This is a genomic window from Spirosoma migulaei (genome assembly GCF_054776855.1).
This window is the reverse complement of the sequence record NZ_BAAHBG010000004.1, coordinates 114053-171723: the sequence shown is the minus strand read 5'-3', so window position 1 is coordinate 171723 and position 57671 is coordinate 114053. Positions and strand designations below refer to the sequence as shown.

44 protein-coding genes, 1 tRNA gene and 1 pseudogene (1 of these 46 cut by a window edge) are annotated in these 57671 nt (G+C 46.2%); 22 read left to right on the top strand and 24 right to left on the bottom strand.

Features of this window, described 5'->3' with window-relative positions; genetic code table 11:
* The 3 genes from ACYVGO_RS05310 to ACYVGO_RS05300 form a co-directional block, all read right to left on the bottom strand.
* Window positions 1–350, bottom strand: partial view of a HEPN domain-containing protein gene (locus tag ACYVGO_RS05310; RefSeq protein WP_460968102.1) — the start only. The gene continues 466 nt to the left of window position 1, outside the view; only the first 350 of its 816 coding nucleotides appear in the window; the start codon lies at window positions 348–350; its stop codon lies off the left edge, out of view.
* A gap of 53 nt (window positions 351–403) precedes the next feature.
* Complete coding sequence (locus ACYVGO_RS05305) at window positions 404–1048, bottom strand: hypothetical protein (protein ID WP_460968100.1); 645 nt, start codon at window positions 1046–1048, stop codon at window positions 404–406.
* Between the two features lie 198 nt (window positions 1049–1246).
* The gene (locus tag ACYVGO_RS05300) at window positions 1247–2155 is read right to left on the bottom strand and encodes an exonuclease domain-containing protein (protein WP_460968098.1); all 909 of its coding nucleotides are present in this window, start codon (window positions 2153–2155) and stop codon (window positions 1247–1249) included.
* Window positions 2156–2848: 693 nt separating this feature from the next.
* On the opposite strand from ACYVGO_RS05300, the gene ACYVGO_RS05295 reads away from it, so the two are divergent.
* The 3 genes from ACYVGO_RS05295 to ACYVGO_RS05285 all read left to right on the top strand — a co-directional run bounded on the left by ACYVGO_RS05295 (window position 2849) and on the right by ACYVGO_RS05285 (window position 5675).
* Window positions 2849–3160: a hypothetical protein gene (locus ACYVGO_RS05295; RefSeq protein ID WP_460968096.1), complete on the top strand. Its 312-nt coding sequence runs from the start codon at window positions 2849–2851 to the stop codon at window positions 3158–3160.
* 24 nt (window positions 3161–3184) lie between these two features.
* A complete protein-coding gene (locus ACYVGO_RS05290; protein ID WP_460968094.1) occupies window positions 3185–3520 on the top strand; it encodes a hypothetical protein in 336 nt (111 codons plus the stop codon).
* Between the two features lie 196 nt (window positions 3521–3716).
* On the top strand, window positions 3717–5675 hold the full coding sequence (locus ACYVGO_RS05285) for an NACHT domain-containing protein (protein ID WP_460968092.1): 1959 nt from the start codon (window positions 3717–3719) through the stop codon (window positions 5673–5675).
* A 30-nt stretch (window positions 5676–5705) separates the two neighbouring features.
* Here ACYVGO_RS05285 and ACYVGO_RS05280 read toward each other — a convergent pair whose 3' ends face one another.
* The 4 genes from ACYVGO_RS05280 to ACYVGO_RS05265 form a co-directional block, all read right to left on the bottom strand.
* Entirely contained in the window at window positions 5706–6752 is a 1047-nt protein-coding gene (locus ACYVGO_RS05280) for a DUF4062 domain-containing protein (RefSeq protein WP_460968090.1), read from the bottom strand.
* Window positions 6753–7162: 410 nt separating this feature from the next.
* Window positions 7163–7234, bottom strand: a tRNA-Arg gene (locus ACYVGO_RS05275).
* A 58-nt stretch (window positions 7235–7292) separates the two neighbouring features.
* Window positions 7293–8570: a GTPase HflX gene (gene hflX / locus ACYVGO_RS05270; RefSeq protein ID WP_142775746.1), complete on the bottom strand. Its 1278-nt coding sequence runs from the start codon at window positions 8568–8570 to the stop codon at window positions 7293–7295.
* A gap of 181 nt (window positions 8571–8751) precedes the next feature.
* Window positions 8752–10137: an MATE family efflux transporter gene (locus ACYVGO_RS05265; RefSeq protein ID WP_460968170.1), complete on the bottom strand. Its 1386-nt coding sequence runs from the start codon at window positions 10135–10137 to the stop codon at window positions 8752–8754.
* A gap of 362 nt (window positions 10138–10499) precedes the next feature.
* Between ACYVGO_RS05265 and ACYVGO_RS05260 the strand changes: the two genes are divergently transcribed.
* Window positions 10500–11279: a Nif3-like dinuclear metal center hexameric protein gene (locus ACYVGO_RS05260; protein ID WP_460968088.1), complete on the top strand. Its 780-nt coding sequence runs from the start codon at window positions 10500–10502 to the stop codon at window positions 11277–11279.
* A gap of 10 nt (window positions 11280–11289) precedes the next feature.
* On the opposite strand, the gene ACYVGO_RS05255 is transcribed toward ACYVGO_RS05260, so the two are convergent.
* Entirely contained in the window at window positions 11290–12108 is an 819-nt protein-coding gene (locus ACYVGO_RS05255) for an aldo/keto reductase (RefSeq protein WP_460968087.1), read from the bottom strand.
* Window positions 12109–12249: 141 nt separating this feature from the next.
* Between ACYVGO_RS05255 and ACYVGO_RS05250 the strand changes: the two genes are divergently transcribed.
* Window positions 12250–13773, top strand: a complete 1524-nt coding sequence (locus ACYVGO_RS05250; protein ID WP_460968085.1) for a capsule assembly Wzi family protein — start codon at window positions 12250–12252, stop codon at window positions 13771–13773.
* 156 nt (window positions 13774–13929) lie between these two features.
* On the top strand, window positions 13930–15483 hold the full coding sequence (locus tag ACYVGO_RS05245; RefSeq protein ID WP_460968083.1) for a DUF4394 domain-containing protein: 1554 nt from the start codon (window positions 13930–13932) through the stop codon (window positions 15481–15483).
* 72 nt (window positions 15484–15555) lie between these two features.
* Here the strand turns inward: ACYVGO_RS05245 and ACYVGO_RS05240 are convergent, their stop codons facing one another.
* Together ACYVGO_RS05240 and ACYVGO_RS05235 are read right to left on the bottom strand one after the other, a co-directional pair.
* Window positions 15556–16596 carry a WD40/YVTN/BNR-like repeat-containing protein gene (locus tag ACYVGO_RS05240; RefSeq protein WP_460968082.1) on the bottom strand — a complete coding sequence of 347 codons (1041 nt, stop codon included), beginning with the start codon at window positions 16594–16596 and terminating at the stop codon, window positions 15556–15558.
* A 139-nt stretch (window positions 16597–16735) separates the two neighbouring features.
* The gene (locus ACYVGO_RS05235; RefSeq protein ID WP_460968080.1) at window positions 16736–17545 is read right to left on the bottom strand and encodes a Rossmann-like and DUF2520 domain-containing protein; all 810 of its coding nucleotides are present in this window, start codon (window positions 17543–17545) and stop codon (window positions 16736–16738) included.
* A 351-nt stretch (window positions 17546–17896) separates the two neighbouring features.
* Between ACYVGO_RS05235 and sov the strand changes: the two genes are divergently transcribed.
* A complete protein-coding gene (sov, locus tag ACYVGO_RS05230; protein ID WP_460968078.1) occupies window positions 17897–25516 on the top strand; it encodes a T9SS outer membrane translocon Sov/SprA in 7620 nt (2539 codons plus the stop codon).
* Between the two features lie 12 nt (window positions 25517–25528).
* On the opposite strand, the gene ACYVGO_RS05225 is transcribed toward sov, so the two are convergent.
* Window positions 25529–25873, bottom strand: a complete 345-nt coding sequence (locus ACYVGO_RS05225) for a helix-turn-helix domain-containing protein (protein ID WP_460968076.1) — start codon at window positions 25871–25873, stop codon at window positions 25529–25531.
* 82 nt (window positions 25874–25955) lie between these two features.
* Between ACYVGO_RS05225 and ACYVGO_RS05220 the strand changes: the two genes are divergently transcribed.
* From ACYVGO_RS05220 to ACYVGO_RS05185, 8 genes are all read left to right on the top strand, one after another.
* Entirely contained in the window at window positions 25956–26768 is an 813-nt protein-coding gene (locus tag ACYVGO_RS05220; protein ID WP_460968074.1) for an SDR family oxidoreductase, read from the top strand.
* Between the two features lie 120 nt (window positions 26769–26888).
* On the top strand, window positions 26889–27947 hold the full coding sequence (locus tag ACYVGO_RS05215; protein ID WP_142775734.1) for an aldo/keto reductase: 1059 nt from the start codon (window positions 26889–26891) through the stop codon (window positions 27945–27947).
* A gap of 111 nt (window positions 27948–28058) precedes the next feature.
* Complete coding sequence (gene gcvH, locus ACYVGO_RS05210; RefSeq protein ID WP_142775733.1) at window positions 28059–28442, top strand: glycine cleavage system protein GcvH; 384 nt, start codon at window positions 28059–28061, stop codon at window positions 28440–28442.
* Between the two features lie 99 nt (window positions 28443–28541).
* On the top strand, window positions 28542–29885 hold the full coding sequence (locus tag ACYVGO_RS05205) for a dihydroorotase (RefSeq protein ID WP_460968072.1): 1344 nt from the start codon (window positions 28542–28544) through the stop codon (window positions 29883–29885).
* Window positions 29882–30433 carry a DUF4199 domain-containing protein gene (locus ACYVGO_RS05200; RefSeq protein WP_460968070.1) on the top strand — a complete coding sequence of 184 codons (552 nt, stop codon included), beginning with the start codon at window positions 29882–29884 and terminating at the stop codon, window positions 30431–30433. Before ACYVGO_RS05205 ends, ACYVGO_RS05200 begins: the two co-directional genes overlap by 4 nt.
* 26 nt (window positions 30434–30459) lie before the next feature.
* The gene (locus tag ACYVGO_RS05195) at window positions 30460–30981 is read left to right on the top strand and encodes a DUF4199 domain-containing protein (RefSeq protein ID WP_142775730.1); all 522 of its coding nucleotides are present in this window, start codon (window positions 30460–30462) and stop codon (window positions 30979–30981) included.
* A gap of 133 nt (window positions 30982–31114) precedes the next feature.
* Window positions 31115–31840, top strand: coding sequence for a gliding motility-associated ABC transporter permease subunit GldF (gldF, locus tag ACYVGO_RS05190; protein ID WP_460968068.1), 726 nt, complete (start codon window positions 31115–31117; stop codon window positions 31838–31840).
* Window positions 31837–32196, top strand: coding sequence for a VanZ family protein (locus tag ACYVGO_RS05185; protein WP_460968066.1), 360 nt, complete (start codon window positions 31837–31839; stop codon window positions 32194–32196). The genes gldF and ACYVGO_RS05185 overlap by 4 nt, the downstream gene beginning before the upstream one ends.
* A 35-nt stretch (window positions 32197–32231) precedes the next feature.
* Here the strand turns inward: ACYVGO_RS05185 and ACYVGO_RS05180 are convergent, their stop codons facing one another.
* Window positions 32232–33596, bottom strand: coding sequence for a tetratricopeptide repeat protein (locus ACYVGO_RS05180; RefSeq protein WP_460968064.1), 1365 nt, complete (start codon window positions 33594–33596; stop codon window positions 32232–32234).
* Between the two features lie 266 nt (window positions 33597–33862).
* Here ACYVGO_RS05180 and gnd point away from each other — a divergent pair, with 266 nt between their 5' ends.
* Both gnd and ACYVGO_RS05170 read left to right on the top strand, forming a co-directional pair.
* On the top strand, window positions 33863–34759 hold the full coding sequence (gene gnd, locus ACYVGO_RS05175) for a phosphogluconate dehydrogenase (NAD(+)-dependent, decarboxylating) (RefSeq protein ID WP_142775726.1): 897 nt from the start codon (window positions 33863–33865) through the stop codon (window positions 34757–34759).
* A 149-nt stretch (window positions 34760–34908) separates the two neighbouring features.
* Window positions 34909–35994, top strand: a complete 1086-nt coding sequence (locus tag ACYVGO_RS05170) for a fatty acid desaturase family protein (protein ID WP_142775725.1) — start codon at window positions 34909–34911, stop codon at window positions 35992–35994.
* A 99-nt stretch (window positions 35995–36093) separates the two neighbouring features.
* Here ACYVGO_RS05170 and ACYVGO_RS05165 read toward each other — a convergent pair whose 3' ends face one another.
* Window positions 36094–36981 carry a DNA/RNA non-specific endonuclease gene (locus tag ACYVGO_RS05165; protein WP_460968061.1) on the bottom strand — a complete coding sequence of 296 codons (888 nt, stop codon included), beginning with the start codon at window positions 36979–36981 and terminating at the stop codon, window positions 36094–36096.
* Window positions 36982–37091: 110 nt separating this feature from the next.
* On the opposite strand from ACYVGO_RS05165, the gene ACYVGO_RS05160 reads away from it, so the two are divergent.
* Window positions 37092–39254, top strand: coding sequence for a tetratricopeptide repeat protein (locus ACYVGO_RS05160; protein ID WP_460968059.1), 2163 nt, complete (start codon window positions 37092–37094; stop codon window positions 39252–39254).
* 194 nt (window positions 39255–39448) lie between these two features.
* Complete coding sequence (locus ACYVGO_RS05155) at window positions 39449–41131, top strand: hypothetical protein (RefSeq protein ID WP_460968057.1); 1683 nt, start codon at window positions 39449–39451, stop codon at window positions 41129–41131.
* Window positions 41132–41282: 151 nt separating this feature from the next.
* Here the strand turns inward: ACYVGO_RS05155 and scpA are convergent, their stop codons facing one another.
* Together scpA and ACYVGO_RS05145 are read right to left on the bottom strand one after the other, a co-directional pair.
* Complete coding sequence (scpA, locus tag ACYVGO_RS05150) at window positions 41283–43469, bottom strand: methylmalonyl-CoA mutase (protein ID WP_460968055.1); 2187 nt, start codon at window positions 43467–43469, stop codon at window positions 41283–41285.
* Window positions 43470–43480: 11 nt separating this feature from the next.
* Window positions 43481–44833 (bottom strand): methylmalonyl-CoA mutase family protein, encoded by a 1353-nt coding sequence (locus tag ACYVGO_RS05145; protein ID WP_460968053.1) that lies wholly within the window; start codon window positions 44831–44833, stop codon window positions 43481–43483.
* 350 nt (window positions 44834–45183) lie between these two features.
* Here ACYVGO_RS05145 and ACYVGO_RS05140 point away from each other — a divergent pair, with 350 nt between their 5' ends.
* From ACYVGO_RS05140 to ACYVGO_RS05130, 3 genes are all read left to right on the top strand, one after another.
* A complete protein-coding gene (locus ACYVGO_RS05140) occupies window positions 45184–46677 on the top strand; it encodes an energy transducer TonB (RefSeq protein ID WP_460968051.1) in 1494 nt (497 codons plus the stop codon).
* A 362-nt stretch (window positions 46678–47039) separates the two neighbouring features.
* On the top strand, window positions 47040–48449 hold the full coding sequence (gene dnaA, locus ACYVGO_RS05135) for a chromosomal replication initiator protein DnaA (protein WP_142775718.1): 1410 nt from the start codon (window positions 47040–47042) through the stop codon (window positions 48447–48449).
* Window positions 48450–48462: 13 nt separating this feature from the next.
* Window positions 48463–49440 (top strand): GNAT family N-acetyltransferase, encoded by a 978-nt coding sequence (locus ACYVGO_RS05130; protein ID WP_460968050.1) that lies wholly within the window; start codon window positions 48463–48465, stop codon window positions 49438–49440.
* A gap of 83 nt (window positions 49441–49523) precedes the next feature.
* Here ACYVGO_RS05130 and ACYVGO_RS05125 read toward each other — a convergent pair whose 3' ends face one another.
* The 9 genes and pseudogenes from ACYVGO_RS05125 to ACYVGO_RS05085 all read right to left on the bottom strand — a co-directional run.
* On the bottom strand, window positions 49524–50312 hold the full coding sequence (locus ACYVGO_RS05125; RefSeq protein ID WP_142775716.1) for a DUF3108 domain-containing protein: 789 nt from the start codon (window positions 50310–50312) through the stop codon (window positions 49524–49526).
* A 29-nt stretch (window positions 50313–50341) separates the two neighbouring features.
* A complete protein-coding gene (locus tag ACYVGO_RS05120) occupies window positions 50342–51388 on the bottom strand; it encodes an aminopeptidase (protein WP_460968047.1) in 1047 nt (348 codons plus the stop codon).
* A gap of 205 nt (window positions 51389–51593) precedes the next feature.
* Window positions 51594–52235 (bottom strand): cysteine hydrolase family protein, encoded by a 642-nt coding sequence (locus ACYVGO_RS05115; RefSeq protein ID WP_460968045.1) that lies wholly within the window; start codon window positions 52233–52235, stop codon window positions 51594–51596.
* Window positions 52236–52287: 52 nt separating this feature from the next.
* Window positions 52288–53568, bottom strand: coding sequence for a serine hydrolase domain-containing protein (locus tag ACYVGO_RS05110; protein WP_460968043.1), 1281 nt, complete (start codon window positions 53566–53568; stop codon window positions 52288–52290).
* Between the two features lie 90 nt (window positions 53569–53658).
* Window positions 53659–54216 (bottom strand): GNAT family N-acetyltransferase, encoded by a 558-nt coding sequence (locus ACYVGO_RS05105; protein WP_460968041.1) that lies wholly within the window; start codon window positions 54214–54216, stop codon window positions 53659–53661.
* Window positions 54217–54286: 70 nt separating this feature from the next.
* A complete protein-coding gene (locus ACYVGO_RS05100; RefSeq protein WP_142775712.1) occupies window positions 54287–55387 on the bottom strand; it encodes a mandelate racemase/muconate lactonizing enzyme family protein in 1101 nt (366 codons plus the stop codon).
* A 101-nt stretch (window positions 55388–55488) separates the two neighbouring features.
* Window positions 55489–56622 carry an amidohydrolase family protein gene (locus ACYVGO_RS05095; protein ID WP_460968039.1) on the bottom strand — a complete coding sequence of 378 codons (1134 nt, stop codon included), beginning with the start codon at window positions 56620–56622 and terminating at the stop codon, window positions 55489–55491.
* A 167-nt stretch (window positions 56623–56789) separates the two neighbouring features.
* Window positions 56790–57269: a 2-C-methyl-D-erythritol 2,4-cyclodiphosphate synthase gene (gene ispF, locus ACYVGO_RS05090; RefSeq protein ID WP_460968037.1), complete on the bottom strand. Its 480-nt coding sequence runs from the start codon at window positions 57267–57269 to the stop codon at window positions 56790–56792.
* A pseudogene (locus tag ACYVGO_RS05085) lies at window positions 57266–57671 on the bottom strand (insulinase family protein); the annotation flags it as partial. The pseudogene ACYVGO_RS05085 and the gene ispF, both read right to left, overlap by 4 nt.

Sequence of the window (57671 nt, the reverse complement as noted above, 5' to 3'; positions counted from 1 at the left end):
TTGTGGCGACTGTGAGCAATTGATATAAATGCTTCCTTTCCGCCATGAAACTCTATCAATTCAAAAACCACGTCCTTTATGAAACTTTCAAAAAAACTAAATACGCTTATTAGTGTATATTTGCTTAAACTGTATTTGTAATCTTGGGTTAGGCGCTCAAGTTTAGGGATGTTAACGTCTTCAATAAAATATTCTGGCTTTACAAATGTTTCGTAATTTTTTATTTTTTCGTTATAGCCCTTTATTGATTTTTTAAGATTAGGTATGGCATAGCATATTAACAAAGTGAAATCTAAAATCCTTTGTTGTTCTATTTTAAGCCTTTTAAATGATGCGGTATGTTTTATCATTTTCTTTACTTATGGTAATAATACAATAATACGCTTTCAGTTTGACATTAATATTAAGGTTTATTTTTTTTGTCAATAAGTCGCTTGTCAATTTCTTCCATAAGCCTGAAAATAAAATCAAAATATTCTAAAGCATTATGTTTTGCAAAAGTATCCATTTGTAACGACTGGAAAATTGGAACAGATTTATAATTAATTTCAATTTTTTTTATGTCCGTTGGGTTTGAGAAACTTCCCTGCAAAAGAGTTATCTCCTCTGGTAAATCTTTTAAAATTTTGCTTGGATCGGCATGTGAAAAACCATTCCTCATTAACTCTCTAATTGTATTAAATAAACTATCTTTTTCTACCTCTGTTATTATACCTTCTTTTTTGCATTTTTCGATTGAGTTGCCTAGAGGAATCGAAGTGTACTTTTCATTAGGTGCAAGAAACGTAGAGTTCCAATCCTGAATAGGTTGAGGCCCAATGCCGGTTTCATTATAAATTAAGGCTATTTTTAGCAACCGTTCCAAAAGGTTGTTTGTTAGAGTAATTGAGGCACGATAAAACTCAAAAATAAGACATTTATTAATTTCGAAAACTAAACTTTCTAATTCAGGAAAAACAAAAAAATCACATTCAAAATACTTCGCTTGTATAGGGAAATTTTTGTCTAAGCTTTCTTTAAAAGATTTTTCAAATATTTCTTTTTTCATAACTGTCGAACGTATTTTGTCCTAACATATCTATCCTTTCAATAGCAACATTAATTATAGCCTAGTGTTATAAGCTGCAAGAACTGCTTAAATTTATTAATATCCTACGGGGAAAACACCCTTTTTGATCTCTTCTAAAGCTAACAATGTACTTGAGTATCATTTTTTATGGATTTAAACGTATTTTAAGACCTTGCCTTAGAGGTTACGCAAAAAGTCAATTTCAGAAATGATTTCAAGCGTCGAACCTTTCGCAACTAGCTTGATAGCCTTTTCTTGCTTACTACTCATTCCATCATCGCCAACAACGCGATAATCTTGTTGACCAACTATTAGAAAGTCGGTCTTTGCTGTAACCCCGTCACCTATGATACCACCAATATCTGCTATAAGCTGTTGTGCATTTGCTCGTACCATTGATGAAAGCGCCCCGGTAAATACGACTGATCTACCGTAGAAAATACTTTTAGGGTTATGCTTGGTAATATCTCCGACAATCTGGGTCGGGTTACGGTTTATTTGCTTTGTTTCCGATGGTTTATAACCACCCTCGTATATACGCCCTACAACCGTCCTTAATTTATCTGGAAAGTCGTCTATGCAGCAAACTCCGCTTAGCTCAAACGCCTTTAGGGCAAGCTCCGCTGTAGCCCGGCTATCGGCTGCGGCTCGGTGATGTTGCAAGTCTATGTTATTTGTCCGGCATAGTGTTTTTAGATCATAAGCCGGTAAGCCCAACCATACTTTTTTGGAAAATATATAGCTACAAGAATAGTTTAAAGTTGGATAAGGTATCTTATAGGTATCAAGCGTTTTACGAAGTACGCTAAAATCGAATCCGGCATTATGAGCAATCAAAAATCGGCCATCAATCATTGGCCGAATTTCGCCCCATAGATCGCAGAATTCAGGTGCGTTCTTTACATCCTGCGGCCGTATACCGTGAATAGCAACGTTGAAAAAATCGAAATGCGGATAATAATGCGGTTTAATTAGCCATGATTTCGTTTCGACAATTTGGCTATTTTCGACAAAACTTAACCCAATTTCGCAAGGGCTATCCCGCTGGGCGGTCGCGGTTTCGAAGTCGATAGTTATAAAATCCATAAGGTAGGGTATGACGTGGAAATGACTAAAGCAAACTACCCTCTTCGACTACTATTGACTTATTCGTTAGCCGGTAAAGTTGAGCTATTAAATGCCAGCAATATCAACTTTGGCTTTAATAACCTTTTATATATTCTTCTGCACTTTAGACAACAAATTGTAGCCGGTCTGTTTCTCGACTTCATCAATGCTAACCCAGTAGCCTAACCAAGCCTGTTCTCCTAAAGCGTTTGTATTAGGCATCAAGACCGCAATAACTCATGTCTGAGCGCTTATTCGGTTTATATCGTCTGAACACCTATAGGTAAAACTACAATTACCTTCCAAAGGACAGCAGGAACGCTTAGCTTACCACTTGCTATAGTTTGTAGCCTTACCGTTATTGCCTTCACCACCCTTGCCCGTTGGCCCTGTAATATATATAGCTAGTTACCCTGAGCAACCATACAATGGACTCTAATAGACGTAGACAGCTTTGCCGGTTGAGTTGAGGTACTAGGCAACCGGTGAAAAAAGTGTAAAAAGTGTATGTCTGAGAAACATCATTTATTTTTTTTTCTCAACTATGTAAAAAATGACCACTACATAACATAGTCGATTGAACCATTTAGTAGAGCTTTAGGAGAATCTAGGCCCGTACACTTTAGTTTAGGCAAGCCGATCAGGCGTCTATCTAAACCTATTTATAGTAAAATGGTACAAGTTGCTGAATACGAAGAGTTCAAAGCTATAGTACGGCGCGTTGAAGCGCTTGAAGAAGAAAATGGTTTCCTTAAATCACTGCTTCTTGGGGAACGCTGGTTAAATCGGAAACAAGCTATGGCCGCGCTAGGATGTAAAGATAATAAACTACGAAAGCTAACACTCACAAACGCGCTTACGCATCGGTACGATGGAAAGAACCCGTATTATGATGCTTTCTCAATCCGTGATTACCTTTTAGACCAAAAAATCGACAGCAAAGAAGTTGAGAAACGGATTATATCGGCCCGGTTTGCTGGATAAGGCTTATTATAAACTTTGGGAGAAATGGTACAAGTCGTGGATTACGAAGAGTTCAGCGCCTTAAAACGCTTAGTTGAAGAAATAAAGCAAGAAAACGAGTTTCTGAAATCGTTGCTGTGTGGTGAACGCTGGTTAAGTCGGAAACAGAAGACGGTCTCGCTAGGCTGCCAGCACAACAAATTGCGTAAATTGACACTAGGGAATCGGCTAACGTACCGGCACGAAAGTAAATACCCCTTTTATGTTGCTTTCTCTATCCAGGCTTACCTAAGTGCCCAAAAGATCGACGCGAAAGAGATTGATAAGCGAATTTTAGAAGCCAAGTTTATGCCTAACAGACTACAAAAAAATGATTCATAAAAACGAAACATTGCCGCTGTTCATAATGCCAAGCCAGTAGGCATCACCAACGGACTGGTCCCCGAAAATTCTTTAAACGAATGCTAAGTAAATGGCGACAGAGAGCGGAGGCTGGTGAAGTCAAAGGTGAAAATTTCTTTATTTAAAGATGAATCAGCTTTAGCTTAAAAATAACATTTTATTAATTGTTATTACTATGATTGACTTACCTAACTTAATAGAATCACTAAAAGAAATTGACTTTAAAGGACTAACTTCTGAATACCTATTATCTAATATTGCTGATAAGGGCGTAAACGGTATTCGCCAGTCTTTTAGGCAAGCAAAGAGTAAATTGATAGAAAATTTAGAACAATACATTGAGCATATACCTGAATTAAGTATTGTAGAAGAGGTAGTAATAAAAAGTATAATTAATAATATAAAAACGTCAATATCATGGAGTAAAGAAATTAATCTAAAAATATTGCCTGAATCTAAAGAATTAAGAGATATTTTTATTGAGATTGATTTGTTTGTATCTCAGTTAAGAGAAAGGATTGAACCTGACGATGAATTGACTAAAATGCCAAGCAGCGCTCTCTTATCTAAAATTGATAAAAATATTATTCTATATGGTGGGCCAGGTGCAGGGAAAACAACATTAATGATGAATTTGTTTACCGACCTATTAGGCCGGTATCAGGCAAATAATATATTCTCGTTCCCTATAGTAATTAGGTTTAGAGAGCTAAATTACACAAATGTGCATAAAGATGAGATTTATGGTATGTATGAAATAATATCAGAAATGCTTGGGATAAATTTTGAGTTTTATAAAATTAATAATAGATACATAACTCTTAAACAAGTTAGAATAAAGGAAAAAGAGCAGATAGAGGAGCAGGAAACCTTATTTAAAGCATTAAGAATTTATCGAGAAGATGTTGCTAGTGTAATTTGCGAGTTTATCGATAAATGTAATATGTTGATAATTTTTGATGGTTTTGATGAAATTCCAGACATAAAGATCAAAAATCAAATTGAAAAAGACCTATTTATACTATCTAGGTCACTGACTAAATCACGTTTTATTGTAACGTCGAGAAATGGAGAATTAAATATTAACCTTTACAATACAAGAACCTATGAAATAAGCCCATTAACAGAGAGTCAAATTTTGTTTCTCGCTGAGAAATGGTTGAAAAAAGAAGAATTGGTAAGGGAATTTGTACAAAAGATAAAGTCATCACCCTTTTATGATACTGCAATTAGGCCACTTACGTTAGCCCATTTATGCTCTATATATGAAGTAAAAGGCTATATACCTGCTAAACCTAGATATGTATATGATTATATAATTACATTATTAATAGAGAAATGGGATATACAAAGAGCTATACAAAGGCGTACTGATTACGAAGAACTGTATATTGAACGAATGAAAGAGTTTTTGGCTCATATATCATTTGAGTTATCATACTCTTTTCGAAAGGCATTATTTTTTACATCAGATTTGATAGATTGCTATAAAAGAGTTTGTACTAGATACAACTTGCCTGATGACCAAGCAGAAAAAGTTGCGGAACAGATAGAGAGTCATAATGGATTATTAATAAAGGTTGGTTCTATGAGTTATCAGTTTGCTCATAAATCATTACAAGAATATTTAACAGCAAAATACATACATTCACTTCCTACATATCCACCATCTAATATTATCGAGACTCTTCCAAATGAAATGGCTATTGTAATATCATTATCATCTGAAACAACAAAATATCTTACTAAGCTTGGTAACTATTTATTTGACTTTAGTTTACAGTATTGGCTAACATTTACAGCACGGCTGTCAATTGAAAAGCCGGATTTCAGCGAAAGACCTGACTCATTGATCTTTTTTTATAATATGTTGCAAAAATCATATAAAATGAAAAGCTCAAGGGAGGACAAAGGCATGTTAATTGAAGAATTAAAGTCTTTCGTTTTAGTTATATTTAATTCAACTAATATCGAAATTTGCTTTAAAGAGCTTTTGAATATATACTCTTTTAAAGTCGAGGGCAATGTGGTGCATTTTCAATTAAAAGACACAAGTCCACATATTTATGAAAATGAATACTATCCTTCTTGGATTACTACTGATAAAGAATTTACTTTTGGACTATTCAAATAACTATTTCATCAAAAATTATATTTTTGAAAACTAAGAATTCATTTTTGAATTTTTCAAAGCTTCTTCAATATTACCAATTACTCCTCTTGTTCTTAATTTAGTTAAAAACTCTTTACCATAATCTGAAAGTAAAAATATTGTAATTTCCTTTGTTTTATTTGACAAATTGACTGTTTTAAAAATACGGTTGACCATACCAAGTTCTTCAAAAAAATATACATATGGCATTAATTCGCTACTGTTTTGCTCTGCACTAGCCCAATAAATACTTCCAGCGGTTGATATACCCTCTCTTAGTCTTGAAGCAATAAACCAAAATACATATATGTAATTTATTTTTTCTTTAAAGTACCTTGCTATTAAAATTAAAACCTTTTCAATTGTTTCTGGCAGCTCATTAAGATCCACTTTCTTAGCAACTAGCATGTTATATATTTCCAAGAAAGAATCAGAGGTATCCTTTAAAGACTGCAACTCTATTACTTTTTCACGAAGAGACTTGTTTTCCTTAGATAAATAAGAAAGTTCTTCCAGTAACTGATTTGAGTTCAAAGCTTCATCACCACGTACCCAGCCAATTAATGCTTCATCGTCTTCCAAGGCATGAAGTGTGTTTATAATCGCTAACTGAAGAGTTGGTAAACTCTCCCAATGCTTAACAAATTTACCCGTGATTTCTTTTTTAAAATTCAAGTATTCTTCACGGTGTTTTAGCTCCATTATTGCTTCCGTGGTTTTTTCTTTAACTTTCTGTTCAATATATTTATCATTGGCCACAACGACAAATACAGTTTTACCGACATTTCTTGCATAGTCAAACTCAAGGTGTGTATAGCTTTTTCCACTTATCTCTTCTATACTACCATATCTCCCACCCAATAAGAGCATATAAATGTCAGATTCGTTAATCCAACGCTTTATTATATTCATCTGCTCCTCATTTTGCCCTGCAAATAACTCCATACCAGCAGGAATATGGCCAGCCGTTAGAATCGCTTCAACGGCTGCTTGCCGCTCTTCTTTAAGGTCGGTATATGTAGAAGAAACAAATATTTGAAGTTTTCTTTTCTGTGCCATGATGCCTAATAATTAGTGTAGATAAGTATCTGTTTGTGAATAGCGCAAAAATGAACTACAATAGAAATGCTTTTCCAAAGAGCAAAAAAAGTACTCACGTGGAATTGTAAGTTATTGATTTTTTAGATAATTAATTGACCGTAGGGAGGCTCAAACTCCCATGCCGTGAAGTATTTACAAGCTCTTGTACACAGGCTTCACAGTATTTGTAGCATTGTTACCCATAGAGCAGGATAAGTCATCGGTGAAAAAGGTGCAAAAAGTGATTACTCAAAAAACAATTTATTTTTTCTCCTGATTGAGGTAAGTCAAACAGAATGTTTTAGTTGATTCCGTATACGTAACCGTACACGGTTATAAATTAAAAACCTATAATCGTCTAAAAATTAGACGATTATAGGTTTCTTATGTAGTCTCGACGGGAATCGAACCCGTATCAAGCGTTTAGGAAACGCTTATTCTATCCGTTGAACTACGAGACCAAAAAAGGAGCGGTCAACGTTGACCGCTCGCTATAACTGCAAAATTGCCAAAAATACCTCAACCTGCCAAACCATCGCCGTACTCCGCTGATTCGATGAGCGGTACGTTAACCCAGTTGGGGTAAATCTGGAAGTGTCTCTCTTTCACCAGCGTATAGAGCAAATCGCGCAGTTCGCCTACATTCTCGCCGGTTTCTGCCGAGATGAAGGCCACATAGTCCGCTTTTTGGGCCAGATACGTCTTTTTCAGATACTCCAGCGCAGTTTTTCGGCGCACGGCCATCGGAATAGCTACCTCTTCGTGCGAGTCAATGAACTCATCATCGTCGTCCTGATCGGGTTTTTCTATCCACTGGTCTTTCGGTACAAAGCGATCCATTTTGTTGAAGACCAGCACCATGGGTTTATCGGCCGCTTTGATGTCGGCCAGTGTTGCGTTGACCACTTCAATCTGCTCCTCAAAATTCGGGTGTGATACATCAACAACGTGAACCAGAATATCTGCTTCACGGACTTCATCGAGTGTCGATTTGAACGACTCGATTAGCATCGTTGGCAGTTTGCGGATAAAACCAACCGTATCCGTCAACAAAAACGGAATATTGCCAAGCGTCACTTTTCGTACGGTTGAATCTACCGTGGCGAAGAGTTTATTTTCGGCAAATACGTCGGTTTTCGCCATGGTACGCATCAGTGTCGATTTGCCTACGTTCGTGTAACCAACCAGAGAAACCCGCACCAGTCGGTCGCGTTCTTTCCGGCGCGTCTGGCTCTGTTTGTCAATTTTGGCCAGTTTCTCTTTCAGGAAAGAGATTCGGTCTTTCACGATCCGACGGTCGGTTTCGAGTTCTTTTTCCCCCGGACCGCGCATCCCCACACCGCCTTTCTGGCTGGTTAAGTGACTCCACATGCGGGTTAGGCGTGGGTACATGTACTGGTATTGCGCTAACTCGACCTGCACCCGCGACTGGGCGGTTTGGGCCCGCATCGAGAAAATATTCAGGATGAGCAAACTGCGATCCAGTACTTTAACATCTTTAAAACTCTCTTCCAGATTCCGTACCTGCGAAGGCGTCAGGTCATCATCAAAAATGACGGAATCAACCGGATTGTCGAGAATGAACGTCTGAATTTCTTCCAGTTTGCCTTTGCCAACAAACGTTCGGTTATCGGGATGTTCCAGTTTTTGGGTGAACGATTTGATGGTTGTAACGCCTGATGTTTCGGCCAGAAAGGCTAACTCGTCGAGATAATCTTTCGTTTGGTCGGCCGTTTGCTTTTGCGTAATCAGCGCGACCAACACAGCGGTTTCGGGCGGTTTTGTGTTGTCGATCATGTAAATTCTTAGAGGTGATTAGGCGTTTATAGCCTGCGAACAAGGGCGTAAATCCTGCGCAATAAGCTATAGGCCTGTAAATTATAACGGGTACTATTCGGTAAAAGTTTCGGCGTTGAATCTGTCTTGACCTACGCCATATCTTGGAGATATGGCGTAGGTCAAGACAGATTCAACGCCATTACACCTGAACGGTTTTCCAGCGTCCCCGGCGGAAAATCCAGATGGCGATACCAGCCAGCAACGTCTCACTGATGGCCACCGACCAGAATACCCCCGGAGGTCCCCAATGCAGCAGATGAGCTAGTGTATAGGCCAGTGGTATTTCAACCACCCAGAAGCATACAATGTTAATGAGTGTAGGCGTTCGGGTATCGCCCGCGCCATTGAGCGACTGACTCAGCACCATTCCATACGCCATGAATAGATAACCCAGGCAAAATACGCGAAGGCATTCGACCGCAATTTCGACGACGCGAACATTATTGTCGAACAAACCGACGATGGGGGTTGCTCCCAGGAAGAAGCCAATGCCAACGGCAGCTAGAAAGAGCATGTTGCAGAAAGCCGCCCGCCAGGCGGAGGTTTCGGCACGTTCGGGCTGACCAGCCCCCAAATTCTGTCCAACTAGTGTGGCAGCGGCATTAGCCATGCCCCACGAAGGCAGAATCGTGAATACAATAATGCGAATGGCGATGGTATAACCAGCTACTACGTCGCTACCAAACGTAGATAAAATCCGCGTCAGGAATATCCAGCTGGCCGATCCAACCAGGAACTGGCTGGTACCACCAATGGCTAAACTAAGCAGATTACGGATTAAGCTCAGGTCAGGAGTCACATCTGACCGGAGAACCTGAATAACCCCTTTCACCCGCGTCAGGGCGTAAAGCTGATACAGTACACCCATAGATCGGCCAATGGTTGTGGCCACTGCCGAGCCCATCACACCCATTTCCGGGAATGGCCCCAGACCGAAAATGAAGACCGGGCATAGGACGATGTTTACGCCGTTGGCCAGCCATAGCGAGCGCATCGCTACCGATGCATCGCCCGAACCGCGCAGGCAACCACTTAGCGTATACAGGAGCATGATGGCGGGCGCACTGGCGAAAATCATCCGCGTAAACCCGGCCCCATTGGCAATAAGTTTTGAGTCCCCACCCATCAGGCGCAGGATGTCTTCGGCAAAGACAAAACCGACTACGCCCATAAACAGGCCCAGCGCAACGGACACGAGTATAACCTGCCCAACCGCATGCCCCGCCCCACGCTGGTTGTCTTCGCCGACCCGACGGGATACCAGTGCCGTAGCTGCTGTGCTCAGGCCAATAGCAATGGAGTAAACAATAGTGAGTACCGACTCCGTCAGGCCCACTGTGGCAATGGCTTCCGTACCGATTTTGGCCACAAAAAAGACATCGACCACTGCAAAGAGTGACTCCATCACCATTTCCAGAATCATCGGCACCGATAGCAGAAAAATAGCCCGGTTAATACTGCCGGTTGTAAAATTGGTTTCCGAACCACGCAATGCGGCCAGGAATAACCGAAAGAATTTGGTCATTGGAACAAAAGAATATGCCGAAGCCCAGCGGGCTATTGACAGCGAATGAATGGCCTGAAAAACGTGAATGACCACCGAAGCAGAAGCAGGTGGCGGTACTCTGAAGAAAAAATGAAAAACCGCTTGGGTTTTTAAGCGAGGAACTTCATGGGCGTTGGCTAACCGACGGGCGGTTGCAGTTAAGGCTGCAAACTTACAATTTTCTTTTTTGAAAAACCAAATTTGGTTTAGTGACCGGTCATTCACAAACTATCCGATGAGCATGCAGTTAAGTAAATGGATAATGTAGAATGTAGAATGAGCACAACTGTTAGGGTGCCTTATTCTACATTCTACATTATCCATTTTACATTCTCTTACCTATGCCTACGTCACCATTCTATTTAAACGATATTGCTGATTTTCTGCGAGATGAGTTGGCGGCTGATCGCTATCCTGGCACTGAGCAGGGCGGGACTTATTACCCGTCCAAACGCCCGATCCGACGGCTTGGCCTAGCCTTAGAGCCATTTCCTAAACTAGCAGACTGGGTCAGTGAGACGCATATCGACGCCCTTTGGCTACACCGGCCCTGGCAGCTCGACTTAACGAGTCTGCCGACTGATCTCGGAGTTTTGACGCACCATCTGCCCTTTGATGAAACCCTGACAATTGGCTATAATCCTCGACTGGCGAAGCAAATGGGAGCTATTGGCGGCTTAGAGCCAATCGGCTATAAACAAGATAGCGCTGAGGCTGGCAAGGTATTGCCCCGCCGACCTCTCGGAATGCTTATTGATATTCCCCCGCAGGAATTTGATCAGTGGCTTACAACTGTCAAAACCATGTTCGGAGGGTATGATCGGGCTGAAGCCGGACGAGGTACCGCCGGTTGGCAACCCACCAGCTATCGAGTTGCTGTAGTGGGAGCCATGACGGATGTGCTTGTCCGGGAAGCGGCTGCAAAGGGTGCAACCATGTACTTAACGGGGTCGTATCGTAAACCCGGCCAACAGGCAGTTGATGCCACGGGCATTGCCTTTATTGCTGTTGGCCATCGCCGAAGCGAAGTTTGGGGATTACGTGAGTTGGCTAATCTGTTACACAAACACTATTCTATTGAGTGCATCGTTCATGAACCAACAATACTCAGCAAACTGTAAGTGTAGTTAACTAAGCTATTTCCCGTGGATCGTCGGCTATACGAGTATTGTCATAGAAGGTATTCATCTCGGCCATATCTTCATCGGAAATCGTGAAATCCAATACATCGAAATTTTCCTGAATTCGTTCTCGCTTCACCGACTTTGGAATGGTAACGACGCCATGTTGCAATGACCACCGGATGAGCATCTGGTACGTGCTTTTGCCATATTTTTCTGCCAGTGCAACCAGTTTTGGATCATTTGCTTTCTCGCCACGTACCAAAGGTGCGTACCCTTCAGGCTGTATAGTCTTCTCGCGACAATAATCCAGGACTTCGGGCAGGTAGCTGTAGGGACTTAGCTCAAACTGATTGACGGCGGGTATTATATGGGCCTCGGTCAATAGTTCCTCCAAATGCGCCGGGTAATGATTTGAAACCCCAATGGCACGGGCTCGCCCGTCTGAGTAGATTTTTTCGAGAGCCCTCCATGTTTCGTGTCGGTGCTCTTTTATGGGCCAGTGGATCAGGTATAAATCCACTACATCGAGGCCAAGCCGTTCCAGACTCCGGTTGAATGCCCGGAGTGTTCGGGTATAACCCTGATCGTCGTTCCAGACTTTGGTAGTAATGAAGATATCACTTCGGGGAATTCCGCTGGCTCTGATGGCATTGGCTACTTCGCGTTCATTACCATAGGCAGCTGCGGTGTCAATCAATCGGCAACCCGCTTCAAGTGCCCACTCAATTGCCTGCTGTACTTCATTGGCCTGAGCTGGCGCAAAAACACCAAGGCCCAATAGCGGCATTTCAACACCATTATTAAGTGTGGTAGAGGGTATAGTCATTCAGTAAAGGCAAGTTTCTTACGGTAAAACTAAGTTTCATATATTAATTAAAAACCAGGACAAGATGTTTAAAAAAACACTAACAAATAAGTGCGCAAGCTGAATTGGCTATTCTACCGTATGTTTACGGGTAGAATAGCCATGGCCTTAGTTTACTGGTTTATGCGGACACTTTACCTGATTACGTGCCTTATTAGTTTAACCAGGCTGGTTGTTCGGGCCCAATCGGTTCCATCGACGGGTACCGTTCATTACTCAGCTGAAATCGGTGGGCTGGCAACATCAAACGACCAAAACCCTTTCTGGTTACGGGCTAATCAGTACAATATCGTTCCTGTACAGGGATCATTCGGAACGGTTCGGTTGGGTATACAACGCGACTACAAACCCCGACCCGATTCGATACCAAAACGGAAATCCCGTTTCGACTGGGGTTTTGGGGCTTATGCCATTGCCAATGTAGGTCCTCGATCAACGTCTAACAATCCGGCTATTCTGTTGCCTGATGCGTATGTAAAAATCCGTTTTGGTGCGCTGGAGCTTTATGGGGGCAACCGCCGTGAAGTGGCTGGCTTAGGTGATACGCTCCTGACGTCGGGCTTTGTGGCCTGGTCTGGTAATGCAATGCCGTTTCCGAAAATTCAGTTACATACGCCTGATTATGTGCCCATTGGCTTTACCAAAAAACTGCTGGCTTTTCGGGTTGGCTATGCACATGGATGGCTTATCGACTCGTACATTCAGGGGAGTTATCTTCATCAGAAATACTTCTATGGCCGAATCGGGAAGCCAAATTGGCGGGTTCGTTTCTATGCTGGGCTGAATCATCAGGTGCAATGGGGTGGCCATGCTGATTATTTGCTTAATCGACCCGATTTAGCTGTCAATGGAGGGTTGCCAACTTCCTTCCAGGACTATCTATCAATTATTACCGGTCGGTATCCTGATGCGCTGGAAAACAACCGATTCACTACGTTCGATGGGACGAATCGCGTGGGTAACCACGTTGGGAACTATGATGTAGCGTTGGAATGGAAAGGTGTTCGAACGAACTGGCTACTCTATCATCAGCACATGTACGATGATGCATCAGGTCTGGCATTGCAAAATGTACCAGATGGATTAACGGGCTTACGGTTTCAAAATCATGCCACAACAAACACCCGTTTCCGGTTTCAGCGACTCGTTCTCGAATGGCTGAGTACAACGAATCAAAGCGGCCCAACCTTCGACCCAACAGCCCGCTATCAGGGAGCTGATAATTACTTTAATAACAGCCAGTACATTGAGGGATGGTCGTATCGGGGACGAACAATTGGAACGCCTTTCATCATGCCTCGTTCGGATTTGGCACCAGCGGTAGCTACTGAATATGCAGGCAATGGATTTTACCCGAATAACCGGGTTGTGGCTTGGTACCTGGGTACGATAAGTGCTTTTCAACGGGGGCCAATACTAACGACACGACTTTCTTACAGCCGAAATTTTGGTTCTTACAAACAGCCTTACCCACAAGTTTTTCATCAGTTATCCACCTTGCTAAGCGCACAGTGGCCTATCCGTAAATGGTCGGGTACATCACTAACAACAACACTATCGCTTGATCGGGGGGAGTTGATGCCGGATGCGTTTGCCGGTTACCTAAGTTTGAAAAAGTTCTGGTAATAAGGTCTTTATGAGAAATATACGTTTCCATTAAAAAATATTTTAATCTCTTTTTAATATCTCTAAATCCGTTTGACGCGTATTGCCGTATAGTCAAGTGCAGTTAGCCTGTTTACTGCGTCCCTAACTAATTCTTCAACGAGAAAAACTATGGCTATGCTTTACAGAAAGCCCTTTCTACGTGTCCTGGCCGGTATGCTGGCGCTTGGTTCCTTACTGACGCTCAATGCCTGTCAGGATCACCGTCTACCACCAGACCCAGGTGCCGTGCCCGATGCAAGTGTTTACCTATTAAATGATGCTAATCAGTTGCAGCGGGTGAACATCAAGAATCCCAATGTGGTCTTGTCAAATCTTGTCATTACTGGCGTAAACTTTCAGGCTGGTGAACGCATGTTGTCAATTGATTTTCGACCCGCTACCGGACAACTGTACGGAGTCAGTAGTATGAGCCGTCTGTTTGTTATTAATCCAACAACAGCAGAAGCCCGACCTCTGACAACGAGTCCATTTACACCCGCTATTTCGGGGTCTGTTGTTGGTATTGATTTTAACCCGACAGTTGATCGTATTCGCCTGGTTACGAACACCGGGCAGGATTTGCGACTGCATCCCGAAACAGGGCAGGTAGTTGCTGTGGATGGAGCCATTAATGGCGTTTCTGGTGCTATGATTTCGGAAGTGGCCTACACAAATAACAGCGCGGGTGTAACAACAACAACTTTGTATGATATTGATCCGGCCACCGACCGGCTCTATATTCAAAACCCACCTAACAACGGTACACTGACCGACGTTGGGCCGCTAGGCTTAGATATAGCTGGGTCTGCTGGTTTCGATATTTCACCGAATGACAACACACAGGGGCTGGTTGCTGTGCAGTTTAATGGCTCATCGGAGTTAGATCAGATTAACCTGGCAACTGGTCGTTTGCAGAAACTGGGTAACCTGACGGGTACGGTCATTGGGCTGGCCATTCCAACGAATCCGGTTGCCTACGCCATTGACAGCAACAATAGCCTGCTTATTTTCAATCCCGTTAGTCTAACGGGCCTAACTCTAAAAACCATTACGGGCCTTCAACCGGGCGAAACCATTCTTGGTATCGACTCCCGGCCAGTAAATGGTCAGCTGTTTGTACTGGGTAGCACTAGCCGACTGTATACGGTTGCGGTTACTAATACAAACGTTTGGAGTCTGGTGCAGGTGGGTAGTGCCGGGGCATTCACTCTGTCAGGAACGGACTTTGGTTTCGATTTCAACCCAACAGTCGACCGTATTCGGGTTGTTAGCAACACAGGACAGAATCTTCGTCTGAATCCGGATAATGGCGCTTTAGCTGCTACTGATGGAAATTTAAACCCAGGAACACCAAATGTAACAGCGGCTGCGTATACGAACAACTTCGCAGGAGCCCTCACAACAACGTTATATGATATTGATATTCGTCCGGGCAGCGCGGTTTTACTCCAGCAAAATCCACCAAATAATGGTACATTAGTATCTGTTGGTCCGCTGGGTGTTGAGGTAGAAAGTGCCAATGGCTTCGATATTGGTGGCGCAACCGGTACGGCTTATGCGCTACTTCGTACAGGTGGTAACAGCACGAAAGTCTATACAATTAACTTAGCAACAGGCGCAGCCACGGCTGGCCCAACTGTTCCAGGTAGCCCCATTGTTCGTGGCTTTACTGTTGGTTTAGGATTCTAAGTTGATTGATGTTACTATAATCGGCCCGCCTTGTTGATCAACAAGGCGGGCTATTCTATTTAAAACCAAATTTCACTTAAATCGCTGAACAGCCACTTTCCCTTTGGCACCTACAGCGTAACAAGTACCTTTAGCGCAACCCATTGAATGGAAGCCTTCTGTATCAAGTTTCTGCCAGGTTTGGCCCTGATCGGCCGATAGGCTCGTGCCTGAAGGACCAACGGTTAGTAAACGGTCGTCGGGAAGCAGGGCGATGGCTTCTTTCAGGCCCGCTGGATTCGTCTGGGCTACGAGTTGCCAGGTTTGGCCACCGTCGCGGGTGATGGCTGCGTTTGGGCCGGGCTGCTGCTCCTGTTTGTAATTACCACCGACGACCATGCCAATTTTGTCACTGAAGAAATGCATACCAAACAAGCCCGTGGCTTCTCCGCCTGGTAAGGGCGTTTTGCTGACGTTCCAGGTTTTTCCCCGATCACTGGAACGGAATACGCGCCCGTATTGCCCACCGCCCGAGGCAATCCAGACGTTTCGTTTTCCGTGTACAACGAGGCTGGTACCGCTGGCCGCAAAAGCCGCTTCATTAGGCTCCATCAGTGGTAACGAAGCCGCAGGGATCGGTTGCCAGGTTTTTCCGCCGTCGTCGGTGGTTAGCATAAACCACTTACTATCAATAGCAGCATCCGCTGGGGGATCGCTAAATACGATGCCATGTTGATTGTCCCAAAAGTCGATTCCGTCGAAAAACACGCCTTTCTGTTGCGTTTGGTAAAGTAGTACCCAGGTCTGTCCGCCGTCATTGGTTTTGTAAATTCGGGCCTGGTCTTTTTCGGCGGGGCCAGCGCTCATGAAAAAAGCGGTCTGGGCATCTATGGCCTTTACATCGCGGAAGTCGCAGGTTTGCGCGTCGGGAACTGTACCCGTTTGCCAGGTTTTACCACCGTCGGCCGTTCGGACAAAGGTTCCTTTTGTACCGCCAATCCAGGCAATATCAGCGCTGACAACACTGACAGTGCGGAAACTGGCATCGGTACCAACGGATTGCATCTGCCACTGAGCAAGGCAGTTGAACGGAGCCAATAAGCAGAGTGCCAGCAGGTGGAAGAATCGAATCATTTCAGTAAAGGGATAATATAAATGAACAATGAATAATGGACAATGAATAATGAACTGCTAGGGCTGCACGTGCAGTAAAATGGATACTCTATAATAAGGTATTTTCCAGTGAGTTACCCATTGTCCATTATTCATCAACTTAACGCCCCTGATTTTTATAATACCGTTGAATGCTTTCAGTTAACACCTGATAAACTTCGGATACCCGAGGCTGATTACTAAGATAAGCCAAATGGGAGTCAATCGTGCTCAGGTCACCCCGGCGGGCCGGACCGGTTTGTACGTCGGCTGGGTTAGGGGCAGCTAGTCCTTTTCGGAAAGTTTCCGCAATCAATGGTCGGAGTAAATCGAATTCCAATCCTTCGTGCGTAGTGAGGTCGTGCGCAAGGGCTAGTAAGTGATTCGTGAAATTGCAGGCTAATACAGCGCCTATATGCAGGGTTCGGCGTTCGTCGGATGTAATCAAATAAACAATATCGCTGATGTCCTGGCCCAGTTGAACCAGGCTATCTTCAGTAGCGGGGTCAGAGGCTTCAATGCAAAGTGGAATCTCCTCAAAGGCCATGAAGGGCTGGCCTTTGGTAAAGGTTTGTAAGGCATAGAAAACCCCCGTCTGAATAGGTACATCGCTATAAATAGCCATCCAATGCTCCAGGGATCGCAACGATTGGCCCCCAGACGTATGCACAAGTATAGAGTTTTCAGGTAACACCAGTCGCGAGCAGACCTCTTCGAGTGCGTGATCAGCAACCGATAGCACAAACAATCGGGATGGGCTGTCAGCAAAATTTAATTCGGAATGGGTCCGCGCATCGTACAGGTTACTCACTAGCTGGCGGGAGTGCTGAAGCTGGCGACTGTATACTTCATTGATATGATGTCCCGCGTTTTCAAGAGCTGGAGCGAGGTGCCAGGCCAGGTTTCCTGCGCCGATAAACGAAATTTCCATGTTCAAGTATAGAACATTTTACTGGAAACGTTATCTAAAGCGAGTGTGTGAACCAAGAACGATTCGTGGATATGAAACGGCCCTCTTCACGTTAATTCTGTGAAAATATGGCCCGGTAATTGTAGAACTGCTTGTAAACAAGGTCGTTTATAGCTTCTGGTTCAAGAAAATGAGGCTTACTTTGTTCGCATGAAGACAGTTTAATGCGTAATTTTACTCCCTATGTATACTGAAACGAAAGAAAACAGCCTAGTAAAAAATCTATTGCCCTATTAGACGAATGGCCTAATTTTGGCCGTTTGATAGAAGAACGTATCCTCGCTACTCATACTGAACCTGAAAGTACCCCCAATGGTGAACCACTACTTTGTTCACAGTCCTGTTGTCAGTCACTTTATTCTTACCATTAGTCGGCTTCTGTTCATCCCGAACGGTTGGTTGATAGTGGGATGCTGTCTATTGTTGGGGCTGGGTATAAGCTACAGTCAGGACCAGCCAGCACCCGCCAAACGGGGAGCAGCAGCACGGCGTCAACAAGCTACTGCCGATTCGGCACGGGCCAATGCTCGCCGACGAGCCATTATGCGGGCGGACTCGGCTAAGCAGGCGCTTCAGGATCGTACCGATAGTATTCGGGCGTTACGCAGTGCCAATCGACGGCCAACGGTAAACTGGCCTGACCGGCGAGCTACGCGCTTCTCCGAACGACCGTCTAAATCCCCCTTTATTCTTCGTGACCCTAAAGGTGTTTCAACAGATTTTCGACTTAGTCCCGATGGCGGTATCGGCGTTACCGAGCGAGTCAGGACTGGTGTATCCTTATCGGGTGCACCTACGCCTAATTCAGTGCAGGGACGAACGGATGTAACGACTCCGGCATCATCCACAACTTCACTCGGCCAGCCAGCAACTGGCCCTATACTTCCTCCATCCCAATTCGGATTGCCGTATCGACCGGCGGAAACGATACCGTTCTCGACTTATAACCAGCTTCAGAACCAACGTGTTGAACAAAGTGTCTGGCGGGAGTATGGTGCCAAGCGCGATGGGCAAAGTGCCTTAAGTGGACGTGGATTAATCCCGAAACTCGAATTGCCGCCCGTAATTGATCGCCTGTTTGGCGGTAGCCAGGTTGATTTTAAACCGAATGGCTTTGTAACCCTCGATTTTGGGTATCTCTACCAATTTAATGATAATCCCGCCTATCCCGTGCGTCAGCGTCGGAGCGGGAATTTTCTCTTCAACGAGCAAATCAGCATCAACTTCAATGGGAAGATTGGGGAGAAATTAGGTGTACTCGCCAACTTCGATACCAAAGCCAGCTTCAATTTCGAGAACGCGCTGAAACTGAACTATCGACCCGGAGGTGGGTTGCCCGCGTTTGGAACGGGGCAGGGGTTGCCCAGCTTACCTGGCGTGCCTAAGGCACCTAATTTGCCGGGTGTTCCGGGTGTGAATGGCAGTACACCGGGAATGCCCGGATTCACCCCGCAAAACGAAAGTATTTTGCAGGGACTCGAAGTGGGTAACATCAGCTGGGCAGTGAACAGCCAACTGATTCCAGGGGTGCAAAACCTATTCGGGATTAAAACCCAGTTGCGTTTTGGTAAACTGAACGCCACGCTGGTGGCCTCGCAGCAGCGGTCACGCAAGAATGAGATTGTATTAAGAGGGGGCACATCGAACCGTCCGTTTGAAATCCGCGCTGATGGGTACGATGAGAACCAGCACTTTTTCCTGTCGCAGTTTTTCCGGGCTAATTACGAGTCCTCGTTGAAAACAATGCCTCAGGTAACGTCGGGAGTTAACGTAACCCGGATTGAAGTGTACGTAACAAACCGGACTAATACCACCGAATCTTTACGGAATATTGCCGGATTTCAGGATTTGGGCGAGGGTAATCCATATAGCCTGACGAACCCGAACCTCTCGCCATTTTCGCGCGATAACCGAACCCCAACGGCCAATACGGCCAACGGTCTCTTTACGAAACTGACGACCAACGCAAATGCTGCTTTCCGACAGGTAGATCAGACGAACGATCAATTAACCAACACCTTCCAGTTAGCCAAGGGTACCGATTTTGACCTGCTCCGGGGCGCCAAACGGCTGACCGATCGTGAGTATAGATTGCAGGCCGATCTGGGTTATATATCGCTTGTAACGCCTTTACGGAACGACGAAATTCTGGCCGTTGCCTATGAGTATACCTATCAGGGTCGGCGCTATAAAGTGGGGGAGTTGACGGAAGATTATCAGTCGCGTAAAGGCGATGAAGTACTGGTATTGAAGTTGCTTAAATCGGCTACGTTACGCAACAACCTTCAGTTGCCGATGTGGAATCTGATGATGAAAAACATCTACCCACTCAACACGTCGCAGATTACCCGCCAGGGATTTCAGTTACGAATTATTTACAAGGATGACCTGACGGGTATCGATAACCCCAACCTACAGGAAGGGCGCCGAACGCAGAATCGGCCGCTGGTACAACTGTTTGGTATGGATCGGCTTAACCAACAACTGGATGCTCAGCCGGATGGTAATTTCGATTACGTTGAGAATTATACGATTGACAGCCGATATGGGAAAATCATTTTCCCGGTTCTGGAACCCTTCGGGTCGTATCTGGAAAGGCAGTTCGATGCTGATGAAGACAATTACAAAGCGAAATACGTCTTTAACCAGCTGTATCGTACCACCAAAGCAGATGCCGCCCAGCTTGCCGATAAAAACAAGTTTTTCCTGAAAGGTTCGTTCCAGTCGGGCAATGGTGCCGAGGTTCCCCTGCCGCCGGGTGTTAATGAGCAGTCGGTTACGGTTACGGCGGGTGGTGTACCGCTGGTGTCGGGCCAGGATTACGTACTCGATGCTCAAATTGGCCGTCTGCGAATTATCAATGAAAGCGTGACCAATTCGGGCCGTGAGATTCGGATCAGCTATGAACAGCCCGATTTGTTTCAGAATCAGATCCGTACGCTTATTGGTACGCACCTGGATTATGCAGTTAATAAGGACGTTAGTATTGGCTTAACAGCCATGCATATGAAAGAAACCCCGGCTGGTTTCCTGACGCGGGTGGCCCTTGGTAACGAACCCGTTAACAATACAATTCTGGGTGTAAACGCCAACATCCGGAAAGATGCACCCGGTTTGACGCGTTTTCTGGATGCGTTGCCGGGTGTGCAGACCAAAGAAATGTCGACGGTTCAGTTCAATGGCGAGGTCGCACAGCTCTTTCCGGGCACCAATCCAAAAGCCAAGAACGAAAGCTATCTGGATGATTTTGAAGCGGCCCGTACTATTTTCGACCTGACTCGCCAACCCATTCGCTGGCGTTTGGGGGCTACTCCGCAGCAGTTTCCACAAGGCTCTTTTGCTGATCCGCTACCGTATGCTTATAACCGCGCCCGAATTTCGGTCTATACGGTCGATCCAAGTATTTTTGGATCGACGGGGTTACTGGGCGTGGCTTCGAATATTGATATCGAAGATGCCAACAAGCACATGTACGAACGGCCATTCCTGCCCCAGGAGTTATTCCCTGGTCGGTCGGCAAGGCCGGTGCAGTTGCCCGAAAACATCCTGGACGTAGCCTATTTCCCGTCGGAGCGGGGTATGTATAACTACAACCCAAATCTGGATGCGAATGGCCTTTTGCCGAACCCCACCCAAAACTTTGGTGCCGTTACGCGAGCTATCTCCTCAGACATTGATTTTGATAACGCCAATGTGGAAAACATCACGTTCTGGCTTATGGACCCCTTTGTGAAGGGTGATGCGGGTGATATCCGATATGGCCCCAACCCCAATCAGATTTTAAAAGGGGGAAGCCGCCGGGGAGGAGGGAAGCTCGTCTTTAATCTGGGCGATATTTCAGAGGACGTTATTAAGGATAGTCGCTACGAATTTGAGAATGGGTTTCCGCTCGATTCCGTCATCAGCACCCGAAACCCAGGTACCGATGCTACAGCATGGGGCCGGGCACCAACACGGCAATTTGTTACGAACGCTTTCCAGAGTGGTTCACGTGAGCAACAGGATATTGGTCTGGATGGGCTGAGTAGCCAGGCCAATATTCCGGCGGGTGTTACCGCCGAGAAAGACTTTTTCAGAAATTACCTGACGGCCGTTCGTACGCGAGTTAGTGATCCGAATGCGCTAGCCGATATTGAGCAGGACCCTTCGGGCGATGACTTCAAGTTTTATCTCGGCGACGATGCCGATCAGCAGAAGTACATTATTGCGCGGTATAAGAAGTTCATGGGTATGGAGAACAACTCGCCCGAAAACACCAGCGCCAATCAGTACCTGACCCCCGCATCGACCACATTGCCCGATATTGAAGATTTGAATATCGACAACACGATCAATGACAACGAAGCCTATTACGAATACGAAATTGACTTACAGCCCGATAAGCTGGAAGTTGGCCAGAGTAAATACATTGTTGATAGGGTAACGGTAAATACACCGGGAGGCCCCGTAAACTGGTATCAGTTCCGGATTCCGGTGCGGGAGCCTTTGCGGAAAGTAGGCAGCATCAATGGGTATAAGTCCATCCGGTTTATGCGGATGTACCTGACCAACTTTGCTGATCCCGTTGTACTTCGGTTTGCCGAATTACAGATGGAAGCTAACCAGTATCGGAAGTATACGGGCGATCTGACTCAACACGGGTTACAGGAAGTCCCCGAGCCTTACGATGCCAACTTTACTGTCTCGACGGTAAACATTGAAGAAAACAGCAGTACGCAAACCACCACGCAGGGGGGCGATAAATACCAGTATACAGTGCCTCCGGGCTACGTTCGGGATCGCGATTATACCCAGCCGAATATTGTTGAGTTGAACGAGCAGTCGATGCGCCTGAGCGTAACGAATTTGCGCGATGGCGATTCGCGGGGCGCATTCAAAAACACTAATTACAACCTGTTATTCAGGGAGCGGATCAAAATGTTTGTGCACATGCACAATCCCGAAACTGAAAGTGGACAGGTATCAGCTTTTGTTCGGATTGGGACTGACTATACTGATAACTACTACGAGATTGAAATCCCTCGATTAATTGCTACACCGGCTGGTAATCAGCCCGATAATGTTGTCTGGCCAGATGGTAATACCCTGGATTTGGCACTTCAGGAATTAATTGACCTTAAAGCGAATCGGAACCGAGAGTTTGGCCGAAAAACGTCCCTACCGTTTACGCAGGCTTCTTCCACGGGACGTTATTTGCTCACGGTGGTAGGTAACCCTGATTTGAGTTCGGTACAATCCATCATGATTGGAATGCGCAATCCCAAAATTCTTGGCGATGGCGAGCGCCCTAAAACGTTCACGATCTGGGTTGATGAACTGCGGGCCAACGGCTACGACCAGCACGCCGGGGTGGCCGCTGTAGGCTCGGTGAATATGAAGTTAGCGGACCTGGGCACACTCACAGCTTCAGGTCGAATTACGACCTTTGGTTTCGGAGGAGTGCAGACTCGCATTGGCGAGCGTGCCCTCGAAACGACCTCTGAGTTTGGGCTCTCATCAGCCCTTGCCATCGATAAGTTCCTGCCAGCCAGTTGGGGGCTTAAGGTGCCACTCTACATCAACTACGACCACCGCAACGTTGATCCGCATTTTGACCCGCTGGACCCGGATACCCCACTGGAAACGTCGCTGTCCACGAAGTCGGAATCCGAGCGGGCCGGCTATCGTCAGTTAGTGCAGGATAATACGACGCGTCGAGGCTATAATTTCTCGAACGTGCGGAAGATGAAAACCAACCCGAATGCCAAGTCGCATTTCTGGGATTTTGAAAATTTTGCGTTTACGTATGCGTTCAACGATATGAAACGCACGAACATTCTAACCCAGGAATACCTGCAACGCCAGAATCGGGGAGGCATTTCGTATACCTATAGCGCACAACCAAAACCCTTTGAACCGTTCCGAAATGTGGCTTCCTTTGAGGCTCCGTATCTGCGCTGGCTTAAAGATTTCAACCTAACGCTCTTGCCAACGTTGGTCTCGATTCGTACGGATATGGACCGGAGTTATATTAAAACCCAGCTTCGTTCATCAGACCTGACAACGGACGGAATCCAGCCGCAATTTGAGAAGTACTTCCTGTTCAATCGCTATTACGATCTGACCTGGAACCTGACGCGCAGTCTGGTATTGACCTATCATGCGCAGGCTAATGCTATTATCGACGAACCGGCGGGCGATATTAACACCCAGGCTAAACGCGACTCGATTCTAAACAGCATTAAGCACCTGGGCCGGATGAAAAACTTCGTGCAGGAAATCCGGGCCACCTATCGACTGCCGTTAGACAAGATTCCGTTACTCGACTGGATTGCCGCCGACGCCAGTTACAGAGTGGGCTACCAGTTCCAGGCTAACTCCTACGGCATTGTCGATTCGCTGGGTGTTCCGTTTGGGAATATTATCCGCAACGACCGTGAGCAGGGCATTACGGGGCGGGTCGATTTAATCCGGCTCTACAATAAAATCCGCTACCTGCGCTTTGCCAATACGCCTGCGCCGGTTCGAAAAAACTTTGCCCGTAACCCAGGCGACATCGAGGATATTGAGCGGGGCGACAGCAAAATACTAAAGAACTTTACGCGGGCATTGCTGACCGTGCGCGGTATCAACTTCTCCTATAATTTGCAGGAGTCCACGATTTTGCCAGGTTTCCTGCCAACGCCAAAACTGTTTGGACTCAGTGCCGAAAACGCACCGGGATTAGGTTTTATATTGGGTAGCCAGGATCACAACATAGCGTATAAAGCGGCCCAGAAAGGCTGGTTATCACCGAGTACGGTACAGAATACCGCTTTCCAGCAGAACATTACGAAGAAGTTTACCGCCAGCACAACGCTGGAACCGTTTAAGGACTTCCGAATGCAGATCAACTGGCGGCTCGACCGGACGGATGCATATCAGGAGTACTACCGGCCAGGCTCGCAGGGTGGTCCATTCGAGACTCAGACACCGGTTCGTAGCGGACAATTCAGTATGTCGTTCTGGTCGTTCCGAACAGCGTTTAAGGGGTTGCGTAGCGATAATACGTCTGTTCTATTTGATAGTCTTGAGAGCTATCGTACGTATTTTCAGCAGAAACTGAATAACGAAGCAAAAGAAGGGAACCGGGTTGGTACATACGATATAAACGCACAGGATGTACTGATCCCCTCGTTTTTTGCAGCCTATAGTGGTCAGAAAAAAGAAAAAGCGAAGTTCTCACCGTTTTATAACTTCCCACTTCCGAACTGGCAGATTGCCTACAATGGCATTTCGGGATTGGGCATTATTCGGAAATACTTCTCCGCCTTTACTATTAATCATAGCTATTCATCGACTTACAGCGTCGGTAACTTCATCTCGAACTTAGATTATACAGCGGCTTATGTAAATCTGGCGGTGCAGGACTTTGGAGTAGGAACGCTAACTAACCAATTGGGGCAGTTTATGCCTATTGTGGCGATGAGCACCATCACGATGTCGGAGAAGTTTGCACCCATGATTGGTGTCCAGTTTCAGACGAAAAACCGGATTAGCGGCCAATTGGCCTACAATCAGAGTCGCGACGTAGCCCTGAGTTTGTCGAATGCCCAGGTTGCCGAATTGAGCAATAAAGATCTAACGGCCTCTATGGGCTTCACCCGGCAAAATTTCCGGATTCCATTCAGGATCAATGGCGCTTATAAGAAGCTGAAAAACGATCTGACGTTCTCCCTGGCGCTGACGTTCCGTGATACGCGAACGATTCAACGTAAGTTAGATGCCGAGCAGATTGTTACGGCGGGTAACGTAAACTTCCAGCTACGTCCGCAGATTAGCTACATTGTTAGTAAGCGCCTGAACTTCAACCTGTATTTTGATCGAACGTTTAATGATCCACTCGTGTCAAACTCGTTCAAACGGGCTACTACGGCGGGTGGTGTGCAGGTGAAATTCAACCTGGCTGAGTAGCCAGGAGGAAGATCAATCCGGAAACAAGCCAATCTTTTTTCGCAAATACGCTCTAACCTGATCGATTTCGGCAGCTGCTTCGTCCATTTTTTGAAGTTGTGCTGCCAGGATAGCCCGTTTTTCAAAATTAGTAAGTTTACCCGCTCGCCAGTCTACAAATTTCTCCTGTATGTCTCTGAGAGTGAATCCCATAGCTTTAATAAACTTAATCTGCAGTAATCCCGCCACGTGTGACTCGTCATACTGACGGTGTCCCCGACGACTTTGGCGATTGCCTTGTAGTAAATTCAACTTCTCATAAAAACGAATTGTGTCGGGTGTTATACCGGTTCGGTCGGCCAGTTCGCGGATATACATTTTTCTGAAAAAATCTGGTTAGTGGGAATTCTGGAGTTAACTCCAATTTGTTCGCTATACGAATATGAAACCATTCTCAACAATGACAAAGACAATTTTTATCACCGGTGCATCGAGTGGATTGGGTAAAGCGGCAGCCATCTTGTTTGCCAACAAGGGTTGGAACGTGATTGCCACAATGCGTACGCCCGAAAACGAAACTGTGCTTACTCAAATTTCGTCCATTAAACTTTTACCTCTGGACGTTACTAATCTCGAACAGATACAAGCTACAGCTCGGCAAGTGACCGCCAGGAGTGAGGTAGATGTAGTGTTCAATAATGCAGGATATGGACTGGCTGGGCCTTTAGAAGGCACCACCGATGAGCAGATTGTGAAACAACTGGAAACAAATCTGCTGGGCGTTATTCGGGTTACGCAGGCATTTATCCCACACTTCAGAGCGAAGAAATCAGGGTTGTTTATTAGCACTACGTCGATTGGTGGCCTGGTTGCCTTTCCGTTTAATTCGGTATATCATGCTACAAAATGGGCCTTGGAAGGCTGGAGTGAAAGCATGTCGTTTGAATTGTCCAAGTTTGGTATTGATATCAAAACGGTTTCTCCGGGTGGTATTACAACCGATTTTTCAGGCCGCTCAATTGTTCTGACATCCCACGAGGCCTATACTGGCCAACTCAATAAAGTAATGGCTGCCTTTACAGATCCAGCCCGCCGGGCAACTTACTCAACTGCCGAACAAATAGCCGAAGTCGTGTATGAAGCGGCTACCGATGGCAGGAGTCAATTACGGTACGTAGCTGGTGAGGATGCCAAAGCATTATATGCGCAACGCTTACAGGTAGGTGCCGAAGTGTTCAGGAAAGTAGTGGATGACCGATTTTTTAATGAGTAAAGCCGTGTAGGCTATTACCTTATCTATTGCAACACAATTTATTAACACAAAGACCGGAAACCCCGATCAACAATCGACCTACTATCTCGGTTGACTTAACAAACCCCAATCAACTAACGTATGAAATATAATCCGCTTGGAAATACCGGTGTATTAGTCTCCGAAATCTGCCTGGGCACCATGACCTTTGGTGGCAACGGCTACTGGAAAGCTATGGGCGAACTGCAGCAGAATGCCGTCAACGACATTGTTAAAGCGTCAATAGATAATGGAATCAACTTCATTGATACGGCCAATGTCTATTCATTTGGCGAGTCAGAACGATTGCTGGGTCAGTCACTGAAATCGCTCGGTTTATCGCGGGATGAGCTTGTGATTGCTACCAAAGTGCGTGGGCGAATGGGCGAAGGTAAAAATCAGGTTGGTTTAGGTCGTCTGCAAATCATGCAGCAGATAGAAGGTAGTCTGAAACGCCTTCAGATGGACCACGTTGACTTGTATCAAATTCATGGATTTGACCCCATAACACCTCTGGAAGAAACCATGCGGGGTTTAGAAGATGTGGTGAGAAGTGGCAAAGTTCGCTACATTGGCTGCTCAAATCTGGCAGCCTGGCAGGTCATGAAGGCAAATGGTATTGCTGAGAAAAACGGCTGGACAAAGTTTGTATCCACTCAGAATTACTATTCCATTGCTGGGCGCGACCTCGAAAACGAAATCGTGCCCATGGTGCAGGATCAGCAGATGGGTATTTTGCCCTGGAGCCCATTGGCAGGCGGATTTTTATCTGGAAAATACACCCGCGATAACAAACCCGACGGCGATTCCCGCCGACTTGCCTTTGATTTTCCGCCCGTTAATCAGGAACGTGCTTACGACATTATCGAAGTCATGCAGACCATTGCCGAAGCACATGGGGTTTCGGTAGCTCGAATCGCACTAGCCTGGGTATTGGCTAAACCGGGGGTAACAAGTGTAATTATCGGCGCTAAAAATACCGACCAGCTGGCCGATAATATAAAGGCTGTTGAAGTAAGCCTGACGACCGAGCAACTCGACCGGCTCGATGAAGTAAGTGCTAACACGAAACCCTATCCGCAGTGGATGATTCAGCGCCAGAGCAGTGACCGACTGGGGGCCTATAATTTCTCACCCAATCAATCGACGGTAGCGAAGTAATGCGACTGGAAAGCTGCTTATAACTAAAGTGCGGCTTTCCAGTCGCATTACTGTTTGCAAATCCGGTCTCATCTGCCGTATTTTGTGCGTATAAATTAAGACCCCCTGAAAATGAATTTTCCCGCAGAACTGAGTTATACGGAGGATCACGAATGGATTCGGATCGAAGATGATGGTACAGCAGTAGTTGGTATTACTGAATTCGCGCAGAATGAGTTGGGCGATATTATTTTCATTGATGTCAATACGGTAGGTCAATCACTCGGAAAGGGGGAAGTTTTTGGTGCAGTTGAGGCTGTTAAAACGGTATCAGACTTGTTTTTACCCATCGAAGGTGAAGTACTTGAGCTGAATCCAGCCATTGAGAAAAGCCCTGAATTATTAAATAGCGATCCGTATGGCGAAGGTTGGATTATTCGTCTGAAACCTGCCGATGCGGGAGCAAAGGATGGGTTATTAACCGCTGATGCCTACCGGGAATTGGTAGGTGCCTGATTCACTGAATAAACTAGTAGAAGGCTCCGTAAGGGGCCTTTTTTTAGATAATTACTTCACTCGCAGCCCTCTTATCAAAAACGCAGAGGGAAATTTTCTATGCAATTTCTAATCCGTTCTGCCCGTGTTGTTGATACTGCATCGCCCCTGGATGGGCAGGTGGTTGATATTCTGGTTGAAAACGGCCTGATTCGTCAGCTTGGCCAAAACTTGTCTGTTGGTTCTGACTACAGGATCATTGAGTCGGACAATCTGCATGTGTCACCGGGTTGGGTCGATATGCGTGTATTGGCACAAGATCCTGGCTACGAGCATAAAGAAGACCTGACCAGCGTATGCAGGGCGGCAGCCGCCGGTGGTTTTACCGATATTGCCGTGTTGCCCAACACGCAGCCGGTAATAGACGATAAGGGAACGCTGGGGTACGTCCGACGAATGGCCGAAGGGCAACCTGTGAACGTTCATGTGATTGCGGCTGTAACAAAAAAAGCGGCTGGCGATGACTTTACGGAAATGCTGGACCTGCATCATGCCGGAGCCGTTGCGTTTTCTGATGGGACACACCCACTCCAGAATCCTGATCTGCTGCTCAAAACACTCCAATATCTGCAACCGATTAACGGCTTGCTCATGAATCGGCCCGAAGAGCAGCTACTGACTCGATTTGGCCAAATGCATGAAGGGATTCAAAGTACATTGCTTGGCCTCAAGGGAATGCCCGCTTTAGCGGAAGAGCTACTTGTTGAGCGCGATTTACGATTGCTGGACTACGTGCTCGGTGCCCTGAGTATGGAGCAGGGTGAAACAACAGCTTCAAATTCGCTGGGCGCTGGGGCCCGTGCTCCGAGCCCCCTGCACCCAGTATTACACTTCTCCACCCTATCTACTGCCCGGTCGGTTGAACTGATTCGGCAGGCGAAAGCACAGGGGATGCCTGTAAGTTGCGATGTGGCGGTTCACCAGTTAGTGTTTGATGACTCGGCCTTATCGGGTTTCGATACGAATTTAAAAGTAAACCCACCCTTTCGATCATCAACGGATGTGGCTGCCCTTTGGGCAGGCTTAGCTGATGGGACGATTGACACAATTGTATCTGATCATTCACCCCAGGATGCCGAGAGTAAAAATCTGGAATTCGACCAGGCTGAATTTGGTATCATTGGGCTGGAAACGGTCTTTTCGGCCCTTGTAACGCACAATCAGGGCTTACCGCTGTCGCAACTCATCGCGAAACTCACGAGTAGCCCCCGAGCCATTCTGCGACTACCGGACGTGACTATTGCCGAAGGACAGTCGGCCAGTCTGACGCTTTTTGACCCAACTGCTACCTGGCGCTATGAGCGTACGTTGTCAAAATCCAAGAACTCCCCGTTTCTGGGGCAATCATTCACGGGCCGCGTAGTCGGAACCGTACATCATGGCCAATTTAAGCCAACCACATGAAAAGTATTCTGAATTATTTTGGGCATCCGTTGTTGAAAATTCCGCTCCTGGCCGGATTGCTGACGGGTGTTTTGTGCTTTCTGTATTTTCTGGCTTTGTATGCCATTGGTATCCCCGCTCTGGGTAATATTCGGGTACTGGATTACGGCATTCATATCATTGTTATGGTGGCCACAGTCTGGTATTATCGAAAATATATTGGTCATGGTCGACTGCATTTGTGGGAAGGCCTGACCATTGGGTATGTTCTGAATACGGTTGCGGCTTTAGTAACGGGCTGGCTCATTTATCTGTTTGTGACTCAAATTGATCCGGGTGTATTTACGGAATATATCGTTAACTCGAAGAAGCTATTACTGGATGGTAAGAAACAGCTTACAGACCAGTTTGGTCCTGAAACCTTTGCCGAGCAATGGGATAAAACGATCAAAATGACGCCGTCAGTCCTGCTTCCCGACGAACTGACGAAAAAAACAGCCTTAGCCGTGCTGCCTGTGCTTATTATTTCGCTTATTTTCCGAAAACAGGACTACAGCGTTTTACAGTAACGCACTATACTCATTTCCTCACGATCATGAATAACCAGACTTCTACCGCCCGTGTTGCCCTAAAATGGGGGCTTATAACTGGCATTACCTTGGTTCTCTACTCAACCATTCTGTATACACTCGATCAGGCAACTAACCGTGGGCTTAGTCTCGTTATTTATGGTATTCTGATTGTTGGTCTGATCCTGGGCATGCGCGAATACCGATCTGCCAATGAAGGGTATATGAGTTTTGGAGATGGTATGAGCCTGGGCACCCTGTTATCTGCCATTGCCGGGTTCCTATCGTCCTTGTTCACGATCTTTTATACGAACATTATTGATCCTGGCTTTCAGGAACGCTTAACCGAGCAGGTTCGTGAACAGATGGAAGAGCAAGGAAACATGTCTGATGAGCAGGTTGATCAGGCAGTTGACATGATGCAAAAATTTCAAAGCCCAGGGATAACATTTGCCGTTGGTATCTTCATGACCATTCTGATAGGTGTTATTTTCTCACTGGTTATAGCCGCTTTCATACGCAAAAACAAAACCAATCCGTTTGAATAGGGTAATTGGTGAAGTCGTGGAGTTCGTGAAGTAAGTGGAGTTTGTTAATCATCAACTTCATCTATTACACTCACGTTACAACTTCACTCATTTCACTAACTCCACCAACTCCCACTTCACTGCTGACAAAAAAGTGCTGGCCATTTTTCGTAAAGAAATCAATCAATTCTTCTCATCGCCCATTGCTTATATAATCATGGGCGTGTTTCTGACAGCCGTTGGGTTGTTGCTGTGGGTGTTTCCTGATACAAGCCTGCTCGAAAATGGGTATGACGATATGGGTATGTTTTTCAATCTGACACCCTATCTACTGTTATTTCTGGTACCTGCCATTACAATGCGTTCCATAGCCGATGAAGTGCGTTCGGGTACACTTGAATGGCTACTCACCAAACCTGTTAGTGGATGGGGTATTGTAGGTGGAAAATTCCTGGCGAGCTGGTTGCTTGTGGTTATCACGCTCCTGCCTACTTTAGTCTATTATTATTCCCTCTATCAACTCGGTTCACCAGTTGGCAATATCGACTCCGCCGGCGTATTTGGCTCATACCTTGGACTGGTGTTGCTGGCCGGTGTATTTGTCGCTATTGGCCTATGGGCATCATCATTTAATGATAACCAGGTAGTGGCCTTTGTACTGGGTGCGTTTTTCTGCTTTCTACTGTATGTTGGTCTCGGTGCTCTGGCAGGTTTATCATTGCTCGGCGGGTTATCGTACTACCTGTCATTGTTTGCGCTGGATGAACAGTATAGGGCGCTGGGCAGAGGAGTGATTGATAGTCGGAATGTTATTTATTTGCTTAGCTTACTTGTTTTGTTTCTCTTTTTGACGACCAATCGGCTAAAATCAACCTTATGAGAATTTCCTCAACTGTATTTCGATGGCTGGCTATTGTCTGGACCATCATCATGCTACTAGGCTGTCTTACTCCTCATGCTGATTTGCCGGGTGAATTGGTGACGTTTAATGATAAATTTATGCACGTCGTCATATTTGCCCCTTTTGCTCTATTATGGATATTAGCAGGTTTTCGGATGAGCTATGTGCTGGTTGCTGGAGTCTTGTTCGGGGGGCTTATTGAAGTATTACAGTACGTATTGCCCATCAACCGGAGTGCCGATTGGATTGATTTATTAGCCGATGCAGCGGGTACTGTTGTAGGGGTGTTTATGGCATGGGCCGTTCATAAAACGTACAAAACTATAGATTCGTAGTGTTACGTTTATAACACTACGAATCTGAAAGTCCTCTATTTTAAAGCCGTAGCCCGTTGTATACTGTTGCACTTGGCACCAATTACCTTATAAGCCTGAGAGTAGCCTAATTCACCCGCCCGGCTCATGTCAATGCAGGCATTAGACTCATCCCCTGAATCATAGCGAATAATACCACGCAGATAGTAGGCTTCCGCATGACGTGGATTCAATTTGATGGTACTGTTGCAATCAATCAGAGATCCTTTCTGATCGCCAAGCGATGAGCGAACCATTCCCCGTATGAAATAGGCTTCAGCGTTGGTAGGATTTAGCTCAACTGCTCGATTAAGGTCCTGTAGAGCCGATTTCCCTTCCCCATTCGAGTTTTTAAGAATACCCCGCACTAAATAGGCATCCGAGCGATCATCAGCTAATTCCGTTACCCGATAGCGATCCTGAACGATAGAACCAAAAAGTGACAACGTACTGGCCGTAATGAAGTCGCTGTAGTACGCTTTATTCTGATTGCTAACGGTCCCCATTTCAATAGACTTATCAATATCGGCAATAGCCTGTTTGGCACCGCCTATGCGACTTTTACAGAACCCCCGGCTAAATAGCGCTTTATAGTGGGTAGGATTTAACTGTACCGTTTTATCAAAATCAGCCACGGCGTTCTCAAACTCACCCAGTCGGGTTTTTACCAAACCACGATGATAATAAAGCTCGGCTTCGTCTTTACTGAGTTCGATGGCTCGGTTAAAGTCGGCCATTGCACCTTTGTAATCTTCCAGTTTAAAACGAGCATAACCACGCCCGGCTAATGCCTGCGTTTTGTTAGGGGCCTTTTCAAGCGTAAGCGCAAAGTCAGCTAAAGCACCCTTATAGTCGTTCAATTGCATTTTGCAATTGCCACGAGCGGTTAGAATATTAACATCCGTCGGGGATAAGGTAGCTGCTTTATTGAAGTCGGCGAGTGCGCTGTTAATATAGTTGATCTGTAATCGGCACAACCCTCGCTGGTAGTACAATAAGGCATCGGTGGGGTTGAGTTCAATGGCCCGGTTAAAATCCTGCATAGCTCCCCGGAAGTCTTCCTGCCGAGTGCGATTTAAGCCACGGTAAAGATACGCATTGGCATCGCCAGGGTTAAGTTCAAGAGATTGGTCAAGATCAAGGTTAGCACCCTGAATGTCATTTAAACTAATTTTTGCTAAAGCACGATTGTAGTAACTCGGTGCATTTTCAGGGTTAAGAATAATAGCTGTGGAAAAGGCCTGTAAAGCACCGGGATAATCTTTCGCATTGCTCTTCTGAATACCTTCGTTAAAGTAGTCGGCAGCTGTTTGCTGGGCGGAGGATAGCCGGGTTATTAAACAAAAAACAAGAATTAGGACAGTTACGGACAATTTTTGCATGATTATGAATGGATTAGGTTAGCAAGGGACTATTCGGGGGAAAATATAATTATTATTTGTAGCTAAATTGTGTTGTAGGGTGAAAATGTTGTTATCTATTATGATTTTAGATTAATCTACGGCCCTTTTAGCTGGCAGATTTGTTAGCTTTTAACAATACCTAAAGACGTGCTCAATTTTGAAAATAGGTGGTTAATTAACCGCTAAAAGCTGTAGAAAAGGAGTAGGGGAAAACGTCAATTTTACCACTCAAACTATTGGTTGTTATGCATATTGGATTCATTGGCTTAGGCAAAATGGGGTTTAACCTCGTCAGTAACTTAGTAAAGCATGGCCATACGGTTGTTGGTTATGATATTAACCCAACTCTGGTTGAAGGCGTTAAGAATGAAGGTGCCCAGGGCGCTAATACCTTGCCAGAACTTTATAATGCATTGCCGGAGAAGCGCGTACTATGGCTGATGATTCCGGCTGGACCGCTGATTGATACGGTTATTGAGCAACTACTGGTTGTTATGCAGCCGGGCGATGTTATTATTGATGGTGGTAACTCTCACTATAAGGATTCAATTCGACGGCATGATTATCTAAAACAAAAAGGCATTGGCTTCCTGGATTGTGGAACTAGTGGCGGCATTAGTGGCGCATTACACGGAGCCTGCACTATGGTAGGTGGCGATCCAGACGTTATTGAGCCACTCCATGGCGTGTTTCAGGCTATATCTGTGGAAGATGGTTATTTATACACGGGTCCGGCAGGTAGCGGACACTTTACCAAAATGGTCCATAATGGAATCGAATATGGGATGATGCAGTCTATTGCTGAGGGGTTTGAAGTATTGGAAAAAAGTCCGTTCCCGTTTGATTTTGAAGCTGTGGCCAAAATGTGGAGTCATGGCTCGGTCATTCGCGGCTGGCTAATGGAGTTAACTGAACATGCCTTTAGTAAAGACCCAAAATTAGACGCTATCAAAGGTCGAATGTTTTCTTCTGGCGAAGGGAAATGGACGCTTGAAACAGCTCTTGATCTGGGTGTGCCAACACCCGTAATGGCGCTGGCCTTGATGACTCGTTATCGTTCTTTACAGGATGATACGTTTACCGGGAAAGTAGTGGCAGCGCTACGAAATGAATTCGGTGGGCATGCCGTCGAGAAAAAATAAATTTTCTCCTAACGAGAAATATTTAAATCCAGTTCCGTTTTTTTTCGTTAGTATTACACAAAGGTTCGGGTCGTTTCAATTTCGCTATGAACGATAATTGAAACGACCCGTTTTTTGTTTAACTATCTCTTAACCACCGTACCTGTTGCATGAAGTTATTGAGCACTATTCAGGACCCTACCTTTACTGTAGGCAATTATAATCGACTGGATCGTTTTTTTCTCCAGTTTATTAAAGACGAACGCGACTTACCCTTTATTTATCTCACCATCCGCATTTGTCTGACGCTCATTCCACTCAGTGTACTCCTATTTATGCCTTTTTTGACAGGATGGGCTTGGTGGGCAGTGGCAGCGCTTCATTTTATCTTTAGTAATCTAGGCATTAAAGGCCCTTTTGGACTGATGTTGCACTGTACGAGCCATCGGCAGTTTTTTAAAACGGAGTATGACTGGATGAATAAGTTTCTGCCCTGGATACTGGCTCCGTTTTTTGGTCATACACCTGAAACATACTATAGTCACCATATTGGAATGCACCATCCTGAAAATAACCTCGAAGAGGATGATAGCAGCACGATGACGTATCAGCGAGATAGCTTTTGGAGTTTTATGGCTTATTTCGGCCGTTTTTTTGCAATTGGCGTGCGAAACCTGCTGAATTACCTTCGCCAGAAAAATCGCCCGAAATTGGCTACCCGTGCCTTAACCGGTGAGATTATATTCACCATTGTTTGTGTTGGTCTGTGCTTCATAAACTGGAAGGCTACGTTTTTGGTATTCATTTTCCCGCTCTTTATCTATCGGTTCATTGCTATGCTGGGCAACTGGACGCAACACTCATTCGTGGATTTCGAAGACCCAGGTAATGCTTATAAAAACAGTATTACCTGCATTAATGTGCGGTATAACAAAAAATGCTGGAATGATGGCTACCATATCAGTCATCATGTTCGACCTGCCATGCACTGGACCGAACACCCAACCTTTTTTCTGAAAACTAAAGATAAATATGCTCAAAATCAGGCTGTTGTTTTCGATGGGATAGATTTTGGTCAAGTTTTCTTCCTGCTGATGTTTAAGAAATACGATGTATTAGCTCGAAATATGGTTAATATCAACAATGCATTTGCTGATGATCAGGAAGCAATTGCCCTACTTCGAAAGCGTACGCAGCGAATTCCATTGAAGACTGTGGTTCCCGCCATGCCACAAGTGTCAGTTGTGGCTGCATAAGCATCCATTTTATAAACACAGAGGCACCGAGAATATAGAGTGATAAATAATACTCTGTGTTCTTGGTGCCTCTGTGTTAAGTTTAACTGCTTGCCGTACCTAACTATTCCCTCCGTCAATCTGCCTTTCAATAATCTGCTGGATGTCAACTGGTACATTGGACAGAAAGTCGTAGCCGGTTAGATTTTCGAGCTCATCAATACTGGTTAGGTAAGCACGCCAGGGTTTGTCGGCAGCCGTCTGATTATTAGGAATATTTACCGCAATCACCCGGGTGTTGGCTGTGATCTGAAATGTGTTGTCAGTACCGGAAGGTACTACCACCAGTATTTTCCATAAGGAGGCTGGAACGGTTAGTTTCCCATTGGCCAGCGTGGTTGCAAAACCATTCTGGCCAGTGCCACCAGTACCAGTTACTCCGGCAATAATATAGACATCGTTACCGTTCGACATTAGTTGTCGTTCATAGTCTTCTAAACTTTTCCAGACTTCCCGATTGTGCCTTGGCGCTTGTGGCACGATGTTGGATAGGAGGAAGGTGGCGGCATTATCCTCGGGCGTTATATCGCGGTCGTCGGATGGACAAAGGTGGCCCCGGTCGAAGCCGGTATTGGTATAATCTGACGGGCGGGCAGCGTACCAACCCGTTGGTAATGAAGGGTCTGGCCGGAACTCAGTTGTTCGTTTGGCATCGCCTTTCCAGGATGGGCTTAGGTGCCAGCTTACCCAGTTTGCAATGCTCCGGACACGACTATAGGACAGTATGTATTGCGGGCGACTGATGAGGTAATTGTTGGGATCACTGGCCGATGCTCCACTCGGATTGCCGAGAGCAAGGTTGTTGGCACGATTGAGAGGAGCCGTAACTGTAGGTGTTGCGGACACTGTTGGACGAACCGTCAGACAACCGTTCAGCAGGAGCCCCAGACTGACCGCTAAAATAATAGTTTTGAACGGATGATGAAGTTGGATTGATTTTGCTGACATTCTTACGGAACTTTACGATCAATCCATAAATGTAGTAATTCTCTACGTAGCTAATTCGTAAATCTGACTGGGGAATTTAACTGACCTAAAATAGACGAGTACCTGCTGTTATGGCTAAAAAAAAGCAACCATCTGGCTACGAGAATCCTCGCTCGGCAGCTCCCAAACCCACACCGAACACGACACCGGGAACCGTGCGGCCCAGCGCAACTCGCCCAGTTGATACTGCCCAGCGTGCCCCCGTGCGTCCAACTGTAATAAAACCTGCTGAAACGCCCGAACTCCCTATTGAGAGACGGCCTGTGGCGTGGTGGCCACCTGCTATTCTGGCGTTACTTGGGTTTGCTTTATACATAAACACATTTGGGCATCAATATGCGCTGGACGATATAGCTGCTGTTGGGCAGAACTTATTCGTAAAAAAAGGCCTTGCCGGTATTCCCGACTTACTGCGCACGGAATTTTGGCACTTTAGTAATATTTCGCTAGGCTATTATCGTCCGCTTTCGCTCATCACCTTTGCGATGGAGCAAGAATATTTTAAAGATAATCCTAACATCAGCCACATGATTAATGCGGGGCTGTATGGAGTAACCGGCTTAATTGTCGGTGTATTATTACAGAAATGGCTGACCAACCAAACGATCACCGCATTTTTGATCGGATTAGTTTTTATTGCCCATCCACTTCACACGGAGATTGTTGCCAACATTAAAGGCCGCGATGAAATTCTGAGTTTCCTGTTTATTTCGCTGATGCTGCTTTCCTACTGGAAGCATCTGGAATCCGATTCTCCGTTCTGGTTCAAAGGGCCTGTCAATGACTGGCCGTTAGGCGGCATACTGGGACTCTTTTCTGTTGTAGGAGGCTGGGTTATTGGCAGTAGCTTGATGGTGAATACCTTAGGCAGTACAGCGGGTGGTATACTAGGTGTACTGATTATGGGAGCTCTATCGGGAAGCTGGCTGGGTCTTGCCTGTGCATCGCTCTACTTTGCCTTTCTGTCGAAAGAATCATCCATTGTGAGTCTGGCCTTAATTCCAGCTATGCAATATTGGTTTGCCCGTCGGAATGTCTGGCAATCACTCATTAGTTTATGGCCATTCCTGATTGTTACAGCGCTGTTTTTCTACCAGAAGCAGAAAATGATTGGTACCCTTAGTGGTACTCCGCCTATTGACTGGGCTAACTACCCATACGCCATTGAGAAGACCCAGAAGTCGACCATGTTTAAATTTCTGGAATATTACCTGCGTTTGCTTATTTTACCGCACCCGTTGGTATACGACTATTCCTATAACGTTATCCCATCGGGCGGTAAGGGCGATATACTGACATGGGCTGGCTTTTTTACGTTCATAGGGTTGGTTTGGCTGGCCTGGAAAGGATTTATGAAACGTACCCTTTGGGGCTTTGGTATCGTCTGGTTTTTTGTAACTATGGCACCTGGTCTGGGCTTTATCTGGTTCCGGGGTGGTATTTTTGCCGAACGTTTCTCCTATGCGGCTGTTATGGGATTTGGCTTTATACTCGTCTGGGCTTTACAAAAACTACTCGTCCGCAACTCAGAAAGTTCGCCCAAACCGATACTGGTCCGCTATGCGCCGTTGTTAGGTCTGATGGCCGTCGTGGCTGGGTTATATTCCTTCAAAACTGTTGAGCGTAACCGTGACTGGGAAAATAACTTTGTCCTTTTCAATTCAGCACTTCCTTATGCGCCCAATAGCTGTCAGGTGCAACGTCATGTAGCCAATGAGTGGATTGAAAAAGGACTGAAAGATCGCGCCAAGGCCGATTCTATTGCCAACGCCACAAACGCTCTTAAGCCGAAGCCTACTGTGGAACAGATCAAGAAGGCTCAAACATTAATCGATACGAATATCGCGCATGCTAACAAGCATGGCCGCTGGGCACTCGATCACCTACAGGAATCAACCCGGATTTACCCCAGCTTTGGTGAAGCTTATTTTTCGATGGCCTATGTGTTCCAGAAAATTACGCCCAACGTCGACTCGGCTAAATACTATTATAAGCAGACGATTCGTGCTGCCAATGCCTATGCACCGGCCTATAACAACCTCGGCGTGATTTACCAGGGTGAGGGACAGACACAGAACAACCGGCAGAAACTTGAACTGGCATCCTACTACTATAACCGCTCAATGATAGTGAACCCGGCCTATGTAGATGGACAGAATAACCGGGCAAACTTACTTAAAGCCTTTGGCATCGATGTGAAAGTGTTGCCCGATTCGATTATCAATAAGTATTAGTTCACAACTTGTAGATTTTTCTAGAAAAGCCTGTTTTTTAAGAAAACAGGCTTTTTGCTTTGCATATATCTTAAAATCTGTAAAGAGAATAAAGGGCTATCGAACGCACCCGTAGAAAGATGCATGCATACAAAATGAAGGTGGCATACTTATTGGTATGTACCTTTTGTTGAAGTTTGTTAACTATTGGGTGCATGCTATCTATATACAGAGTACTTGTAAATTCATATATCCTGCTGATTGTCAGCCTGATTAGTATACTCAGAATTTGGGTAGGTGAGGCTAAAGCGCAGTCAGGCCGACTGAGTCCGCTTATCCCAACGCCCAGAGCAACGTTTAGCCCAACTCCGTCCATTCAAAAAGGATATTGGAATATTGACGTCGTTGGCGATTTCTATCTGCCTGCCAATAAATCCGTAACCTTCAATGGTGCTGGGCGGAATTTGCACGTTCAGCAGGATTGGGAAAAACTGTTCCGACGTGGCTTTACGGCGATCGAACGCACCCGAATGACTTTTGATGAGCAGCGAATTCCAATCTACAATGAGAAACCCCTTGGATGGAAAAGTCGCCTGAAACAAAGCCAGCGGGCAATGATTGTGGTTAGGAACCACTTTTATTATCCACCGACTAATGAATTCAATCTGCTGTGGACTAAAGATCGAAATTACGCTCCATACACCTACTTTGTTCGGCCTCCAGGGGATCTTACTAGCAAGAATAGCCTCAGAGCGGCAATGGATCAGTTGAGTGATGGCTGTAGGACATTTGGCGATTGTCCACCGACCGGGGAAATAAGTACCTATGGCCGTATTTTTTTAGACGTAGAAGATGATGGAATTCCTGTAACAACGAGCCAACAGGAGCAAGTTAATTTATTCGTGTTTATGGCGGCTTCCCTGCGTACTGTTTCCAGTGCCACCACCGAAATAGGCTCCATTGAACCAGTACCCCACAATAATTTTGGTTTTACACGCTATGCCGACTATTCGGCCGGACCCGATTGGCTGTGGGCTACCCCCGCCCAGCACACGCCTGCAAATCCAAGCTTATCTATTCTGTCTTCTCAGGATCGGGGTATGCCCGACAGCATAGTAGGGAAATCATTTTCCGATTACGTAGACTTTCAAATGCCTGGCGTGTATAACCGGTCACCTGCCTTCGATTATGCGGCCTCGCATACAGGTGAGCAGGAAACCCATTGGCTGGCCGGGGTATTAGGCGAGCAGGAAGTAAATAGCGCCCTATCGTCTAAAAAACGTATTGCCTGGCAGTGGATGTTCAATACCCAGAGCGGAGACCCTGGCGATAGCCCCAAAGCCGACCATGCCGCTCCACCTGCCGTTGCCGAAGGAACGGCTATATTCTATTGGTTTACCGGGGCCGATGGTGTGTTGTTTTGGGATGATATAGTCGATTTAACACCTAACCAGACTATCCTTCCTGATAATGATCCGGAGAAAGGCGTAGGTAATGACCGAAACTATGCCTGTTATGAACATTATTTACATGGCCTGTGGCGGCTTTTCTATCATCACCGGGATCTATTTAATGGGCGCGAAACCTACCTGAACCAACGAACCGAATGCTCTTTTGATAATGGACAAACCTGGCATCAATACAACGCGGGCGACCTTAAACGAAATAGTTTGCCATTTGCCCGAGCTATTGTAAATGGGGATCAGATTCTGATTGCTGCCCACAATCCTTATGCAACCCCCGATAAAAAAATAGCTATGCAGGTTCGATATACCGAAGGTGGTTACGAATTTATTACTGAAATTAATCTGACTGGCGATGAAATTTTTTTAGGGCGGGCTACGATGCCAAAAGTTAAACGAATTGCTGTGGCAGTATGCAATAATTGCCCTAAATAGAGAAAGAAGATCGCTGAGCAATCACTTCTTAAATTGATGAATAGCCCAGCGAACGATCCCTGCAAGCATCAGCGCAAGGAAACCCAACACAATAAGCTGCCAGATCAAAAGTCCGGCGTCTGGAGTTAATAAATTCATTTCGCGTTTCTTTTTAGGAATAGTCGGCCATCAACTCCTGTAAAATCTTCTGGGCTGCCACTGAAATTACGGTGCCTGGTCCAAACACACCTTTTACGCCTGCATCATACAGAAACTGGTAATCCTGAGCCGGAATAACTCCTCCCGCAATAACGATGATATCGTCGCGGCCGATTTTCGTTAACTCCTCAATCAGTTGTGGTACCAGGGTTTTGTGCCCTGCGGCCAGGCTTGATACGCCGACAATATGCACATCGTTTTCGGCAGCTTGTCGGGCTACTTCGGCGGGCGTCTGGAAAAGGGGCCCCATATCGACATCGAAGCCTAAATCGGCAAAGCTGGTGGCAATCACTTTAGCGCCCCGGTCGTGTCCATCCTGTCCCATTTTGGCTACCAGAATTCGTGGCCGACGACCATCGAGTTCAGCAAAGCGATCGCTCATTTCGCGGGCAAGCCGGAAATTCTCATCGTCGGCTACTTCGGCAGAGTAAATGCCTGAAACGGCCCGAATTGTGGCCTTGTGTCGGCCAAAAGCTTTTTCCATAGCGTCAGAAATTTCGCCGAGGGTAGCACGGTGGCGAGCCGCTTCAATAGCCAGGGCAAGGAGGTTTTTAGCAGGGAGCAGGGGGCTCGGGGCAGGGGTGGGCTGGGGTTCCAGTGAGCTAAATGCAGCCTTTGTTAAAGCGGCCAGCGCTTGTTCAACCTGTTTCGTATTCCGGGTCTCCTTGATCGCTGTTAGTCGTTTGATCTGGCTTTCGCGCACCGCCTGATTATCAATGTCGAGTAAGTCAATGCTGGTTTCGGTTTCGGGTTTGTACCGATTGACGCCTACAATAACATCTTTTCCCGAGTCGATACGTGCCTGCTTGCGAGCGGCAGCTTCTTCAATGCGGAGTTTAGGGAGGCCCGTTTCAATGGCTTTTGTCATGCCCCCTAACTGTTCAACTTCCTCCATCAACGCCCATGCTTTATCGACTAATTCTTTGGTCAGAAACTCAACGTAATACGAGCCGCCCCAGGGATCAACAGCGCGGGTAATGTCGGTTTCGTGTTGAAGATACAATTGCGTGTTGCGGGCAATTCGAGCCGAAAAGTCGGTCGGGAGCGCAATGGCTTCATCCAGTGAATTTGTGTGAAGACTCTGGGTGCCACCCAGCACAGCGGCAAGTGCTTCGATGGTTGTCCGGGCTACATTGTTAAAGGGGTCTTGTTCGGTCAGGCTGTAGCCCGAGGTCTGGCAGTGTGTGCGTAACGCCAGCGATTTTGAATTTTTGGGTTCAAATTGCTTCACAATTTTCGCCCACAGTAACCGACCAGCGCGCAGTTTGGCAATCTCCATGAAGTGATTCATCCCGATCCCCCAGAAGAACGACAGACGAGGGGCAAAGTCGTCGATACTCATGCCTGCCCGTAGTCCTGTGCGTATGTACTCAAGCCCATCGGCCAGGGTATAGGCCAGTTCGAGTTGGGCGGGTGCGCCCGCTTCATGCATGTGATAGCCGCTGATGCTGATGGAGTTGAACTTCGGCATATGCTGGCTGGTGTATGCGAAAATATCACCAACGATGCGCATAGAGGGTTCGGGTGGATAGATATACGTATTCCGCACCATAAACTCCTTCAAGATGTCGTTTTGAATAGTGCCTGAGAGCTTTTCGGGCGGGACGCCCTGTTCTTCTGCCGCTACGATATAAAATGCCATAATAGGCAGTACGGCCCCGTTCATGGTCATCGACACCGACATCTGATCCAGGGGGATGTGATCGAAGAGGATTTTCATGTCTTCGACCGAGTCAATGGCTACGCCCGCTTTGCCTACATCCCCCACTACGCGCGGGTGGTCGGAGTCGTATCCTCGGTGGGTGGCTAAATCGAACGCAACGGAAAGCCCCTTTTGGCCACCCGCCAGATTGCGTCGGTAGAAGGCATTCGACTCCTCGGCGGTTGAGAATCCCGCATATTGCCGGACAGTCCAGGGTTGGCGGACGTACATACTGGCGTAAGGCCCCCGTAAAAAAGGAGGAATTCCGGCTGCGTACTGTAGATGACCAGCGCTGGAAACGTCGGCAACCGTAAAGCGGGATTTGAGTTTGATTCCTTCGGCGGTGGTGTAAGGCACAGAGGCATTGGGTTTGCTGGGAAGTCCCTGCTCCCTGCTCGCAGCCTCTTGCTCGGTTATTGTGTTGAAATCGGGTCTCATACTGTATGGATTTACTCAAACGCCTGCGCCAGTCGTTGATTGGGCAATAAACCTTCCTTATGTTCAGACCCCTTGTACGGTTGATCTCCGGGTTCATCGGATCGGAACTTCGTTACGCCTACCAGCACCTTTCCGTTTCGTACTGCCTCTACTTTCGCCTGATAGGCTTGCTCAAGCTCAGTTGAAATGAACCCACTCGCTAACGCCTTCGCAAACCCGCCTTGCTGTTCAACATCCAGAAATAAGGTCCAGGCAGTTTCTGTTAGCTGCTGTGTCAAATTCTCAATGTAATACGACCCTGCCGATGGGTCGGCTACTCGGTCTAAATAACTCTCATCTTTCAACAGCAGTGAAACGTTCCGGGCAATCCGTTCGGAGAAATCACGGTTTGCCTTTTCCTGATCTGTCATTTCGGCTGATCGACCTAAAACGGTATCATACGGATGAATCGTCAGTACATCACATCCACCGATAACGGCAGCCATCGATTCGGTAGTTGCCCGAAGCAAATTGGTATAGGGCGTGGCAGTAGCATCGTAAAAAGTAGAGGTTTGGGCGTGGATGACTACTGGATAATGACTACTGGATACTGGATAATGGATAATGAAGCGACTAAAAAGCACCCTTAATGAACGAAGCTTGGCAATTTCAAGAAAGTAACTCGTTCCGATAGAGAGTGAAATGATCGTTTTCGGAATGAGTTGATCAATCGTTAGTCCTTCATTGGTCAACAGGTCGTAGCTATCAGCCAGTGAAGCCAGTGTAAAGGCCAGTTCCTGTGTGGCTGTGGCCCCGGCATTATGGAAGTCATGGCTGCTGGCGCAGACCGTCCGGAACTGGGGCGAGTCGGCGGTTAGTCGCGTCACTTCGGCCATGGTTATATCCGTGTTTGTGAGTAACCCACCTTTGAGCTGGTAGGGCGCAACGGTTTTTAACGAACGAACCAAATCGACCCAGTTGATGCCTGCTGTTTCGGCACTGAGACGAAAAAAAACAGGCGTTTCACTAAGTTTAATGCCATTCAACAAAGGTATTAAATCGGGTCCTTTGGCTAACGTAAGCACCAGGGCATCGGCTCCACGGGTAAGCGCATCCCGAAGCCGGATATTATCCGCTTTTTCATTGGCAATAAATCGTTCTGGGGCAGTAAGCCAGCCCGGAACCTGCTTCTGAGCTTCCTGAATCGTAGCTAAGGGTAGGTCGGAAAGATCAGCGGCAGTATAGTAGGGCTCCAGTGTGAAGCCCTCGTCTGTATGCCAGCGAAGGGTCTCGTAAGCGCCCTCGGTTTTTAATTCTTTCTGAACCTGCGCCTGCCAGGCCGATTTGTCGGTAGCCGGAAATAAGGACGAAGAAGGTGGCTCCATCAGCTATGGTTGAAATGATATATAGGTAAAAGTAATCTATAAATTCGAACACGATACAACCCCCGACCATTATCAGCAATGTTGGACCAGGTGCTGTAATCCAGCAAGACAACTAGGAACCGCTTATACCATTTTTAGTAGCCGTAAACGGAAAGTTAAAAAAAAGCGATGGCCTAGCAGTTGGAAATACGCAGGTGTATAACCTTCTATATCAACTAAAGATTACAGCTACAGCCAGTCTGTAAAGTAGGGAATGCCGGCTTAAAATTGTACACTTGATTAAGTGTCTATATTTTTATTGGTCAATTCACACGTTCTGTTTTCAACATGCGTATCAATTCATTTATATCATGAAAATCTGGCTTATTGGTGCTTTGCTCCTATCTTATTTTGCAGAAGCCCAACAGCCTATCTATAAACCGTTCGAAGTTGATAGTATGGCCGAGCCTCGCGGGGGGCAAAAGTCAATTGATTCTTATGTACGAATCAGTTTACGAAAACCAGTGACTGCCTTAAAGCTGGGATTGGCAGGTCGGGTGATTGTTACCGGAACCGTTGAGCCGAATGGTTTTGTATCGGGCGTTAGCGTATTGCAAGGTTTACAAGCTGACTGTGACACTGAAGCCGTTCGGGTATTTTCTACTTTTAACGCGTGGAAACCAGCACTAAAGGCTGGCAAGCCAGTTCGCCAACAGGTAACATATCCCGTTGTCTTTAAGCCCAATAAGCCATTTATTTATGAAAATGGTGCCCAAATCAACTATTATGACAAGAATAAGGGGCTTGTTGATTCGACCACCTGGAAAACTCGATACAAACTCGTTAAACCTGTAAAACCAAACTGGCTTCCGTCTGGCGATATGGTTTTATATAAAAGCAAAGGTGCTACGTCATGGATAGAGGATACACGTTACAAGCTTGTTCGGGAGGAGCTTACGAACAAAACACCAACAGGGAAACGCATTACCCGATTAAGCTATCGAACACCCACCAATGAACTGTTTGATAAGTCTTACGAAATAGACGAAGATGGTATCATGCTCAGTTCAATTAGTTATGATAAGAAGGGCGAGCCCTTCGACCTGTTCAGCTATGCTCCCAACGGTGCTTTACTTGAAGTAACCCGAAATTATAGATCAACAGTAAAGCTCAGTAATACTGGGTTGGTTAATAGCTGGAAGCCGACCCTGATAAAGCATGTAATGTCCTGGTATCCAACAGGTCAGGAATACGCTATAATCGTCTATGAGCAACCTGACCAGCTTCCGCAAATCATATCTATGCGGGATAGTACAGGCCTTGTGTTAGTGGATAAAGGGTATGGTACAGCTATTTTTCTAGCTATAAAGACCTCTCACCTAGACACTACCCGGAAAACGCTCTTTACAGAAACTGGTCCAGTGGAAGGAGCATTCAAGCAGGGAATTTGGACGGGCCGCTACGCCGACGGTTCGTATTTTTATGAAGAACAATATGATAAAGGAATCTGTCGGGCTGGGAAAGCCTGGGCAGTTGGACGTGATACCGTGCGTTACACAACCTTAGAAAATCCACCAGAATTTCAGAATGGTATGGCTGGCCTGGAGCAATTTCTAAGAAAGAACCTGCGTTACCCGTTCGATACTAAGCTGACGAAGACCCAAAATAAGGTATTTGTCAGGTTTATGGTTGGGGCGGATGGTACATTGACTGAGTATGAGGTGACTAAACCTGTTCATCCAGAATTGGATCAGGAGGCTATCCGGATTGTAAGCCTGATGAGTGGGCTCTGGAAGCCGGGTATTCGGCGGGGAATGGAGGTTCGCATGAATTATACGGTGCCGATCAATTTTAGCCTGAACTGACTTTTATGAAATCATAATGGATTTTGTAGAGGTTAGCTATCCTACGCAAGCTTATTCTTCAGCTAAGGGCTCTGCTTCTGATGGCAATAGCAATCTTTTTATCTTTTCGGGAGAAAACTGCGTTTATTGCCGCTTAATGGATACCCTGATTGTATTATTCAAAGGGATTTAAATCGCCCTTTGACCTTCCCGATGAATGGCGTAATTTTAGCTTAACATTGAAACGAAAGACAGCGGTGCTCAAAAAACCTGACGTCGTCTGTATGGCCGGGTCAGATATTTTCCCCATATTTGTCTCCCTTTTTTGCGACCCCAACCGTAATTGAAAATGTTCTCCCGTGAATGTAACTACTCAGCCAGGCATGCAGCGTGAAATAACGACGGTGTGGAATCGCTGTCTGACCGTTATTCGGGAGATCGTACCCGAACAAAGTTTCAATACGTGGTTCGAACCCATTGTGCCCCTGCGACTTAACGGTCATGTACTGACGATTCAGGTACCGAGCGAGTTTTTTTACGAATGGCTTGAAGAGAACTTTGTACATGCCCTGCGGAAGGCACTCGATACCGCAATTGGTCCCAATGGGCAGTTGGAGTACTCGATTATCGTCGATAAGGGGAATGCCCAAAACCGCCCTCTTACGGTAAACATACCCACTACGAAGTCAACCCAAACATCCAAACCGGATAACGTTAGCCCGGATCTGATCAAAAGTCCCTTTATTTTTAAAGATCTGGATTCGCTTACGCTCGATTCTTATCTGAACCCGACCTATACATTTGATAATTATGTAGAAGGTGATTGCAATCGTCTGGCGCGTTCAGCGGGGTACGCCGTTGCCGAGCGACCGGGTGTTACGTCGTTCAATCCGCTCATGATATACGGCGGTGTTGGTCTGGGAAAAACGCATTTGGTGCAGGCTATTGGAAACTACATCAAGAATAACAATCAGAACAAATTTGTACTGTACGTTACGTCCGAGAAGTTTACCAACCAGTTCCTGAACGCTGTTCGTAGCGACGGTATTCGCGACTTTACCTCCTTTTACATGCAGGTAGATGTGTTGGTGATCGACGATGTACAGTTCTTGCAGAAGAAGGAAAAAACGCAGGAAATCTTCTTCCATATTTTCAACCACCTGCACCAGTCCGGGAAGCAGATTATCATGACCTCCGACCGGGCTCCACGGGCGTTGGATGGCCTGGAAGATCGATTACTCTCCCGATTCAAATGGGGGCTATCGGCAGATTTGCAAACGCCTGATCTCGAAACGCGGATTGCTATCATTCAGAAAAAGCTCCAGGCCGAAGGCATTTATATTGAGAATAATGTAATTGAATACCTGGCACACAGTGTCAACACAAACGTACGGGAGCTGGAGGGGGTTATTGTGTCGTTAATGGCGCAGGCATCGCTGAATCGGCGGGATATCGACCTTGAACTGGCCAAGCAAACCCTGCGAAACATCGTCGTTGATTCAGACCGCGAAGTCACGATTGACTCGGTGCAGGAAGCCGTTGCCGATTATTTTAATGTGACAATTGCGGATCTGAAAGCAAAAAGCCGGAAGCGCGAACTGGTACATCCTCGGCAGATTGCCATGTATTTAGCTAAAGAAAAAACCGACCTGTCGCTCAAATCCATTGGTTATCATTTTGGTGGGCGTGATCATAGTACGGTTATCCACGCTGTTCAAACCATCAGCGACCTGGTAGCCAAACATGCCGAAACGCGCGATGCTATCGAGAAGCTGAAAGCCCAGTTTAAGTGATTTTTTTGTCGGTATGACAAAAACGCTGAAACTCATTCCCCGCCACCAACTCAATACTACGGCCTGGGACGCCTGCGTAGCCGATTCTCCCCAACGAATTCTGTATGGCTATTCCTGGTATTTAGATTCCGTACTGCCCGCACCTGACTGGAAATGGGTTGGACTTGTTTTGCCTGATGAATCAGGAGATACGTATCAGGCTGTTATGCCTGTTCCATTGCGTCGGAAAACGATCGCTGGAATTACGTACGAATGGGTGGTGCATCAGCCATTCTTCTGTCAGTTTCTGGGCGTTTTTAGTCTTGAAAAATCTATTGATTCAGGCCCGTTTCTTGCGTTGATGATTGGCCAGTTTCGGTATGGCTCGATCTACAATACATACCAACAGCCAGATGGTAGGCACGCTTCCCAATTGATCACTACCCACACGCTCGACCTTTCTGTTGGCTACGAGACTATCTACTATTCCCACGATCGTAAAACAAACCTCCATCGGGCTCATCGTGATTTCGATAAGGCTACTACCTGGACAATTACAGAATCGACCGACGTGGAGCCCTTGCTAACCTTGTTTCAAGCTAATCATGCTGATGCCATTGATGGGGGCGTAGCCAACTGGGCGTACGCTATTTTTAGGAGGCTGATGAATGAATTGAGCAAGCGCAACCTGACCATCTTGCGGTATGCTATGCACAAGGGAAACATGGAGGCAGGCGTCTTGTTCCTATGCGCAGGGGATCGGATTATATACCTCTTTAACGCAGCATCAGAACTCGGGCGGAAGGTAAACGCCCGCACGCTGTTGATTGATCAGTTGATTCAGGAGTACGCAGGAAAGCCAGCGATTTTTGACTTTGAAAGCCCAGAGAAACCATCCATTCGGGATTTTTACCGAAGTTTCGGAGCCGTTGAACAATCCTTCTGGACGCTACGCTGGAACCGATTGACAGTTGTGGAGCGAGGCTTAGTAAAGTTTAAAAGTTGGTTTTGATCATCATGAAAATCATGTAGTAAAAAGTCGTGCCACGGTTTAGAACTGTGGCACGACTTTTTACTACACGAATGCCAACCCGCTTAAAAAAACTTCAGTGCTTGTTTTAGGCCAACGTTTTGCTTCAGATCCATAACCATTGAGCCAACCCACAGGTCAACCTCAACTTTAACAGGCACTTTGTTTGTATCATCAGAAACGAAGATACGGATGGACTCTTCGTCCTTAAAGAGTTTATTCTGAGGAAGTACAGGATTTAATTTGATGACATTAATCTTACCAAACTTCGTTTTAACAACATCTTTACCCCGATAGCGAACCTTCATGTTATAGACGGTATCGTCGTAGAAAGCAGGAAGCTCAATGATCTGCCCATTGCTGATTCGGTTGAAGTCAAATGTTCGCAGGAAATAGTAACCGCTAATAAAGTCGTGGACGTTATCGGGTACTTTAAATATATCGCGTTCGGTGCGTTCCTCCGCCTTCACGGTGTTCGCTTCGTGGTTGAAGGTAATATTCTCTTCCTTCCGATAGCTGTTTTCCTGAAGGTTACTATAAAACTTTTGTGGAAGAATGGCCGAGGTGTCAATATAGGAACGCCAGGTATCGCGGATGCGCGTTACAAGGTCAAAAGCACCAACTGTGCGTCCATCCACATTAACGCGATAGCAGGGTCGCTCGTTAACTTTATAAACGGTTGGACTAACGTCCACGACAGCTTCGGCCGCGTTCAGGAACCCATAGTGAACCCGATACTCGAGGTGCTCACCAGGTCCAAAGCTGTTATTCTGCACACGCCGATACGTGTTCATTGCCATAAAGCCGGTGCTCATAACAGACAAAATACCGATGCCAATCAATAACTTCTTCATACTAAAAGCTACCCGTTAGCCGGGCTTCTTTATAAAGATGGATAGGTTTGTTTAAGGTATGCCAGATACTTTTTAAAATCTCCTCCAAATTGTTTCTCAAACTCCTGCCGAAATCGATTCTGTTGTTTTCGGTAGGTAAGATACCCAATGAAATACGCATTATTGGGTAGGTTTAGTTTTGTAAGACGCCGTTTTTTTACCAAACGTACACTTGCGTTGCTTCGCTGATCGGTTAATGTATCCGACAAATCAACGATTTGCTGAATCATTTTCCACTTCAACGAATCTTTGACTACAACGGGCATAGCTGGTTTAAACGTCTTGTACAAACTATCGAGCATCCGGGTGCCGTGCAAAACATGTTCATCGTAGCGTTCATAAAACGCTTTCGTGGCCAGATAGTTCTGATAAGGAACGGATGTCTTACCGTACTTCTGCGCCAGAAATCGCAAGGCTCCGTACTCTCCTACGAAGTCGGCCAGGTTTTCGTTGTATTCTAAACTATTTTTTACAAATAATGTGCCGTGTGTTAGTTCATGAATAATCAACTCGGCCAGGCTACCTTCCGGTCTATCCAGAAAGCTGGATAAAATCGGGTCATTTAAAAATCCTAATGTCGACCAGGCCGATACTTCACCAATACGCGTATCAAAGCCTTCTCGTTTCAATTCAGATACGGTCGAATCAGCCCGGTCTTTTTCAAAAAAACCCTTATACGAAAACGTACCTAGTATCGGGAATCGCCATTGTTTAGCAATGAGTTGATACGGTTCGGCTGCCGTAACCACCCATAAAATAGGCTTACCCTCCTGGTCATAAAATGATTCGTAACTGCCTGACTTATCCAAACCAAGCGAGTCTATAGCAAAACGCTTGATTTCTCGGATAAGTTCTATTTTTTTCTTTGCTGAGTCAGGGTACGTTTTGTCGCTTAATACCTCAACAACGGGTTTCGTATTCCATAAAATTCGCAATTGCCCCCGTGCCTGCATTAAGCCGTAGCTGACCAACTCCCACTGCCAGACAACTAAAACAGCCAGAACCCCTACAATGACAAGAGCAATTTTTTTGACCATAGGTTGGAAATACGCCTTAGAAATATCGTTACAAAAGTAAAGAACTGTATGCCTTAACTAAAAGATAAAATGCGGTAGGGTAACAGTTCAGCGTTGTCAAGTGTCGAAACGACTGGATAAGCGGTAATTGCGCTGAAGATTATCATAAACAAGAACCGGCCACACCTAAGCAGGTGGGCCGGTATGTTGAAAAATAGCTGAAAATTTAGGCCGAGTAGCCACGAGTCTCTACTTCCTGAACGGCTTCGCCAGTTAGATCATCTAAAAATTGATCATGAGTCATTGGCTTTGAAAACATCGGGAAGTTCTTCGCGCAGGCAAAAGCCTGCTCTTCTTCACTCAGGGTAGCCGTGCAATCGGTAAGGGTGATGACCTCAAAGCCTTTTTCGTAGCCCGAACGCATGGTCGATTCTACACAGCAATTAGTCAGAAAGCCTCCAAGAGCAATGGTTTCAATGCCCTTACTGCGTAAAATGAAGTCCAGATTCGTACTGGCGAAGGCATCTAAACCGCGTTTGCCTTCCAGTACAATATCGCCGGATTGTGGTGTCAGGGAATCAATAATGTCGACGCCCCACGAGCCTTTCCGGAACGACTGGCTATCAACTACACCTTTCAGAATGCCATAGGGATGCTTTGTAATTTCAAAATAGCCTTCCTGAAAGCTAATGGGCGAATGAATAACAACAGCTCCGGCTTCGCGGGCTTTGGCCACAAGGTCAAGCGTATTAGCCAGCATGTTCGTCGACTCCATAACCCCTTTAACGGCATCGTGCAGGCTACCTCCTGGCGATGTGAAATCGTTCTGGTATTCAATTAAAACAACGGCGGTTTTTTGCGGATTCATGGTAGTTCAGTTTGAGTGACTATTGATAACGAAAGGAGCTATAATCCCGTGTTTACTCCAACGCCTGGTACACAGCAATCCGAAATTTCTTCACAAAATCACCATAGTAGGTATACGGATGCACATTCGTGAAAATGAGCATGATAAGTTCTTCTTTCGGGTCGATGGTGAATTCGGAACAATACATGCCTCCCCAGTTGTAGGAGCCGGGAGAAGCCTGATCACCATAGTGGGAATTTTCGGTTATCAGCATAAAACCAAGTCCGAATTTATCTTTGCGATCCCATACTTCGGCAGCTCCGATTTGATTGCGAAGCATCATCTCGATGGTTTTTCGACCTAGAACCCGCTTGTTGTTGAAACTGCCCCCGTTGAGCAGCATCTGGCATAATTTAGCGTAATCTTCTACAGAACTAATTAAACCTGCTCCGCCTGAGAAGAATGTTTTTGCCCCCGACACGGCAAAGTTTCGGTATGCATCATTTGTGTGTACGGTCAACGGCTTGTCCATACTCGACTTGCTGTATAACTCCACCAAACGGCTGGCTTTGCTATCGGGCAAATAGAAATAGGTATCATTCATACCAAGCGGCTCCAGTACCCGTTCACGCATAGCTACATCAAAGGGTTTACCGGCTAGGATCTCGATCAATCGTCCAAGAATATCGATGTTAAGACCATAGGTAAAACCCGCGCCGGTGGAGTCCGTGCCAGGATCGCGAAGGAGTGGGCGTGTGGCGAGTTTATTAATGACATCGTCAAGTTTGTCGGGCGCAGTCGAATTAAAAAAGGGTACTTTGAACTCGGGCCGCTGGTCGAGGGGGTGTTCATAGGGGATACCGGCGTTGTGACTCAGTAACTGCCGAATCGTAATTTCACTTTTTGCCGGACGAGTTTCGTACTTACCACCAACAGGGTCTTTTTTATCATAGCTGACCAGTACTTTCGGGTTTTTGAAAGCCGGGATGTATTTCGAAATAGGATCGTCCAGCAAAAACTTTTCCTCTTCGTATAAGGTCATCAACGTTACGGTTGTGATGGCTTTCGACTGGGAGGCAATGCGATACAAATCATCACGTTTCAGGGGTGTTTTCTTCGCCAGATTGCTATAGCCAAACGCTTTATAGTGCACGATCTTCCCCCGATGCGCCACGAAGGTCACCGCGTTTGGGGCAATGTCTTTGTCGATTAGATTCTGTAACCAGGTATCCAGTCGTTTCAACCGGTCGGCAGAAAAGCCCGCTTCTGCGGGCGATTTTGCAGGCGTAAAGGTTTGCGGAAGGGGCTGGGCAAAAAGTGGGGTTGCGAAAAGGAGGAGTAAGAGCAGGCGCATTGTGGTTTGAGGTTTGAGGTTTACGGTGGCTGACGCAAAATTACTGATGCGTCAGCCACCGTAAACCTCAAACCTCAAACTATAAACATTCTACTTCTGGAAATCCCAGGCAACCACGACCCACGTCTCGCCAATGACTGGATCGTAAAACTCGTGGAGCGTTTCGAAACCCACGCGGGCGTGGGCACGTAATGAGCGTACGTTATTGGCCGAAATATCGGTGATCAGCAATTGATAGCGGTCGCCGTAGACGTCACGATGGTGCTGAAACATCCGATCAAATACGCGTTGCCCCCGGTAACCTTCGCCTACGCAAACCTGCCCCATTACGTACCAGGAATAATCCTGTAGCGGTTTGTCGTTGTAGTTCAGCGTGTTTATTAACGAGAAAAGAGGTAGTAATTCCGGTACATCGGCCCCAAATTCGGGAAGCATGGTCAGAGCGTACCCAACTACTGTATCGCCATCTTTGGCAATCACACTCGGGGCTGCCTGATTCATACGAGCCAAAACAACCGGGTCATGCTCAACCGTCACAAACCCCTGATCAACTTGCACATCGAGCGGTACATTCTTACGAAGATTCGCTTGTTGCAGCGTTAGAATACCCTGCACATCAGCATCGGACTGAACGGTGGTAATGGTCATGAGATGTTAATGTGTAATGGTTAATGTACAATGCATAATGAGCAGCATCTCGGTATTAGATATCCATTATTCATTGTACATTAACCATTACACATTTCTTTAAAAAAGTCGAATCTACTTCGGCACCGATACCGGGTGTTTCGGGCAGTTCAATTTGGTAGCCATTGTACGTTATACCGCCAAAAACTGGGTCTTCCGCATGTTCGAAACAGGCATCCAGATCATAGAAACGCACATTCTGACGAGCCGATGCAAAATGGGCATTCGCGGTTAAGGCCAACCGGGACTCCGACATGCACCCAATCATGCAGGGAATTCCGGCAGCTTCGCCAATGGCGTTGATTTTGAGCGCTTCAAAAATACCTCCGCTCTTCGAGAGTTTGATATTGAAATAATCGACAGCTTCCTCTCGTACAAGCCGAATAGCATCGGGCGCATCGAACAGGCTTTCGTCGGCCATGATGGGTACTGTCGTTTTCTGCCGAATTTGACGCAGACCGGCAATGTTATGTTTTTTAATAGGCTGCTCGCAATACTGCACATTCCAGTCGCCAATGGCCCGTAAAACACCCGTCGCTGTTACAACATCCCAGCCCTGATTCGCATCGGTACGGATGGGTGTTTTATCGCCAATCGCATTTCGAATGGCTTCTACGCGTGCGATATCATCCTGCAAATTCGTGCCCAGTTTCACCTTGATGGCCTCGGCACCCTTCGCCTGAATTCGTAGCGCATCTTCCACCATGCGTTCAGGCGTGTTGATGTAAATAGTCTCGTCGGTTACGAGGGTACGCTTTTCGCCACCCAAAAACTGGTACAGCGGCATTCGGGCAGCTTTGGCAGCAATATCATAAAGCGCCATATCGAAGGCTGAGCGGGTGGTGGGGTGGGCCGGTAAGTAGCGCGTCAGGGTGTTGATACAACCCTCAATGTTGAGCGGACTTTGGCCAATCAGCAGCCTGGCCATATCATCCGCAGCCGCCAGTCCCGATGCCTGAGTTTCGCCAGCAATCATCCACAAATGCGATCCTTCGCCCCAGCCCGTAATGCCTTCATCGGTCTGAATCTCGACCAGGATGTTCCGGGCGTTTTCAATGGTACCGAGCGAAATAGCAATGGGCGCTTTGAGCGGAATGTCGTAGCGGTAGAGGTTGATTTGGGTTATTTTCATTGATATTAACCGCAAAGGGCGCAAAGGTTAACGCAAAGAGCGCGAGGTTAATTTTACATTGCGATCTTCGCGTAACCTTTGCGCCCTTTGCGGTTAAAATACTAATTTGGGAATTGGCTCTTGTCCAGGCCGGGAATAATGCGCAGGGCATTTTTATAATACACCTTCTTCAACACCTCATCGGGTAGTCCCATGCCGTACATACGCCAGAACGCGTGGTACTTTTTGTGGTAGGGGAAATACTCGTCATCGGTTTCGAGGACACGGAAATAGGTTGCGTATTCGGAAGGTACCCAGCTGTCTTTACCGAATAGAATCCGATCCTGATATTTCTCAAAAAACTTCCGACTGGCTCGTGGCTGCCGACCTAGTTCCGCGATAACGGCCCCAATCTCAACGTTCATGTTTGGAAACACTTTCATCAGACTGTCGAGCTTGTTCAGATCATTTGGGTACCAACCCATGTGAGCGGCAATAAACACCGTTTTTGGGTGTTTCCGGAATACGTTGTGCTGTTCGGCGATGAGTTGTTCCCAGGGGACAGGATCATTTGGAGAGCGCTTGCGACCGGCGTGGAGCTTGAGTTCAAGCCAGCGTTCGTTATACCGGTCCATCGGGTCCCAGAACGATTTTGGATCGGCGGTGTGAATCAAGACCGGAACGCCTAATTCACCACACTTTGCCCAGACGGGATCTAAACGCGGATCATCCACCCGAACGCGATTACCTTTATCGTCTTTGACGTTTAACCCTAAATTTTTGTAAATCTTCAGGCCTCTTGCCCCCTTTTTTACGTCTTCTTCGAGGGTTTTTACAGCCTGAGCTGTCCATCCTTTATCGTTGACATCGCCAAAGTTGAGGTTGGTAAATAGAGCAATCCGTTTCGGATTGGTTTTCTGGACGTTCGCCAGGGCGCTCGTGAAAAACTTGGTGCTTTCGGTTTCACTATTGCTGAAGCCGCGCCCGCTCAGGTTAATCATCAGGCCCATGTTCAGGTTGTCCATCTGGGCAATTAGCTTGCTCAGATCTTCATTATCCATCTGATATTGATGGTTGTGGACATCAATAAATGGGTATTTTGATCGGGTCAGTTTATGTTCCGGCACTTTCAGCGTGGAAACGGGATCGTATTCCTCGAATCCAAGTGGCTCAGGGGGTTGATTCGTCTTTGTGGACTGGCCACAGGCAACTACTCCTAGTAAAAGGAAGGCTGGAAGGTAAAGCAGGTTTTTCATAAAGAGGCTGTATTTGAATAAATGGATAACGTAAAATGGATAATGCATAATGAGCAATCGGGGCCACCCGTGCAGTATAATGCTAAGTTTCTGATTGTTAATGGAAAATCATTACCCATTCTACCGCACGGGCGGCCCCGATTATTCATTATCCATTTATCTATAAACTAATCCCTAAATATAAGCGCCACGCAATGAGCGGCAATACCTTCGCCCCGACCTACAAACCCAATGTGCTCCGATGTGGTGGCTTTTATGGAAATATCGTCTTCGGGAATGGCCATCACTTCTGCCAGACAGGTCTTCATGGCCGGAATATGTGGGTTGAGTTTCGGTTCCTGAAGCACAACTGTTACGTCCACATTCGAGATCTCGTAGCCAGCGCCCCGAACCATTCGGAGAACTTCAGCCAGCAATAATTTACTGTCAACACCTTTCCAACGCGGATCTTTATCCGAAAAATGGTAGCCAATGTTGCGCATGTTGGCGGCTCCGAGCAGCGCATCGCACAAAACATGGCAAACCACATCGGCATCCGAATGGCCCACTGGCCCAAATGTACTCGGAACCAGAATGCCCCCCAGCCAGAACGGCCGACCCTCTTCGAGCCGATGAACATCGTACCCTTGTCCTACGCGAATTTTCATGCAACTCGGTAATACAAGGTCGAGCAATTATCTTTCCGCAAGACTTGTTTGGCCATCGCCTGAATCGCATCGGGCGTGACGGCCTGAATCTGAGCAGCCTCCTGATTAACTAAGTCTGGATTCCCCGCATTAGCCGCGAAGGCAAGGTTCATGGCCCGGTTTAGTAGTTCAACTTCCGAGAAAGCGAGTGTGGCTTCTGCCTGATTTTTCACTTTAGCCAGCTCATCCTCCGGTACGGGTTTTTCTATCAATTCCTGCACCACGGATTCCACCGCGGCATCGGCTTCTTCAAGCGAAACTCCTTTGTTGAGGTTGCCCTGAACCACTAGCAAACCAGGGTCGATGGACGATGTAATGTAGGCGTTGATACTGCTGAACACTGGGTTATCGCGTAAGAGTTGT

Bases quoted from the DNA above. Each gene is read 5' to 3' on its own strand.
- ACYVGO_RS05295 (WP_460968096.1), top strand. From the start codon at position 2,849: ATGGTACAAGTTGCTGAATACGAAGAGTTCAAAGCTATAGTACGGCGC.
- ACYVGO_RS05305 (WP_460968100.1), bottom strand. From the start codon at position 1,048: ATGAAAAAAGAAATATTTGAAAAATCTTTTAAAGAAAGCTTAGACAAA.
- ACYVGO_RS05160 (WP_460968059.1), top strand. From the start codon at position 37,092: ATGGCTAAAAAAAAGCAACCATCTGGCTACGAGAATCCTCGCTCGGCA.
- ACYVGO_RS05250 (WP_460968085.1), top strand. From the start codon at position 12,250: ATGGCCTTAGTTTACTGGTTTATGCGGACACTTTACCTGATTACGTGC.
- ACYVGO_RS05110 (WP_460968043.1), bottom strand. From the start codon at position 53,568: ATGCGCCTGCTCTTACTCCTCCTTTTCGCAACCCCACTTTTTGCCCAG.
- ACYVGO_RS05205 (WP_460968072.1), top strand. From the start codon at position 28,542: ATGCAATTTCTAATCCGTTCTGCCCGTGTTGTTGATACTGCATCGCCC.
- ACYVGO_RS05095 (WP_460968039.1), bottom strand. From the start codon at position 56,622: ATGAAAAACCTGCTTTACCTTCCAGCCTTCCTTTTACTAGGAGTAGTT.
- ACYVGO_RS05185 (WP_460968066.1), top strand. From the start codon at position 31,837: ATGAGAATTTCCTCAACTGTATTTCGATGGCTGGCTATTGTCTGGACC.
- gnd (WP_142775726.1), top strand. From the start codon at position 33,863: ATGCATATTGGATTCATTGGCTTAGGCAAAATGGGGTTTAACCTCGTC.
- ACYVGO_RS05170 (WP_142775725.1), top strand. From the start codon at position 34,909: ATGAAGTTATTGAGCACTATTCAGGACCCTACCTTTACTGTAGGCAAT.
- ACYVGO_RS05240 (WP_460968082.1), bottom strand. From the start codon at position 16,596: ATGATTCGATTCTTCCACCTGCTGGCACTCTGCTTATTGGCTCCGTTC.
- sov (WP_460968078.1), top strand. From the start codon at position 17,897: ATGGTGAACCACTACTTTGTTCACAGTCCTGTTGTCAGTCACTTTATT.
- ACYVGO_RS05125 (WP_142775716.1), bottom strand. From the start codon at position 50,312: ATGAAGAAGTTATTGATTGGCATCGGTATTTTGTCTGTTATGAGCACC.
- ACYVGO_RS05290 (WP_460968094.1), top strand. From the start codon at position 3,185: ATGGTACAAGTCGTGGATTACGAAGAGTTCAGCGCCTTAAAACGCTTA.
- ACYVGO_RS05225 (WP_460968076.1), bottom strand. From the start codon at position 25,873: ATGTATATCCGCGAACTGGCCGACCGAACCGGTATAACACCCGACACA.
- ACYVGO_RS05260 (WP_460968088.1), top strand. From the start codon at position 10,500: ATGCCTACGTCACCATTCTATTTAAACGATATTGCTGATTTTCTGCGA.
- ACYVGO_RS05140 (WP_460968051.1), top strand. From the start codon at position 45,184: ATGAAAATCTGGCTTATTGGTGCTTTGCTCCTATCTTATTTTGCAGAA.
- ACYVGO_RS05105 (WP_460968041.1), bottom strand. From the start codon at position 54,216: ATGACCATTACCACCGTTCAGTCCGATGCTGATGTGCAGGGTATTCTA.
- ACYVGO_RS05245 (WP_460968083.1), top strand. From the start codon at position 13,930: ATGCTTTACAGAAAGCCCTTTCTACGTGTCCTGGCCGGTATGCTGGCG.
- ACYVGO_RS05120 (WP_460968047.1), bottom strand. From the start codon at position 51,388: ATGGTCAAAAAAATTGCTCTTGTCATTGTAGGGGTTCTGGCTGTTTTA.
- ACYVGO_RS05220 (WP_460968074.1), top strand. From the start codon at position 25,956: ATGACAAAGACAATTTTTATCACCGGTGCATCGAGTGGATTGGGTAAA.
- ACYVGO_RS05115 (WP_460968045.1), bottom strand. From the start codon at position 52,235: ATGAATCCGCAAAAAACCGCCGTTGTTTTAATTGAATACCAGAACGAT.
- dnaA (WP_142775718.1), top strand. From the start codon at position 47,040: ATGCAGCGTGAAATAACGACGGTGTGGAATCGCTGTCTGACCGTTATT.
- ispF (WP_460968037.1), bottom strand. From the start codon at position 57,269: ATGAAAATTCGCGTAGGACAAGGGTACGATGTTCATCGGCTCGAAGAG.
- ACYVGO_RS05215 (WP_142775734.1), top strand. From the start codon at position 26,889: ATGAAATATAATCCGCTTGGAAATACCGGTGTATTAGTCTCCGAAATC.
- ACYVGO_RS05235 (WP_460968080.1), bottom strand. From the start codon at position 17,545: ATGGAAATTTCGTTTATCGGCGCAGGAAACCTGGCCTGGCACCTCGCT.
- ACYVGO_RS05145 (WP_460968053.1), bottom strand. From the start codon at position 44,833: ATGGAGCCACCTTCTTCGTCCTTATTTCCGGCTACCGACAAATCGGCC.
- ACYVGO_RS05155 (WP_460968057.1), top strand. From the start codon at position 39,449: ATGCTATCTATATACAGAGTACTTGTAAATTCATATATCCTGCTGATT.
- ACYVGO_RS05130 (WP_460968050.1), top strand. From the start codon at position 48,463: ATGACAAAAACGCTGAAACTCATTCCCCGCCACCAACTCAATACTACG.
- ACYVGO_RS05285 (WP_460968092.1), top strand. From the start codon at position 3,717: ATGATTGACTTACCTAACTTAATAGAATCACTAAAAGAAATTGACTTT.
- ACYVGO_RS05195 (WP_142775730.1), top strand. From the start codon at position 30,460: ATGAATAACCAGACTTCTACCGCCCGTGTTGCCCTAAAATGGGGGCTT.
- ACYVGO_RS05180 (WP_460968064.1), bottom strand. From the start codon at position 33,596: ATGCAAAAATTGTCCGTAACTGTCCTAATTCTTGTTTTTTGTTTAATA.
- ACYVGO_RS05100 (WP_142775712.1), bottom strand. From the start codon at position 55,387: ATGAAAATAACCCAAATCAACCTCTACCGCTACGACATTCCGCTCAAA.
- ACYVGO_RS05200 (WP_460968070.1), top strand. From the start codon at position 29,882: ATGAAAAGTATTCTGAATTATTTTGGGCATCCGTTGTTGAAAATTCCG.
- ACYVGO_RS05280 (WP_460968090.1), bottom strand. From the start codon at position 6,752: ATGGCACAGAAAAGAAAACTTCAAATATTTGTTTCTTCTACATATACC.
- ACYVGO_RS05165 (WP_460968061.1), bottom strand. From the start codon at position 36,981: ATGTCAGCAAAATCAATCCAACTTCATCATCCGTTCAAAACTATTATT.
- ACYVGO_RS05255 (WP_460968087.1), bottom strand. From the start codon at position 12,108: ATGACTATACCCTCTACCACACTTAATAATGGTGTTGAAATGCCGCTA.
- ACYVGO_RS05265 (WP_460968170.1), bottom strand. From the start codon at position 10,137: ATGACCAAATTCTTTCGGTTATTCCTGGCCGCATTGCGTGGTTCGGAA.
- scpA (WP_460968055.1), bottom strand. From the start codon at position 43,469: ATGAGACCCGATTTCAACACAATAACCGAGCAAGAGGCTGCGAGCAGG.
- hflX (WP_142775746.1), bottom strand. From the start codon at position 8,570: ATGATCGACAACACAAAACCGCCCGAAACCGCTGTGTTGGTCGCGCTG.
- ACYVGO_RS05300 (WP_460968098.1), bottom strand. From the start codon at position 2,155: ATGGATTTTATAACTATCGACTTCGAAACCGCGACCGCCCAGCGGGAT.
- gcvH (WP_142775733.1), top strand. From the start codon at position 28,059: ATGAATTTTCCCGCAGAACTGAGTTATACGGAGGATCACGAATGGATT.